The sequence below is a fragment of the Streptomyces sp. NPDC012474 genome (assembly GCF_042955185.1).
Lineage (GTDB): Bacteria > Actinomycetota > Actinomycetes > Streptomycetales > Streptomycetaceae > Streptomyces > Streptomyces cahuitamycinicus.
Genome location: NZ_JBIBEP010000006.1, coordinates 1 through 53,917 on the forward strand (window position 1 = coordinate 1; position 53,917 = coordinate 53,917).

Below are 53,917 nucleotides of genomic sequence, written 5' to 3' on the forward strand. Positions count from 1 at the left end.
CCGAACCCGGAAGCTAAGCCTTACAGCGCCGATGGTACTGCAGGGGGGACCCTGTGGGAGAGTAGGACGCCGCCGAACAATTCTTGAGAAAACCCCCGTACCATTCGGTACGGGGGTTTTCTGCGTTTCAGGATGTCTGGATCAGCTTGGTGTCGTACGCCAGGATGACCGCCTGAATGCGGTCACGGGAGCCGGTCTTGGCGAGAATACGGCCCACATGGGTCTTCACCGTCGACTCGGCCAGGTGGAGACGCGTGGCTATCTCCGTGTTGGTCCAGCCCTTTCCTATGACCGTGAGGATCTCGCGTTCCCGGTCCGTCAGGGCAGCGAGACGCGGGTCCTCCGGAGGCGAGGCCTCCGACGAGGCACCGGTCGGCAGGTGATGGACGTAGGCGTCCAGGAGGCGGCGGGTCAGGCTGGGGGCGACCACCGCGTCTCCCGTGGCCACCGCGCGGATGCCGGCGAGCAGTTCCTCGGGCTGGGCGTCCTTGACGAGGAAACCGGAGGCACCTGCGCGGAGCCCGGCGTAGGCGTACTCGTCCAGGTCGAAAGTGGTGACGATCAGGATGCGGGTGCGATCGCCGGCGGCGGTGATGCGGCGGGTCGCCTCGATCCCGTCGAGGCCGGGCATGCGGATGTCCATGAGGACGACGTCGGGATGGAACTCGGCCGCCATGCGGACCGCTTCGCTGCCGTTCGCCGCCTCGCCCACGACCGTCATGTCGTCCTGGCTCTCCAGCAGCATGCGGGAACCGAAGCGCTGAAGGGGCTGGTCGTCGGCGATGAGAACCGTGGTCACTGCGGGGACTCCTCCGGGAGAGACAGGCGGACGCGCCAGCCCCGCTCCGGGTCGGGGCGCGGGCCGGCCTCAAGTGTGCCGCCGTACAGGGCCGTTCGCTCGCGCATTCCGGGTAGCCCGCGGCCGTCCCGCGAGGGCCCGTCAGCGCGGCTGCCGTTGCCGGTGTCGGTGATCGTGACGGTGACGGCGGATTTCTCCCCGTAGGAGAGCTCTATCTCCGCGATGGCGTGGGGGCCGCCGTGCTTGAGGGTGTTGGTGAGGGCTTCCTGGACGACGCGGTAGACGGTGAGTTGGCGGCCCGGGGGGAGGGTGGGGCTGCCGTGGGTGGTGGTGCTGACGGGCAGGCCGGCGGAGCGTACGCCGTCGAGGAGCCGGTCGAGGTCGGTGAGGCCCGGCTGGGGGGTCAACTCGGGCTGTTGCCTCTCCTCCTCGCGCAGGACGTCCAGGAGGCGGCGCAGTTCGGTGAGGGCCTGCCGGCTGGTGGTGGCGATGGCGTCGAGGGCCTGGGCCGCGCGTTCGGGGGACTTGGCGGCCGCGTATCGGCCGCCGTCGGCGAGGCCGGTGATGACGGAGAGGTTGTGGCCGATGATGTCGTGCATCTCGCGGGCGATGCGGGCGCGTTCGGCGGCGGTGGCGAGCTGGGCCTGCTGGTCGCGTTCGGTCTCCAGGCGGCGGGCGCGGTCCTCCAGGGCCTCCGTGTGGTCGCGGCGGGTGCGGACCGTGGCGCCGATGAGGGCGGCCACGGTGATGGACATCAGATGGGAGCCGATCTGCTGGTGCCAGGAGCCCTCGCCGTGGCGGAGGGCCGAGACGAGGACCGGGACGATCACCAGTGCCGTCGCCCACCACAGGTTGCGCAGCGGGCGGCGCAGGGCCAGGTGGTAGACGAGGACCAGCTGGAGCAGGGCTGCCTGGAGGGCGGCGCCGGTCCAGGCGTTGACGAGGGCGAAGGGCACCATGGCGGCCAGGACCGTGCCGGGGTGGGTGCGGCGCCACAGGAGCGGGGCCGACAGGCCGACGCTCAGGATGAGGAGGAGCCAGCCGGGGACGTCGTGGTGGAGCGCGTTGTTGCGCCAGCCGCCGCCGAAGTAGTCGATCAGGGCGGCGGCGACCCAGAAGCCGGTGAAGTGGAGGTCCCACAGCAGCGGGTGGCGTCGGTCGAAGGCGCGCACCTTGAGGGTGAGGCGCTGGGCGTACTCGGTGAGGGGCTCCGGCGCCCGGTCTTCCGTCACGGGGTCCATCGTGCGGGACGCGCTGCCCGGCGTCATACGTCTTTGCGGCGCAGGACCACCGCGGCCACCGTGAGGAGGGCCGCCGTCCACAGGAGCATGGCCAGCAGGGCGGCGCCCGGGGAGGTGGCTCCGGGCAGGGGCTGGGCCGTGGTCAGGGCTTCCAGGGCCTTGCCGGGGAAGTAGCGGACGGCGTCGTCGACGAAGGCGTACGGGAGCATGGCCAGGATCTCCGGGAGGATCATGACGAGGCCGATGAAGGCGCCGATGGCCATCGGGACCGAGCGGAGCAGGGCGCCGATGCCGAGGGCGAGGACGGCGAGGAGGGTGAGGCCGGCCGCGTTGCCCGCGAGGGCGCGCAGGACGCCCGGGTCGCCGAGGGAGACGGAGAGGTCGGTGCCGTTGAGGAAGGACTGGGCCAGGGGGAAGGTGAGGAGGTTCGTCGCCAGGGTGAGAGGGAGGGCGACCGCGGCCAGGACGGCGGCCTTGGACCACAGGACGGGCAGGCGGCGGGGGACCGCGGTCATCGTGGCGCGGATCTGGCCCGTGGAGTACTCGCCGGCGGTGGCCAGGATGCCCAGAACGCCGAGGTTGATCGTGGCGAACTGGGTGCCGAGCAGGGCGAACATGACGGGGTCCATGCCGCCTTCGCCGGATCCGTCGTAGGCCGCGCCGAGGCCCGCGCCCATCGCGGCGGTCAGGAGGCTCGTGACGGCGAGGGTGATCCAGGTGGAGCGCAGGGTCCAGAACTTGTGCCATTCGGAGCGCAGGACGCGGGCCGGGGTCACGCGGTAGGGGAGGCTCGCCGTGGTCATGCCGCTGCTCCTCGCGGGGTTGCCGGGTACTCCACCGCGTCGCGGGTGAGGTCCATGAAGGCCTCCTCCAGGGAGGCTGTGGCGGGGCTCAGTTCGTGGAGGGGGATGCCGTGGGCGGCTGCCGTGCGGCCGATGTGCGGGGCGTCCGTGCCGCGGATGCGGAGGGTGCCGGGGGTGTCGGTGGTGATGTCGATGCCGGGGGCGGTGAGGAGGTCTGCGAGAGTGCCGGCCTGAGGGGTGACGACCTTCGTGGTGCCCGCGCCGGAGTCGCGTACGAAGTCGGTGACCGTGGTGTCGGCGAGGAGGCGGCCGCGGCCGATGATGACGAGGTGGTCGGCGGTGAGGGCCATCTCGCTCATCAGGTGTGAGGAGACGAGGACGGTACGGCCTTCCGCGGCGAGCGACTTGAGCAGGTTGCGGATCCACAGGACGCCCTCCGGGTCGAGGCCGTTGACCGGCTCGTCGAGGATGAGCGTGGCCGGGTCGCCGAGGAGGGCGGCGGCGATGCCGAGGCGCTGTCCCATGCCGAGGGAGAAGCCCTTGACCCGGCGGTGGGCCACGTCGGTCAGGCCGGTGAGGCCGAGGACGTGCTCGACCCGGGCGCGGGGGATCCCGTGGGTGTGGGCGAGGGCGCGCAGATGGTGGTGGGCGGTGCGGCCGGGGTGGACCGACCGGGCCTCCAGCAGGGCGCCGACCTCGGTGAGGGGCGCGGGGTGGGCGGCGTAGGAGCGTCCGGCCACGGTGGCGTGGCCGCGGGTGGGGGCATCCAGGCCCAGCAGCATGCGCATGGTCGTGGACTTGCCGGCGCCGTTCGGTCCGAGGAAGCCGGTGACGGTGCCGGGGCGGACGGTGAAGGACAGGTCCGTGACGACCGTCCGGTCGCCGTAGCGTTTGGTGAGTTCGTGTGCCGTCAGCATGCTTCGATGCTCGTGCGTGCGGGGACGGCGGGCGTCGGACCGGCGGGGTAATCGGGGTGAGGGGTGTCGTACCCGGGTACTACCGTGGCCACATGAGCTATGTGATCCGGTCCGTCCGTGCCGATGAGTGGCCTGCGGCGAAGGAGCTGCGGCTCGCGGCGCTGCAAGATCCGGTGGCGCACCTGGCCTTCCTGGAGACGTACGAGGAGGCCGCGGCGCGGCCGGACTCCTTCTGGCAGGAGCGGACGGCCGGTGCCGCCGAAGGGGCGGACGCGAGGCAGCAGATCATCGCCGAAGGGCCGGACGGGCGGTGGGTGGCGACGCTGACCGTGCTCGTGGAGGAGCCCGGGACGACGGACTGGGCCGGGTTCCCGGTGGAGCGGAAGCAGGGGCACGTGGTCGGCGTGTTCGTACGGCCCGAGGAGCGGGGGAGCGGCCTGACCGAGGTGCTGTTCGACGCGGCCCTGGAGTGGTTGTGGGGGCGGGGTCTCGAGCGGGTGCGGCTCATCGTGCACGAGGAGAACGGGCGGGCGCAGCGGTTCTACCGGCGGGTGGGGTTCCTGCCGAGCGGGGTGACGGTGCCGCTGGGGGATGCCGGGGAGCTGGAGCTGGAGTTCGTCCTCGAGCGGGAGTAGTGGCGCCTAGACGGGCAGTTCGTGGTGCGGCCAGCGGGCGCGGCCCTGTTCCCGGGACCGGAGCAGGGCCAGGGTCGGCAGGCCCCGGTCCGCTCCGGTGGCCAGCAGCTCCGGAAGCTGGGGAAGCGGGGCCACGGCCGCGACGTCGTCCAGGACGAGCGTCATTGGTGGGTCGAGGCGACCGGCCGATGACCGTTCGGCCATGTGCCGGCCGCGCTCGACCACGCTGGAGACGAGGGCCGTCAGGAGGGGCATCGCGCCCGGGTTCGTCCTGGGGTCCTCGATGGATTCCCCCACCACGTAAAGCGTGCCCGCTTCGTGGACGAAGGAATCCAAGGCGAGGGCATCAGTTCGGTTGGGAGTGCAGGCCTCGCGGATGTTGACCGTGGAGAGGGCGGCCAGGGCGCGGGTGGTCAGCTGCTGGGCCATGTCGCGGCGTTCGGGGTGGGCCGTGAGGGCGCCTTCGAGTTCGCCCGCGGAGCCGGGGGCGGCCTTGGGGTTGGTGCGGAGGATGCGTACGGCGTCCTGGATCTGGGTGCCCTGGGACCAGCGGTGGACGTGGCGGATGGTGCGGCCGTCGATCGCTGCGGCGTGCAGGTAGCTCCGCAGGAGTATCTCCGCTGTGTCGCTGAGGGCTTGGTCGAGTTTGGCGGTGGGACGGACGGGCGTGAGGAGGGCGGTGGCTCTCGTGATTGCCGTCGCCTTGTCCTCGCAGCCGGCCGTGGGGGACCAGTGGAGGCGGGACGGGGTGTCGCAGAGGTGGGCGGGATCGTAGAGGTGGGTGGGGCCCAGCTTGGCTCTGGCGTCCTTGGTTTCCTGCCAGAGGGCGGGATTCGAGGTGACGACGAGGGCGGGGCCTTCCGCGTCGCGTACCGCCTGGGCTGCCGTGCTCTGGCGGGTCTCCCTCGGGGCCACGAGGACCCTTTCCCACCTGCCCACTCGTTCCTGGGCGAACAGGGGAGCCGGGTCTGTGGTCGGGACGGTGGCTGTCGGAGGCGGAACCGGTGCCGGCTCCGGGGGGTGCGAGCGGGGTGTCGGCAACTCGTGCTGCACCGCCGTCGGATCAAGCTCCGGTGCCGGTGTCTGTACGAAAGTCGGTGCCGGTGCCGGTGCCGGTGCCGGTGTCTGCGCCTGTGCCGGTGTCTCGTGCTGCGTCGGCATCGGCGGTTCCTGCGCCGCCCGGACCCTCTCCTCCCGGCGCCTCGCGCGAACCGCCCGCCACCGGGCCAGCGTGCTCATCACGAACACGGTCAGGACGACCAGGACCATCAGCTGGCCGATGAACAGGCCCCAGAACAGGCCGTAGCCGGAGAGTTCGCCGGGGGGTGTGCCGGGCCAGGCGCCGGGGATGTCGTGGGGCTGGGCGATGAGGCCGCGCATGGCCAGGGGCGTGCGGGCGAAGGTGACGCCGGACGGCCAGGAGCCGTGAGCGAACAGGGCGGCGAGGCCCGTGGCCGTCCACACCAGCACGGACATGCCGAGGAGGAACGCCAGTACGCCGACCAGCAGGCCGTCGGGGATGCCTCCCTGGCCGTCCCGCGGGGTGTGGCGGTCGTCCGGTCTCACGCGTCTTCCCCTTACGCCTACGCCACCGTCGATTCGGAGTCGCCCAGGTGGTGCTCCACGAAGGCCGCGGCCCTTTCCTCCGCCTCCAGTTCGGCGGCGTGCAGGGCGTCGTCCGCGAGGTCGGCGGAGGACTGGGTCATCGCGCGGTCGGTGAAGACGAGCGGGCGTTCGGTCTCCGTGACGAGGTGTTTGACGACCTGGACGTTGCCGTTGACGTCCCACACGGCGATGCCGGGGGTGAGGGTCGGGATGATCTCCACCGCCCACCTGGGCAACCCCAGCACCCGGCCCGTCGCCCTCGCCTCGTCCGCTTTCTGGGCGTAGATCGTCCTGGTCGAGGCCATCTTGAGGATCGCCGCGGCCTCCTTCGCGGCTGCCCCGTCCACGACGTCCGACAAGTGGTGGACCACCGCCACGAACGACAGGCCCAGGCGTCGGCCGAACTTCAGCAGGCGCTGGAAGAGCTGCGCGACGAACGGGCTGTTGATGATGTGCCAGGCCTCCTCGACCAGGAAGATGCGCTTCTTCCGGTCGGGGCGGATCCAGGTGTGCTCCAGCCAGACGCCGACGATCGCCATGAGGATGGGCATGGCGATGGAGTTGCGGTCGATGTGGGACAGGTCGAAGACGATGAGCGGGGCGTCGAGGTCGATGCCCACGGTCGTCGGGCCGTCGAACATGCCGCGCAGGTCACCGTCGACCAGGCGGTCCAGGACCAGGGCGACGTCGAGGCCCCAGGCGCGTACGTCGTCTATGGCGACGTTCATCGCCTCGGCCGACTCGGGTTCGGGGTGGCGCAGCTGCTCGACGATGTCGGTCAGCACCGGCTGGCGGTCGACGATGGTCTCGTTGACGTAGGCGTGGGCGACCTTGAGGGCGAAGCCGGAGCGTTCGTCGAGGCCGTGCCCCATGGCGACCTCGATGATCGTCCGGAGCAGCGCGAGCTGGCCCGTGGTGGTGATCGCGGGGTCGAGCGGGTTGAGGCGGATGCCCATGTCCAGCGCCGCCATCGGGTCCAGACGGATGGGAGTTATGCCCAGCTCCTGGGCGACGAGGTTCCATTCGCCGACGCCGTCCTCGCCCTGGGCGTCCAGGACGACGACCTGGCGGTCCTTGAAGCGGAGCTGGCGCAGCACGTACGTCTTCTCCAGCGCCGACTTGCCGTTGCCGGACTCGCCGAGGACCAGCCAGTGGGGGGCGGGGAGCTGCTGGCCGTAGAGCTGGAAGGGGTCGTAGATGTAGCCCTTTCCGGAGTACACCTCGCGGCCGATGATGACGCCGGAGTCGCCGAGGCCGGGGGCGGCGGTCGGGAGGTAGACCGCCTGGGCCTGGCCCGTGGACGTGCGCACCGGGAGCCTGGTCGTCTCGACCTTCCCGAAGAGGAAGGAGGTGAAGGCGTCGGTGAGGACGGACAGCGGGTCCCGCATCTGGTCCTACCTCCGAATGCCGGTGGCGAAGGGAAGGGTGTTCACGAACGCGCGGTGGTGCTCGCGGTCGCACCATTCCAGCTTGAGGTACGACTTGCCCGCGGAGGCCCTTATCGTGCGCTTGTCGCGGGCGAGTGCGTCGGGGTTGCGGGAGGAGACCGTGATGTAGCCGACGAGGTTGACGCCGGCCGCGCCGCTGGCGAGGTCCTCGCCGCGCTGGTCGAGCCGGGAGTGGGCGGCGATGTCGCGCGGGTCGACCGTGCGGTTCATCTTGGCGGCGCGGGACGCCTCGGCCTCGTCGTTGGTCTTCTCCGTCAGCATGCGCTCGATGGCGACCTCGGTGGGTTCGAGGTCCATGGTGACGGCGACCGTGCGGATGACGTCCGGGGTGTGGACGAGCAGCGGGGCGAGGAAGTTGACGCCGACGGGGGTCATCGGCCACTCCTTCACCCAGGCCGTGGCGTGGCACCAGGGGGCGCGGGTGGAGGACTCGCGGGTCTTGGCCTGGAGGTAGGTGGGCTCCATGGCGTCCAGTTCGGCCGGCCAGGCGTTGCGCTTGGTCATCGCCTGGATGTGGTCGATGGGGTGGTCCGGGTCGTACATGGAGTGGATCAGCGAGGCCAGCCGTCCCTGCCCGAGCGGCTGCCGTACGCGGATGTCGGCCTCCTGGAGGCGCGAGCAGATGTCGGTGAGCTCGCGGGCCATGACGACGGCGAGGCCGGCGTCCCGGTCGACCTTGCCGCCGTGGGCGCGGGCGGCCCGGGCCATGGCGTTGGCCTCGGCGGCGAGGTCGCGCGTGTAGTGCATGCAGGCGACCAGGTAGGCGCGGTGCTGCTCGCTGCTGGTGGACACCATCGACTGGAGCTGGTCGTAGGACTCCTGGATCCAGGGCAGGGCCTTCTCGTCGCCGCGGACGGCGACGTCCTTGTTGTGGGCGTCCGGGTCGGCCGGGAGGGTGCGGGCCAGCATCTGGATGCGGGTGACGAAGCCGTCGCCGTTGGCCACGTGTTTGAGCAGCGTGCCGAAGCGGTCGACCAGGGCTTCCTGGTCCTCGCTGTCGCGCAGGCCGACGCCGGGGCCCTCGATCTCGATGGCGGCGGTGACGGTCTTGCGGTCGGCGTGCAGGAGCACGGCGATCTCGTCGGGGCCGAAGGGGGCGGCCAGCCAGGTGATGCGGCCGATGCCCGGGGGCGGGCCGACCTCGATCTCCTTGCCGTCCAGCCGGGTGCCGGCCTCGATCGCGGTGGAGCGGTAGGTGGTGCCCTGCTTGAGGGTCCGCTTGTAGCTGCGGTTGATCTCGAACCACTTGTAGAAGGTGCGGTGCTTGTACGGCACGTACACCGCGGCCAGCGCCAGCATCGGGAACCCGGCGAGCAGCACGATGCGCAGGGACAGCACCGGGACGAGGAGCCCGCACATCATGCCGAGGAACGCGCCAACGACGATCAGGGCGATCTCGCCGGTCTCGCGGTTGCGGCCGATGATCGCGTTCGGCCGGGCGCGGCCGATCAGGTATGTCCGGCGGGGCGTGACCGGATGGGACAGGTGGGACTCGGTCGTCAACGCCCTTCACCTCCCGTGCGGTTGGTACTGCTGTTGCGGGTGTTGCTGGCGTGGGGAGTGTTGACGGGGCTGCTCGAACGGGGGGCGGGTGCGGCGGAGGGGACAGATCCGCCGCCGCCGTTCGAGGTGCGCGCACCGTGCGCGGCGACTCCGCCGGAGGCGGGGTTGCTGGGGCGGGGGGCGGAGGACTGGCTGCCTCCGCCGTTGTTGTCGGCGCGGGAGCTGTGGGTCTTGATGCCCTGCGCGACGAGGGTGGCCGGGGAGCTGATGACCGCGGCGGCCTTGCTCTCGGCGCCCTGCATGAGGCGGTTGTTGCGGGAGCCGGCGATCTCGTCGCCGAAGCCGGGGACGAAGCGGTAGATCATCGCGCTGGCGAAGATGGCGAGCAGGATGATGGCGAGGCCGGAGACGACGGCGGAGAAGGCGTTCGGGCCGTCGTCGGCGGAGAGTGCGCCGGCGAGGCCGAGGACGATCACGATGACCGGCTTGATGAGGATGACGGCGATCATGATGCCGGCCCAGCGGCGGACGTGGCCCCACAGGTTCTTGTCGACGAGGCCGGCGTAGACGACGGTGCCGAGGAGGGCGCCGACGTAGAGCAGGGCGGCCCTGATGACGAGCTCCAGCCAGAGGACGCCGGCGGCGAGGATGCTGACCAGGGAGACGACGATCAGCATGATCGGGCCGCCGCCGATGTCCTCGCCCTTCTTGAGGGCCTCGGAGAACGTGCCGAAGAACGCGTCGGTCTGGTCGCCGGTGGCTTTCGCGAGGACCTCGGTGATGCCGTCGGTGGCCGATACGACGGTGTAGAGGATCAGGGGGGTGAAAGCGGAGGCCAGCACCGTGAGCCACAGGAAGCCGATGGCTTCGGAGAGGGCCGTGGTCAGGGGGACGCCTCGGACGGCTCGCTTGGCCACGGCCAGGAGCCAGAGCAGGAGCGTGAGGATCGTCGAGGCGGCGAAGACGACGGCGTACTGCTGGAGGAACTTGGGGTTCGTGAAGTCGACGTTGGCGGTTTCCTTCACGGCCTCGCTGAGCTTGTCGACGGTCCAGGAGGCGGCGTCGGCGCAGCCCTTGGCGAGGGAGGAGAGGGGGTCGAGGGTGGAGGCGGGGTCGAGCCGGGAGGTCCCGCTGCCGCTTCCGCTGCCGGTGTCGCCCTCGCAGATGTCTCTGGCCTCGCCCCTGAGCAGGTCGCAGGCGTTGTTGCTGGGCGACGGGGAAGGAGTGGGGGCGGCGAAGGCGCGGGTGGCCAGCAGGACCGTGGCCGTCTGCACGGCCGCAACCGCGGCGCCGAGCTTGAGTACGTGATGCCTAACGGGCATAGGTGAACCCTCCGTACTCCTCGACAGCCTTGCTCATGTCCTCTGCGGTGGAGGCTCTTTGGTCGCGGCCGACCGGGACCGGGCCGTCCTTCTGGGTGAAGCCGGTGACCTTCCAGTCACCGTCGACCCACTTCAGCTGGTACGTCGTGGTGTACCAACTCTCCGTCACAGGGTTCTTGGAGCCTTCACCCGACAGGCCGAAGAGCGACGTGTACCAGAGTGCGACCGAGGCGGTGCTGCTGTTGTAGGAGGTGACCTTGGTGCCGACCGGGACGACGCGCGAGACGAAGGTCTGGCCGCTCGGGGCGGTCCCGTCCTTGGTCAGGCCGATCTTCTCGAGGAAGCTCTCCCGCGAGTACACCTGGTCGAACTCCGGCAGCTGGGCGGTCGCGACGTCGGGTGCGTACACGGTGTTGACGATCGCGTGCCGCTTGTCGAGGTTGTACATGTCGGCCGACCCGAGGGCGATGCCGTAGTTTGTGGCCGCGGACTGGGCGCCCTGCTCGGTGTGGGCGTAGCCCGTGGCGATGTCGCCGGTCTTCGACTTCACCGGTTGTTCTCCCGTGGGCGCCGTCGCAGAGCTCTTGGCCTTGTCACTGCCAGAGCTGCTGCTGTCGTCCCCGTCCCCCCGGTTCGCGAAGGCGATCGCCGCGATCAGGAGGACCACCACGCCGACCACCGTGACCAGGCTGCGGGAGGAGCGGCGGCGGGGGTCGCCGAAGGCGTCGCCGGAGTCGGGCAGGCGGGTGCGGGTCTGGCCCGTGCCGGCGTAGCCGCCGGAGGGCTCGTGGTCGTCACCGAGACTCATGCCGCGTACGCCCCCTCGACGTCGTGCGGAAACACTTCGTACCGGTCGTACTTCTCATACTCCTCGTACGACGGTAGCCGTGCTGGTTCCCGCGCGGGCGCGGTGTGGTGACTCGACATCAGGGAAACGCAACCTCAGCCGGTGGGCACGACGGGCGGGTGGGATGGAGGGGAACCGGGCGGGCCCGGCCGGGCGGTCGGTGCCCGGGCTACACGGCCATGCCGTACACGATGGTGAACAGCGTCCCGAGTGAGCCGATGATGAAGACCCCCGTCAGACCCGCGATGATGAGGCCCTTGCCCTGCTCAGCGCTGAAGGTGTCCCGCAGGGCGGTCGCTCCGATGCGCTGTTTGGCGGCGCCCCAGATGGCGATGCCGAGGCAGAGCAGGATGGCCACCGCCATCACGACCTCGATCATCACCTTCGCCTCGTTGCCCAGGTTGCCGAAGGGGCCCCAGTCCGGAGCGATCCCGCCGATGATGGTGTTGATGTCTCCCTTGTCGGCCGCAAACAGCATGTAAGTCACCGCCCCTGTTGGGTAGTTCCGCACCCTCTGCGGTAGTGCAGAGGTCAGGCCTCATTCTCGCCGACAATGATGCTGCCGGATGTCGACTTGGCGTCATTGATTGGCGGGTTTCGTACGAATACCTTGCCACCGTTCCGCCCCGGTCCTTGAGGGAGGCGACGGGTGGTGTGCGAAGGATCGTATGGTTACTCTGTGTATCACGGGAGGTCACGCCGGGCAATGAGGCCTGAGCGGAACCTGGTGTGTGGTTCCGTCGTTGTGCCTTCTTGCGGTCTTTCTCACCTTTGCGGGCTGTTTCTGACGGCTGGTCGGGTGAGTGGTCGCGCCGGTGTTCCCGGGGTGAAGGCTACCTGGCACGGCGAAGGGGCCGCGGCTGAGTGGCCGCGGCCCCTTCGTCATCGGCCGCCCCCCGGGCCCCCACGGCCCCGGGTGACGGTGTTCGGTGACGGTCTGTCACCGGCTGGGGCGGCTCAGCCGGTGAAGGCGCCGAGTCCCTCCGGGGTGCCCAGGCCGGTCGGACCGTCGTAGCCCGTCCGGGCGGTGCAGAAGTAGCCGGTGGTGCAGCTGCCGTTGCTGCCGCTGGTGACGTCGTTCAGGGCGGATGTGTTCGCGTAGGGGAACCTGGCCGGGTAGGAGCCGGCGGACGGGGTGCCCGCGAGGGCGTAGACGCTCGCGATGATCGGGGCGGAGGCGCTGGTGCCGCCGTAGGTGGCCCAGCCCTGGCCGTCGGCGCCGTAGGTGTCGTAGACGGAGACGCCGGTCGCCGGGTCGGCGACGGCCGAGACGTCGGCGATCATGCGCCGGGCGCAGCCGGTGTCGGTCTGCCAGGCGGGCTTGGTGTCGTAGGCGGAGCAACCGGAGCCGGTCCCCTCGGTGCTGCTGGTCCGCCAGACGCTCTCGGACCAGCCGCGGGCGGTGGAGGCGGCGGTGAGGCTGGTGCCGCCGACGGACGTCACGTACGTGGACGCCGCCGGGTACTGGGCGCCGTAACCGGCGTCGCCCGCGCTGACGGTGATGGCGACGCCCGGGTGGTTGAAGTAGGAGGAGTCGTACGAGGCATCGGCGGAGGACTCCCCGCCGCCGTAGCTGTTGGAGACGTACTTGGCGCCCAGGGCGACGGCCTCGTTGACGGCGGTGCCGAGGTTGGACATGGACGCCGACTTCGCCTCGACGAGGGTGATGCGGCAGTTCGGGCAGACCGCGCTCGCCATGTCGAGGTCGAGGGAGATCTCGCCGGCCCAGCCGCTGTCGGCGGTGGGGAGGGCGGTGGCGGAACCGGTCTGGCTCACCTTCTTGAAGCAGCCGTTCGCGGTGGTGCAGGCGGGCAGGCCGTAGTGCGAGCGGTAGGCGGCGAGATCGGACTCGGCGTTCGGGTCGTCGTAGGCGTCGACGATGGCGATGGTCCGGCCGGAGCCGTTGCTCGCGGCGGCGGAGGTGAGGCCGTAGGCGCTGCGGAGGTCGGTGGGGCCGTAGCCCGAGGGGGAGGAGGCGTCGGCTGCGGCGGGGGTGATGCCGGTCTTCTTCGCCCGCTGCTTCTGGAAGGCGGTGAGGCCCCCCGTGACGCGCAGGGCGTTGCAGGCCATCTCGCCTTGGTGGCGGGGCAGGGCGCAGGAACGCGTCCAGGTGACCTGTGAGGTGCCCGGGTCCGCGGCGGCCTGTGCGTGGGCGGCGGTGGCGAGGCCGGTGAGGAGGAGCGCGGCGGTGGCGGTGACGGCGGAGACCGTGCGGCGCCATCTGCGGAGGGCGGAGGGGGCGTTGTGCGGTGTGGTGCGCAAGGTACAGCCTCCTGGCAGTGGTGGGCAGAGGCCTGCGGGTGGGGGAACCGCCGGTGTGTTTCCCGGCGGGGGCGGCGACCCGCGACGACGATCGCTTGTTGGGTACGTGACAACAAGACGAGTTTCGGAATACTGACTTCCGCATTGCTGAAGGAGGCGTGGGGCTTACTGATCACTGACGGGCCGATGGCCGGGCGATGGGGGAGGCTTGACCCGGGGCGGCCACGCCGAGGGTGCGGTGTCGGCGCGGCGCGGCGCGCCGGGCGGCGACGGGGTCGGGCGGGCCTGTGGGTACGGATCGGCCGAGGGTGGTCGGTCGTCCTCGGCGCGGAGGCGGAGCGGCTGTACGGGCGGGCGAGGGGGATCCATGACGGGCCGGGCATGCGGGGTGGGATCCGTGGCGGGCCGGGCATGCGGGGTGGGATCCATGACGGGCCGGGCATGCGGGGTGGGGGCCGTGACGGGCCGGGCATGCGGGGTGGGAGCCGTGACGGGCCGTGAACCCGTGCGCCGGGCCGGGCTCACCGTGCTCTTGCCGTGCTGCCCGTGCCGTGGCCCGTTCCTCCGTCCGCCCCGACTCTCCTCCCCGTGATCATTCCCGGGCGTACCGGCCGCCTCTACACTGACCAACGGACTCCTGGGCGGCGAGGGGCGGTTGACGGTGCGTAAGGCATGGATCGTGGCGAGTGTCGCCATCAGCTCCGCCCTGGCCTTCGTGATGCTGCTCGTCGTCGGGGTCTACCTCGTCGCCGGGAACCTGGTCAGCGGCGTGAGCGGCGGGGCGAAATCGCTGGCCAAGGGGTCGGTGCCGGCCGCGTACGCGGCCCTCGTGCAGAAGTGGGGCAACCTCTGCCCCGCCATCAGCCCGGCCCTGCTCGCCGCCCAGCTCTACCAGGAGAGCGGCTTCAACCCGAGGGCCCAGAGCCACGCGGCCGCGCAGGGCATAGCGCAGTTCATCCCCGGAACCTGGGCCGGCCACGGCATCGACGGCGACGGCGACGGCGACCGTGACGTGTGGGACCCGAAGGACGCGATCCCCTCGGCCGCCTCCTACGACTGCGAGCTCGCGTCGTACGTGAAGAAGGTTGGCGGGAATCCGACCGAAAACATGCTGGCCGCCTACAACGCGGGGGCATACGCGGTGATCAAGTACGGGGGCGTGCCGCCGTACAGCGAGACCCGGAACTACGTGAAGCGGATCACGACGCTCTCGGAGAGCTTCGCGGCGCCGGTCGGACGGGTCGACCCCTCCGAGCAGGCCGCCGCCGCGATCGAGTACGCGCAGAAGAAGCTCGGCACGCCCTACCTCTGGGGCGGCACGGGCACCGCTGAGCAGGGCGGACGCTTCGACTGCTCGGGACTGACCCAGGCCGCCTACGAGACCGTGGGCATCAAGCTGCCGCGCGTCGCCAACGACCAGTACAACGCCGGACCGCACCCCTCGCGGGACGAACTGCTCCCCGGCGACCTCGTGTTCTTCTCGGACGACCTCACCAATTCCCGTACCATCCGGCATGTCGGCATTTATGTCGGAGGCGGGTACATGATCGACGCGCCCCGGACCGGGGCGGTCATCCGGTTCGACCCGATCGACACCCCCGACTACTTCGGAGCCACCCGCGTCACCGAAGATGGCGCGAAAGCACTGCCCACGACGGTGTGAACCCTGTGTGAACCCACCCCCTGAGCTGCGAAGACGTGTCTCTCTTCGATAACGTCTACGTGATCATTCGGTGGAGTGTGGAACGTATCAGCGGGGACCATGCGTTCCTGATGACGTAGCCGAGCAGCCGTTCATTCGGCACGCGTCACGCACGCGTGCGGCGGAAGCGGATCTACAACCACGGGGGTGGCAGGAGCGGCGCACGCACAGGTGCGCCGGGAGAGACGACGAAGGGGCCGCAGCGCCATGGCTGGACTCGCCGATTCCGGGTCGAACCCTGACGTCGACCTGCTGTACGACATCAATGGCCTGGCCAAGGACGCGCCGGCCTGGTTCGACCGCGTCATGGAGTACGTCGGTGAGTACGGGCTGCTGCTCGCCATCGTCCTGCTCGTGGTGTGGTGCTGGTGGACCGTGCGGCGGCGGGGCGACGACGACGCGGCCTCCACCGTCGCGGCACTGGTCTGGGCGCCGCTGGCGGCAGGTGTCGCCGTGCTGGTGAACGTGCCCATACGGGGGTTCGTGGAACGGCCCCGGCCGTTCCTGGACCACCAGGGGCTCGAAGTGCTCGTCCAGGGCAAGACCGACTACTCGTTCGTCAGCGACCACGCGACGATCGTCATGGCACTGGCGGTCGGCCTGTTCGTCGCCAACCGCAGGTTCGGGCTCATCGGGCTCGTGCTGGCGTTGTTCGGCGGTTTCATCCGCGTCTACATGGGCGTGCACTACCCGACGGACGTCGTGGGCGGGTTCGCGCTGGGGACGGCCGTGGCGCTGCTGCTGTCGCCGCTCGCCATGGCCCTGCTGACGCCGGTGGTGAGGGCCGTCGAGCGCTCGCCCCGGGTGGGGTGGCTGGTGCGCGGCGGAGGGCGGGCCGCAGGAGGGGACACGGTGATCCCCGAGGCGCGCAGTGACCGGGCCCCGGAGCGGGACCTCGCCGCGTAGGACTCCTTACAGCGCCTGCGGATACGTGAAGAAGCGGTCGGGGTCGTACTGCTTCTTCAGCTTCGCCAGGCGGGTCGCCGCATCCCCGTAGTAGGCCTTGCGCCAGCCGGTCAGGGCCGGGTCCGTGTAGTTCTGGTAGGCCGCCCCCGAGGCGTACGGGCGCATCGACGTGTGGGCGGCGGCCAGCCAGTCGCGGGCCGTCGCGCCGCTCGTGCCGGCCCGCCACGCGGCGATGTACTGGGCCAGCATGCGGGAGCGGCGGTGGACGAACGCCGTGGACGTGGGGGCGACGCGGTTGACCGCTCCGCCGAGGGCGGTCAGCGCGATGCTGCCCGTGCCGCCGCGCACCGACCCGATCCGGGACAGCAGCGTGCGGATGCCGGCCGCGGAGAGGGAGCGGTCGAAGAAGTCCGACGCCGCCGCGTACGTCTCGCGGCCCAGCGCGCCCTCCGGGGAACGCCCCGGGGTCGGGCCGGGCAGATGGCACTGCGCGTCCGTAGGGAACGAGGAGCAGCCCGCGTACACCTCCATCGACTCCTCGTAGGAACGGCGCTTGAGGGAGACGCTGCGGGCCGGGGCGCCGACGCGGTCGGCCAGCCGGTCGACGGCGTTCCTCAGCTCGCCGTGGGTGCCGAGGGAGAACGCCGCGACCGAGACGGTCGGGGTGCCTCCCGCGGCACTCGCCAGGTGCAGGGACGACCAGATCTCGTCGGGCTGTGACGGGCCCCACTCCTGCCAGGCCTTCACCACCGCGGCGGCCTTCGACCAGGGCCAGGACAGGTACGCCGAGACGCCCTGCGGTGCCGGGTGGGTCTTGAAGTGCAGCTCCGTGACCACGCCGAAGTTGCCGTTGCCGGCGCCGCGCAGGGCCCAGAACAGGTCCTTGTTCTCCCGGGCGTCGGCGGTGAGCTGCTTGCCGTCGGCGGTGATCAGGGTGGCCCGGGTGAGGCTGTCGCAGGTCAGGCCGTAGGCGCGGGAGACCACGCCGTGGCCGCCGCCGAGGGTGAGACCCGAGACACCGACGGTCGGGCAGGAGCCGGCGGGGATCGTGACGCCCTTGGCGGCCAGGGCGCGGTAGACGTCGATGAGTTTGGCGCCGGCCCCGACCACGGCGGTGGTGCCGGAGGCCCGGACGCGGCTGAGTTTCGAGACGTCGACGATCAGACGGCCGTCGCCGGAGGACCAGCCGGCGTAGGAGTGGCCGCCGTTGCGGATCGCCACGCGCAGGGCGTGGGCACGGGCGTAGGCCAGGGTCGTGCGGATGTCGTCCGGGTGGGACACGTACGCGACCGCGGCGGGCTTCAGGCTGTCGAAGCGGGTGTTGTAGAGCTGCCGGGCCGCCGGCCAGTCGGCATCGCCCGGGCGGACCAGGGGGCCGTCCAGGTCGCGGGCCAGGGCGGAGAAGTCGGCGGCGGTGGATCTCGACGTGGTCGTGGTACGCGAGGAGTGGGAGGCGGTGGCCCCGGAGCGGTTGCCCGACGGGGTGCAGGCGGTGGTGAAGGGGGTCGCGGCCGCGGCGATCGCCGCCGTGCCGGCCGTGAGGATCGTGCGCCGTTCCATGGGGCCTCCCGGTGGTTCCGTCCTGGGAGACGGGGTGGTGGGGGTGAGGGTTCCATGGTCCGGCCGCGGCCGGGGCATCGTCCGCCACGGGTTCTCAGGGCGCCGCGTGCTGCTCCGCGTCCGTGCGGGCCTGGCTCCTGGCTCTTCGTGCCGGGCCGCGCCAGCCGCAGATGCAGCGGGCCATGCAGAAACGGCCCTTCTCCATGGTCGTCGTGCGGTGTTCCGGGAGGTTGGGGGGAGGCTCCGGCCCGTCCTGGTGCGCCACGCCGGCAACGTTACCCACCCCGGGTGAGGAGTTCGACGGCCGGTCGGCACGGGCTCGCGTGACGGGTGCACATACCCGTCGTTAACCGGAACAACACGGGGCCCGTGACGGACGTACCGGCTGGGGGTAGGCAGGCGATGACTGGGCGGCAGGGCGAACGGCGGCACAGGCGGGCGGGTGCGGCGGTCGTCGCGGCCGGGGTCCTGGCGGGGGCGGGGCTCGGGACCGCGGGGTGCTCCGGGGGTGACGCCGTCGCCGGGGACTCCCGTGGCGGGGACGCGGTCGCGGTGCTGCGGCAGGCCGCCGGCCGGCTGGTGGACGCGGGGAGTTCCAAGGCCCGTACGTCGATGGAGATGGCCGCCGGCGGGACCCGGGTGACCATCCGGGGCGCCGGGGTGTACGACTACCGGAAGCGGATGGGGCAGCTGAAGGTGCTGCTTCCGCAGGATCCCGCGGGAGCCGCGAAGCGCCGGCCGATCACCGAACTGCTCGCGCCGGGTGCGCTGTTCATGAAGAACCGGGGTGCCGGTGTGCCCCCGGACAAGTGGGTGCGGGTGGACACGCGGACCCTGTCCGACGGAAACCTCGTCACCGGCGGGGCCACCGATCCGTTCACGGCGGCCGAGGTGCTGCTCGGGACGCGGACGGCGGCGTATGTGGGCAGGACGGAGGTCGCGGGCACCGGAGTGCGGCACTACCGGGGGACGGCGGACCTCGGTGACGCGGCCCGGCGCGCCTCGGACGGGAACAAGGACTCCCTGAAGGCGGCGGCCGACGGGTTCGCCACCGCCGCGGTGCCGTTCGACGCCTACCTCGACGACGAGGGACGCATCCGCAAGGTCAGGCACCGCTTCAGCTTCCTGAACGGTCAGCAGAAGAGCCCCGTGGCCGTCGCCTCGACCACGCTGCTCTACGATTTCGGGGCCCCGGCGCGCGTACGGCTGCCCGCAGCCGGCGACATCTACGCGGGCAAGATCGCCGAGGAGTGACCGGCGTGAACTAGCCCGTCCGTGCCATGCGCGGTGTGTAGGCCGCTCCCTACTCTAGGAAGCCGGTGACGGCAGAGACGAGGTGATGCACGTGGCTCCGGTCGGCGGTACGGCAGTTCAGGACCACGTGGCCCTCGCCGAGATCGAGCTGTGCGGGGAGCTGATCATCGCGGCCTCGGCCGCCCAGGAGCGGCTCAGCCTGGAAAGCATCGACGAGGTGCTGAAAGTCGCCGAGGAGCGGGACTCCTCCGGACGCTGATGCGGGGCGTCCGCCGGACCCGGGCCCGGTTCACGTCCGCAGCATGCGGGCGATCGCCTGGGTCGCCTCCTTCACCTTGGCGTCGATCTCGTCACCGCCCTTGAGGGCCGCGTCGGCGACGCAGTGCCGCAGGTGCTCCTCCAGGAGCTGGAGGGCGAAGGACTGCAGGGCCTTGGTGGAGGCGGAGACCTGCGTGAGTATGTCGATGCAGTAGACGTCCTCGTCGACCATGCGCTGCAGGCCGCGGATCTGGCCCTCGATGCGGCGCAGGCGCTTGAGGTGTTCGTCCTTCTGCTTGTGGTACCCGTGCACGCCGTGGTCGTGATCGGCCGCCACTTCGGCTCCGGCGGTCTCGGCGGTGCCGGGGGTGACATGTGCGACATCTGTCGTGTCGGTCACATCCGTCATCGCTTCCTCCTGGTGGACCGTGGGTGAACTGATACCCCTGGTGGGTATATGGTACCGAACTTTGCCGGGTATACGGCCCTGGGAACCGCCCCCGTGTTCATCACTGTGCCCGATGGGCGACACTGGTGGGCGGCCGATAGCCGTGGCCGGATGATGCGCCTAGCATCAGCCTGACCGAAACCGAAGCACCCCGAGGACCCCACGTGCGCTTTCGTCTGACCCCCAGGGAGACGAGCTTCTACGACATGTTCGCCGCCTCCGCGGACAACATCGTCACGGGCTCGAAGCTCCTGATGGAACTGCTCGGGGCGGACACTCCCGCCCGGGCCGAGATCGCAGAGCGTATGCGGGCAGCGGAACACGCAGGTGACGATGCCACGCACGCGATCTTCCACCAGCTGAACTCCTCCTTCATCACGCCGTTCGACCGCGAGGACATCTACTCCCTCGCCTCGTCGCTCGACGACATCATGGACTTCATGGAGGAGGCCGTCGACCTGGTCGTCCTCTACAACGTCGAGGAACTGCCCAAGGGCGTCGACCAGCAGATCGAGGTCCTGGCACGCGCGGCCGAGCTCACGGCCGAGGCGATGCCGCATCTGCGGACGATGGACAACCTCACCGAGTACTGGATCGAGGTCAACCGGCTGGAGAACCAGGCCGACCAGATCCACCGCAAGCTGCTGGCGCACCTCTTCAACGGCAAGTACGACGCCATGGACGTGCTGAAGCTCAAGCAGATCGTGGACGTGCTGGAGGAAGCGGCGGACGCGTTCGAGCACGTGGCGAACACGGTGGAGACCATCGCCGTCAAGGAGTCCTGAGCCCTTCATGGACACCTTTGCTCTGGTCGTGACCATCGCGGTCGCGCTCTTCTTCACGTACACCAACGGTTTTCACGACTCGGCGAACGCGATCGCCACGTCCGTCTCGACGCGGGCGCTGACGCCGAAGGCCGCGCTGGCGATGGCCGCGGTGATGAACCTCGCCGGTGCCTTCATGGGCTCCGGGGTCGCCAAGACCGTCAGCGAGGGGCTGATCCAGACACCGACCGGGTCGAAGGGGATGGGCATCCTCTTCGCCGCGCTGGTGGGCGCGATCGTCTGGAACCTGATCACCTGGTACTTCGGGCTGCCCTCCTCCTCCTCGCACGCGCTGTTCGGCGGCATGGTCGGGGCGGCGCTGGCCGGGGGGACGACGGTCTACTGGGACGGGGTGCTGGAGAAGGTCGTCATCCCGATGTTCGTGTCCCCGGTGGTCGGCATGCTGGCCGGCTACCTCGTGATGACCGCGATCCTGTGGATATTCAGGAAGGCCAACCCGCACAAGGCCAAGCGCGGGTTCCGCATAGCGCAGACCGTCTCGGCGGCCGGCATGGCGCTGGGACACGGTCTGCAGGACGCGCAGAAGACCATGGGCATCGTGGTGATGGCGCTCGTCATCGCCGATGTCGAGGACTACGGCGATCCGATCCCGGTGTGGGTCAAGATCGCTTGTGCGGTGATGCTGTCGCTGGGGACGTACGCCGGCGGCTGGCGGATCATGCGAACCCTGGGGCGGAAGATCATCGAGCTGGACCCGCCGCAGGGCTTCGCGGCGGAGGCGACGGGGGCGACGATCATGTTCACCTCGGCGTTCCTGTTCAAGGCGCCGATCTCCACGACCCACGTCATCACGTCCGCGATCATGGGTGTCGGGGCGACGAAGCGGGTGAATGCCGTGCGCTGGGGTGTCGCCAAGAACATCATTCTCGGCTGGTTCATCACGATGCCGGCTGCGGCGGCTGTGGCCGCGGCTTCCTACGGGCTCGTGAGTCTGGCGTTCCTGTAGCCGGCCCGGTACCGCCGCGCACGTGAAAAGGCCCGCCCCTGGGAGCAGGGGCGGGCCCTTTTCGGCCTCGCGGTGGCACCGCCATGCAGCACCGCGAGGGGTCTCGGCGGGGTCCGGCTCAGCCGAAGCGGCCGGAGATGTAGTCCTCCGTGGCCTGGATCGACGGGTTGGAGAAGATGCGCTCCGTGTCGTCGATCTCGATGAGCTTGCCGGGCTGGCCGACCGCCGACAGGTTGAAGAAGGCCGTGCGGTCGGAGACGCGGGCCGCCTGCTGCATGTTGTGCGTCACGATGACGATCGTGAAGCGCTCCTTGAGCTCGCCGATCAGGTCCTCGATCGCGAGGGTGGAGATCGGGTCGAGTGCCGAGCAGGGCTCGTCCATGAGCAGGACGTTCGGCTCGACCGCGATCGCCCGCGCGATGCACAGACGCTGCTGCTGGCCGCCGGAGAGGCCCGAGCCGGGCTTGTTCAGACGGTCCTTGACCTCGTTCCAGAGGTTCGCGCCCTTGAGCGACTTCTCGACGATGTCGCTCAGTTCGTTCTTCTTGTAGTTGCCGTTCAGGCGCAGTCCCGCCGCCACGTTGTCGAAGATCGACATCGTGGGGAAGGGGTTCGGACGCTGGAACACCATGCCGACCTCGCGGCGGACCGACACCGGGTCGATGCCCGACCCGTAGAGGTCCTCGTCGTCGAGGAGCACCTTGCCCTCGACCCGGCCGCCCGAGGTGACCTCGTGCATACGGTTCAGGGTGCGCAGGAACGTCGACTTGCCGCAGCCGGACGGGCCGATGAACGCCGTCACCGAGCGGGGCTCGACGGTCATCGAGATGTCCTCGATCGCCTTGTGGGAGCCGTAGTAGGCGGTCAGTCCGCTTACGTCGATTCGCTTGGCCATGATTGCTTCACTTCCAGACAGTCAGATCAGTCGCTGTGGCCGCCGTCAGCGACCGGTCTTCGGGGCCTTCCAGCGGGCGATACCGCGGGCCACCAGGTTGAGGATCATCACGAAGGCGATCAGGGTGAGCGACGCCGCCCAGGCGCGGTCGTACGCCGTGACCTCGCCCGATCCGTACTGCTGGTAGATGTACAGCGGGAGCGACGCCTGGGCACCCTCGAAGGGGTTGGCGTTGATGAACTTGCTGCCGAACACCAGCAGCAGCACGGGCGCGGTCTCACCGGCGATGCGGGCGATGGACAGCATGATGCCGGTGGTGATGCCGCCGAGCGAGGTCGGCAGGACCACCTTCAGGATGGTGCGCCACTTGGGCACGCCGAGCGCCAGAGAGGCTTCGCGCAGCTCGTTCGGGACGAGCTTGAGCATCTCCTCCGTGGAGCGGACGACGACCGGCATCATCAGGATCGCGAGGGCGAGTGACCCGGCGAAGCCGAAGGGCTCCAGATCGAACATCAGCATGAGGCTGAGGATGAACAGGCCGGCGACGATCGACGGGATGCCGGTCATGACGTCGACGAAGAAGGTGACGGCTCGGGCGAGGTTGCCGCGCCCGTACTCCACCAGATAGATCGCGGTGAGCACACCGACCGGCGCGGCGATCAGCGTGGCGAGGCCGACCTGCTCCAGCGTGCCGAGGATGGCGTGGTAGATGCCGCCGCCCGTCTCCGAGTCGGCGACCACGCCCATGGAGTGGGTCAGGAAGTAGAGGTCGAAGACCTTCACGCCGCGCTTGACGGTCGACCACACCAGCGAGGCCAGCGGCACCACGGCGAGCAGGAACGCTACCCACACCAGCGAGGTGACCACACGGTCCTTGGCCTGGCGGCGGTTCTCGACCCGGGCCGCGATGACGTACGTACCGAGGACGTGCAGGATCGCGGCGATCAGCGCCCACTGGACGCTGCTGTGCAGGCCGGCGGCGGCGCTGATGCCGAGTCCGAGGGCGACGGATCCGGCGGCGATGGCCCACGGAGCCCACTTGGGCAGGTGGCCGCCGCGCAGTGTGCTGGGGCGCTTGGCGGTGGCGGAGGGTGTGGTGCTCATGCGTTGGCCCCCGAGTACTCCTTGCGGCGGGCGATGATCGCGCGGGCCGCGCCGTTGACCAGCAGGGTGATGACGAACAGGACCAGACCGGAGGCGATCAGCGCGTCACGGCCGAACTCGGTGGCCTCGCTGAACTTGCTGGCGATGTTCTGGGCGAAGGTGCCGCCGCCCGGGTCGAGCAGGCTGGTGTGGATCAGGAAGTCGGGGGAGAGCACGGTGGCGACGGCCATCGTCTCGCCGAGGGCGCGGCCGAGGCCGAGCATCGAGGCCGAGATGACGCCGGAGCGGCCGAAGGGGATGACCGCCATGCGGACCACCTCCCAGCGGGTGGCGCCGAGCGCCAGGGCGGCCTCCTCGTGCATCTGCGGGACCTGGCGGAAGACCTCGCGGCTCACGTTGGTGATGATCGGCAGGATCATGATCGCGAGCAGGATGCCCACGGTGATCATGGAGCGCGCGGCGCCGCCCTGCCAGGAGAAGACGCCGGTCCAGCCGAGGTAGTCGTTCAGCCAGCCGAAGAGGCCGTTCATGTGCGGGACGAGGACCAGTGCGCCCCACAGGCCGTAGACGATGGACGGCACGGCGGCCAGCAGGTCGATCACATAGGCGATGGGGCCGCGCAGCCGGCGCGGGGCGTAGTGCGTGAGGAACAGCGCGATGGCGACCGAGACCGGGACCGCGATGAGCATGGCGATGATCGAGGAGACGATCGTGCCGTAGGCCAGGACCGCGATGCCGAAGACCGGCGGGTTGACACCGGTGTTCCACTCGAAGGTCGTCAGGAAGTTGCCGTCGTCCTTGCTGATGGCGAGGACGGCGCGGTAGGTGAGGAAGCCCGCGATCGCGGCCATGATCACCAGCAGCAGAATGCCCGAGCCACGGGACAGACCGAGGAAGATCCGGTCTCCGGGCCGGGTGGCGCCACGGGCCGCGCGCTTCCGCTCGGCGGTGGGCGGCTGCGTGGGGGGAGGTGCGTCAGCTATCTGTGTTGTGTCCATCGGGTTCTCCGGTCTGCGGAACCGCACGTGCTGTGCGGCTCTTGGCGGCGGTGCACCGGACGGTGCGGTCCGGTCCCGCTGGGGACCGGACCGCACTCAGGTCAGCTCAGGCTCTCGACGGTCGTGCGAACCTTGGTGATGATCTCGTCGGGCATGGGCGCGTAGTCGTTCTCGGCGAGGATCTTCTGGCCGTCCTCCGAGGCCGCGTAGCGCAGGAACGCCTTGACCGCGGGCAGGGTCTCGGACTTGTTGCCCTTGTCGCAGACGATCTCGTACGTCACCAGGACCATCGGGTAGGCGCCGTCGGCCTTGGTCGCGTAGTTCAGCTCCAGCGCGAGGTCCTTGCCGGTGCCGACGACCTTGGCCTCGGCGATCGCCTTGGTGGCGTTGTCGACGGTCGCCTCGACCGGCTCGGCCGCGCCGGTGTCGATGGCGACGGTCTTGATGCCGTCCTTGGCGTACGACAGCTCGAAGTAGCCGATCGCGCCGGCGGTCTGCTTGACCTGCGCGGCGACACCGGAGGACTGCGGAGCGGACTGGCCGCCCTTGGCCTGCCAGGCCTTGCCGCCCTCGTAGGGGAAGTCCTTCTTGGCGGTGGCGATCAGGTACTTGGTGAAGTTGTCCGTGGTGCCGGACTCGTCCGAGCGGTGGAACGCCTGGATCTTGAGGTTGGGCAGCTTCGCGTCGGGGTTCAGCTTCGCGATCGCCGGGTCGTTCCAGTTGGTGATCTTGCTGTCGAAGATCTTGGCGATCGTCGCCGAGTCCAGGACGAGCTTGTCGACGCCGGGGACGTTGTAGCCGACGGCGATCGGGCCGCCGACCATCGGCAGGTCGATGCCCTGGCCGCCGGAGCAGATCTTCTTGGTGGCCGCGACCTCGTCGGGCTTCAGCGCCGAGTCCGAACCGGCCCAGGGGACCTGGCCCTGCGTGAACGCGGTGACACCGGCACCGGAACCGCCGGCCTTGTAGTTGATCTCCACCTGGCAGGCCGCCGAGAACTGCTTCACCCAGGCGTCGACCGCGTTCTTCTGCGCGGAGGAGCCGTCGGCGAGGACCTGGCCGGAGGCGTCGTCACACTTGATGTTGCTCTGCGCGGCGGCGTTGGACGAGCCTTCGCCCGGGTTGCCGGTTTCGTCGGAGCCGCACGCCGTGAGGGCCAGGGCGCCGGAGACGGCGAGAGCACCGAGAGCGAGGGCCCGCCGGTTCATGCGCTGAAGCTTCACTTGAGTTCCTTCCAGGAGCCGCCGTCCTGATCGGCGGCGTGCGAAGTCTGAGTGATGCGGACGCGGTCGCACTCGGCAGGCGCGGCTCGCGTCGGTAAGGCTGAAATTAGGCAGGACAGGTGAAGCCGCCAATGGCCGCACGTGAACGAGGGGTGAACCCCTGCCTAAGGCCTGGTTAGGTCACGGAATGCTCACGGGGAGAGCACGTCGGCATTCCGCTTTCGGGCGGAACGGGACCGTCCGGTCAGCCGGCCGTCCGGGGCAGGTGCAGAACGGTGAGCAGCTCGTCCACCAGGGGCCGGTCGTGGGGCTGGGTGAGGCGGTCCCGGGCGGCGGCCGGGGCCAGCCACAGAAGCCGGTCCACCTCGTCCGTCGGGGAGAACGCGCAGGTCACGGCCTCGGCCGCCCAGTAGCGGACCGTCTTGGGGCGGCCGCCCGCCGTATAGCGGTGGGTGGACAGCTCGGGGCCGGGCACGGCCCGGCAGCCCGTCTCCTCCGCCACCTCGCGCAGCGCGCCCGCGAGTGCCTCCTCGCCGCGCTTCAGTTTCCCCTTCGGCCACGACCAGTCGTCGTATTTCGGCCGGTGAACGAGGCAGAGTTCCGGCTCGCCGGTGGCGGGGGAGCGGCGCCACAGGACGCAGCCCGCCGCCTGAACGGTGGTGTCCTTGGGGGTGCTCACCGGTCTCACCGCCTCCTGGTGCCGGGTCCGGTCATGACGCGCCGACGGTCTCCTTCTGCCAGGCCTGCTGGAACGCGAAACGCGCCGCCTCCACCTCGTGCCGCTGGTCGGCGTGGAGCACGCCGAGGGCGTAGGCCGTGGCCGGGGCGATGCGCGGGGTGCGGGCCGCCTGGGCCGCCGCCGACGACGCCTCCGAGGCGTCGCGGTGCCGGTTCAGGGCCTGGCCGGCGGCGAGCAGCCGCAGGTCGACCACGGCGTTGCCCTTGGGGCCGCTGACGGCCTCGCGGGCGTAGCGGTGCAGGCGCAGCAGCAGGCGGACCTGGTGCCACGGGGCGTCCTGCGGGTGCGGGACGGTGTCCGGGGACAGGCCGTGGATGAGGGCCGCGGCGTTGTACGGGTGCCCCGCGACGACGAGGGGGAGGGCGGTCACCGCGTCGGCGAGCCGGTCCTGGGCGGCGGTGGCGAGGGGGCGCAGGTCGGTGGTGTCGGCGGTCTTGGCGAGCGGGACCTCGCTGGCCAGCACCGCGACCTTGTCCGCGACGGCGTGGAAGCGGCTGCTGCCCAGTGCCTGCAGGGCCGTGGAGTGGGCCCGGGTGCGGGCCAGCGTCAGCTGCCGGTCGAGCAGGGCGCCCGCCTTGGCCGCTCCCACGGTCAGGTTGCCGCGTTCCGGTGCCGCGGCCGGGGGGTTGCGCGGCCCGGCGTCGCGGGCGGCCGCCCTCTGCGGGAAGGGTGCCGCCCCGGCGGTACGACTGCCCGCGGCCGGGTCGGCATGGGCGAGCGCGGCCGGGTCGGCGCGTGTGCCCGCCGGGGTGTCCGCGCGACCGGCGGCGGCCGTGCCGGCCGTCCGCCCCGGCAGCGCCGTCGAGCCCGACAAACGGTGCAAGGCGCTCAGCAGGCGTTCCAGACGCGCCGTGTACGCGTGCTCCATCGCCAGCGTGCCCGACACCCAGGCCAGTTCGGGGCGCATCGCCTCGCACCAGTCCGAGTCGAGGAGGGACTGGAACGTGTGCAGGCCGGCGCTGATGCGGCGGGCCGAGCGGCGCAGGGCGCGGGCCGCCTCGGCGGACCCCTCCGAGCCGTTCGCCCCCGACCCCGTCTCCCGGTGCAGGCGCAGCGCCCGGAGGAACTCCGTGGCCTGCGCCCGCAGATAGCCCGCGAGGGCGTCACCGGTGGGGACGGGCCCGGCGTGCCGGGACCGGGGATCCGTCGGGTCAAGGTGTTGCTGTGCCACGCCGGCGCCTCCGGGCGTCTATGAGCATCTCCTGGACGTTGCGCAGGGGCTGTCCGTCCGCGTCGGTCGCATGCCGGGTCCAGTCGCCGTCCGGGCCGAGGTGCCAGGAGGCGGTGGCGTCGGACATGCCGGTCTCCAGCAGCCGGTTCAGGGCCGCCCGGTGGGCCGGGTCGGTGACCCTGACCAGGGCCTCTATCCGGCGGTCGAGGTTGCGGTGCATCATGTCGGCGCTGCCGAACCACACCTCGGGTTCGCCGCCGTTGCCGAAGGCGAACACCCGGGAGTGCTCCAGGAAGCGGCCGAGGATCGAGCGGACCCGGATGTTCTCCGACAGGCCCGCCACGCCCGGGCGCAGCGCGCAGATGCCGCGTACCCAGACGTCCACCGGCACGCCCGCCTGGGCCGCGCGGTAGCAGGCGTCGATGAGGGCCTCGTCGACCATGGAGTTGACCTTGATGCGGACGTACGCGGGGCGCCCCGCGCGGTGGTGCTGGACTTCCTTGGTGATCCGCGAGATCAGGCCGTCGCGCAGCGACTTGGGGGCGACGAGCAGCCGGCGGTAGGTCTCCCGGCGCGAGTAGCCGGACAGGCGGTTGAAGAGGTCGGAGAGGTCCGCGCCGACCTGCGGGTCGGCCGTGAGCAGTCCGAGGTCCTCGTAGAGGCGGGCCGTCTTCGGGTGGTAGTTGCCGGTGCCGACGTGGCTGTAGCGGCGGAGCATCTCGCCCTCCTGGCGGACCACCAGCGACAGCTTGCAGTGGGTCTTCAGGCCGACCAGGCCGTAGACCACGTGGCAGCCGGCCTCCTCCAGCTTGCGGGCCCACTTGATGTTGGCGTGCTCGTCGAAGCGGGCCTTGATCTCGACCAGGACCAGCACCTGCTTGCCGGTCTCGGCGGCCTCGATGAGGGCGTCGACTATGGGGGAGTCGCCCGAGGTCCGGTACAGGGTCTGCTTGATCGCGAGGACGTCCGGGTCGCCGGCCGCCTGCTCCAGGAAGGCCTGGACGGAGGTGGAGAACGAGTCGTACGGGTGGTGCAGCAGGACGTCCCGCTCGCGCAGGGCGGCGAAGATGTCCGGCGCGGACGCCGACTCGACCTCGGCCAGGTCCCGGTGGGTGCCGGCGACGAACTTGCGGTACTTCAGCTCCGGCCGGTCGAGGGAGGCGATGCGGAACAGGCCCGTGAGGTCCAGCGGGCCCGGCAGCGGGTACACCTCGGCCTCGCTGATCTTCAGCTCGCGCACCAGCAGGTCCAGGACCTCGCGGTCGATCGACTCCTCGACCTCCAGGCGCACCGGCGGGCCGAAGCGGCGCCGCATGAGCTCCTTCTCCAGCGCCTGGAGGAGGTTCTCGGCGTCGTCCTCCTCGACCTCCAGGTCCTCGTTGCGGGTGAGGCGGAAGGCGTGGTGCTCCAGCACCTCCATGCCCGGGAACAGCTCCTCCAGGTGGGCGGCGATGACGTCCTCGATGGGGACGTAGCGGCCCGGGGAGCTCTCCAGGAACCGGGACAGCAGCGGCGGCACCTTCACCCGGGCGAAGTGCTTGTGGCCCGTGACCGGGTTGCGTACGACGACGGCCAGGTTCAGCGACAGGCCGGAGATGTACGGGAAGGGGTGCGCCGGGTCGACCGCCAGCGGGGTCAGCACGGGGAAGATCTGGTGCCGGAACAGGGTGAACAGGCGGGCCTGCTCCTTCTCCTGCAGCTCGTTCCAGCGGACCAGGTGGACGCCCTCCTCCGCGAGTGCGGGGGCGACGTCCTCGTGGTAGCAGGCGGCGTGCCGGGCCATGAGCTCGCGGGAGCGGGCCCAGATCATCTCCAGCACCTCGCGGGGCTGGAGACCGGAGGCGGAGCGGGTGGCCACGCCGGTGGCGATACGGCGCTTCAGACCGGCGACCCGGACCATGAAGAACTCGTCCAGGTTGCTGGCGAAGATCGCGAGGAAGTTGGCCCGCTCCAGCAGGGGCGTGTTCGGGTCCTCGGCGAGCTCGAGTACACGCTCGTTGAACGCGAGCCAACTGCGCTCCCGGTCGAGGAAACGGCCCTGCGGCAGCTGGGGCCCGTCGTACGGCGACTCCTCGTAGGCGTCGAGGTCGGCGTCGATGTCCGGTTCCAGATCGGAGACCGCTGCCGCCACCGTGTGAGGGCGGTGGGCTGCGATGGAGCCCACGGAGGGCTGCGCGTGCTGGACCTGTGCCTGGGTGTTCGGCTGGCTCATGGACCCATTCTTCCGCGCCGCGAGCATCACGGGCGCGTCGGACAGCGCGGGCGGGAGCGGGGGTGTCACACGAGTGCTCCCGTTTCCCTCGGGCCCCTCACGGGGTGGGGAAGGCTCTGGCACGGCGGGATTCATTGGCCGAGCTTCGCAAGCTCGTCTGAATCAATGGTTACGGCGACATGACGTGCGGGATAGCGGGGGGCGGCCCGCGAGGGCCTGCGGGGGCTCGCGAGGGGCCCGCGTCGGGTTGTTCTGGCCGGAGCGGTGGGCGCTGCTCGTGCCGGTGCGGGACGAGCGGTGGGCGGCGGCGCGTGATCGGTGGGCGGTGGTGCCGGCCGGGGCGGTGCTGGTGGGCGTGCCGGGTGCGGTGGAGCCGTTGCGGCGGCGGGTCCGGTTCCAGTACGTCGAGTGGTTGTGGCAAGGGGCGCATCCGGCCTGAAGGCTCCGGTTCACCGGCCTCTCCGACAGCCACCAGTTGTGCGGTTACGCTGCCCCTCGTGGACCTCAAAGCCGTACGGGCCTTCGTCGCGATCGCCGACTCCGGGCAGTTCCAGAAGGCCGCCGTGGATCTGGCCCTCACCCAGCAGGCCGTCTCCAAGAGGATCGCCGCGCTGGAGAAGGACCTCGGGGTGCGGCTGCTGGCCCGTACACCGCGCGGTGCGGAGCTCACCATCGACGGGCAGGCTCTGCTGCCGCACGCCCGGGTCCTGCTCCGGGCCGAGGAGCGGGCGACGGCCGCCGTGCGGCCCGGTGACCGGGCGCTGCGGGTGGACGTCGTGGGGCGGCGGGCCGCACCCGGCGGGCTGGTGCAGCACTTCCACCGGGCGCACCCGGAGACCGCGCTGGACGTCGTCACGCTGTTCGACTTCGAGACGGCCGTGACAGCCCTGCGGGACGGGGCCGTCGACGCCACCTTCCGGGCCGTCACCATGCCCGGGCAGCGGCTCCCCGACGGCATCACGGCCACCCCGGTCCTCGACGAGCCGCTGCGGCTGTGCGTCGGCCCCGGCCATCCGTTCGCCCGGGCCGACCGGGTGACGACCGCGCAGCTCGCCGGGCACCGGATCTGGATGCCGGGCAACGTGCCCGGGACGGAGTGGCACGCCTACTACGAGGAACTCGCCGCGGACTTCGGCCCGGCCATCGACACCATCGGGCCCAACTTCGGCCTGGAGGCGCTCCTCGACACGATCGCCGGGTCCCCGACCGTGGCGACCTTCCTCAGCGAACGCACCCCGCACGTCTGGCCGGTCGACCACGACCTGCGGCTCGTCCCGCTCGTGGACCCGGTCCCGGTCTACCCGCACTCACTGCTCTGGCGCACGGACAACCCGCATCCGGGCCTGACCGCCCTGCGCGACTACCTGGTGGCGACCCGGCCCCGACCGCCTCAGGGCGAGCTCTGGAGGCCGTCCTGGGCGCAGTGACCAGGGCCCGAGTCCTGAGCGGCGCGACAGTCAGGTGGTGACGTACGTGAGGAACGACGCCCAAGGGGTCATGCCGAACACGAGTATCGGGCCCTGCGGCTGCTTGCTGTCGCGGACCGGGATGATGCCGGGACAGTTGTCGGCGACCTCGACGCAGTTGTTGTCTCCGCCGTCGCTGTAGGACGACTTGCGCCATACAGCGGTGGTGAGGTCGCGGGTGCTCGTCATGATCTGTGCTCCTCCAGTACGCCCTTGATGAACGCGAGCGAGTCCGACGGGGACAACACCAGGTCGCGAAGCCGATCGTAGGACGATCGCTCTCGAAGAACCTCGTCCGTATCCCCGATCAGCCGACCGCTGCTGTTGCCTTCCGCGTAGGCAACGGCGCTGCCATTCCTCTGCCAGAGCAGCGTCAGCGATCCGTTCATATGGTGATGCGCACCTGCCGAGAACGGCAGTACCTGGAGCGCCAAGTTGGGCCACAGTGCGGCGGCCTCAAGGTGAAGCAGCTGGTCGTGCCACGTCTTGCCCCGGGCAGCGGGACGTCGGAGCGCGAACTCGTCCATGATGATCCGGACCTCGGGTTCCGGCTTCTGGCTCAGCACAGACTGCCGTCCGAGCCGAGCAGCTACTTGCTCCTCGACAGCCTCGCCACCGTCAGCCGTTGTCTGAGCGCCGGACAACACCCCGCGAGCGAAGTCCTCGGTCTGCAGCAGGCCGGGAATCCCCAGCGAGAACTTCCACATGATCCGCGCTGTCGCCTCCAGCGCCATGAACTCCTTGTACTGGTCCTTGAACGCATCCAGCCGAGCCGCCTTCCAGTGGCTCAAAAGCAGGTCACCCGTGCCGTAGTACCCGTCCAGGTCCTCCATGACCGTCACCTTGGAGAGCCGCTGGCCGGACTCGAGTCGGCTCAGATAGCTCTTCTCGTAGCCGGTCTCGTCGGCCAACTGCCCCAGTGACTTCCCGGCCTTCTCCCGCAGGACCTTCAGCGTCTGCCCGAGCATCGCCCGCCCGGAGACCGGCTCCGCGTCAACCTTCCCGCCCACGTCATCCCTCCCCGTTGCCTGAGCGCCAGACAACACCGGACCTCTTCCGCAGCGTACGCACGATCAGTGACTATCGAGGCGCGAACGGTAATCACCGCACGTCATACCCATCCCCTGCCCTGAGAAGGGACACCCCCGTGCGCCTGCACATCGCCGTACTCTGCGAGCTCCTGCTGCTCGCTCTCCTGCGGAGCCTGCTGCCCGCGCGAGGGCGTCATCGAGCGGTGTCTGCCCGGCGGCCGTCGGTCATTCCCCACTCCCCGCCGGTCCCCAGCCCTCGGCCGGCGGAACCCCTGGTCATGGACGGCCCGCTCGTCCGGCCGTACCTGCGCGCCGAGGAAGTGTTCGTATGAGGCTGCTCCCCTGGACCGGGACCGCCGGACGGCCCTGCTACCTCAGCACCGACGACCCCGACAGCCGCCTCTCCCGGCTCGCCGATGACATCGAGGCCGTTCAACTGGCCTCCGCTGAGCAGGTGCTCGCCGCCGCCGGGGCCGTACTCGGCGATGCCGGGGCCGGTGAGCACGCGCTGCGTTTCGCACTGGTCAGGGCGGTGGAGTCGCTGGGGGAGGTGCTGCGCGTCGCGGCGAGCCGGGGCGAGCGCATCGCCCACCGGCGGGCCTGACGCCTACCCGAGCCGCTTCTCCAACAGCGTGAAGGACTTGGGCGCTCCGCCGGGCTGCGGCTTGCCCTCCTTGCGCCCCACGACCCGGTAACCGGCGCCGACGTAGTACGCGTTGAGCTGTGCGTTGCCCGCGAGGCAGTCCAGGCGCACCCGGGTGCGTCCCGCCTCGGCCACTCGGCGCTCGGCGGCGTCCAGCAGCAGCCGGCCCGTCCCGGGCGCGGTGGCGGTCCGGTCGACCATCAGCCGGTGCACGTACCCGGCCACGGGCGGCTGCGGGCCCCAGGCGTCCTCCTCCTCCCACCACAGCTCCCAGGCACCGGCGATACGCCCGTCGGCCTCCGCCAGCCAGACCTCGCCGTGGGCCATGACCCGGCGGAAGTGGTCCTCGTCCAGCTCACCCGGCCGCCACTGCCCGGTGACGCCACGGGCCGGCATCCAGCGGGCGGCGTCGTCGCGGAGCCGGACCAGGGCGGCGAGGTCGGACGCGGCGGCCGGGCGGACGCTCAGGCCCGGTATCGCGGGAGAGCTCACGTCTCCGTCCGGTACATCAGGTCCACGTCGTGCGTGGTGAACCCCAGCCGCTCGTACACCGACACGGCCGCCTTGTTGTCGGCGTCGACGTACAGCATCGCCGTCGGCAGCCCCTGCCCCGCCAGATGCCGCAGCCCGATCGTGGTGAGGGACTTGCCGAGGCCGCCGCCCTGCGCGCCCGGACCCACGCCGAGGACGTACACCTCGCCCAGGCCCTCCTCGGCGTGCACCTTGGTCCAGTGGAAGCCCACGAGTTCGTCTCCGCGGAAGGCGAGGAAGAACCCCGCGGGGTCGAACCACGGCTCGGCCTTGCGGTCGTCGAGGTCGCGCTGGGTGAGGGAGCCCTGCTCGGGGTGGTGGGCGAAGGCGGCGGCGTTGACCGCGAGCCAGGCCGCGTCGTCCTGGCCGGGGACGAAGGAGCGGACCGTGACGCCCTCGGGGAGCACCGGGTCGGGCGCGTCGAAGTCGGTCAACGGCCGCCGCATCTGGCGCAGTTCACGGAACAGGGTCAGGCCGAGGACCTGGGCGAGGTGCCGGGCGGCGGAGTGCCCGCCGTGCGCCCACACCCGCAGCCGCTTTCCCGACGCGGCCAGCAGCGCCGAGCCGAGCGCGCGTCCGTGCCCGTGTCCGCGATGCCCGGGGTGCACGACCAGCTCGGCGGCCGGCGGCTCCACCGGGTCCGTGTCCTCCAGCTGGGCATAACCGACAAGTTCCCCGCCGGTGGTGAGCAGCAGATGGGACACGCCCTCCCGCTCCCCGCCACGCAACTGCAACCGGCCCTGTTCGGACACCGCCTGCTGACCGTCGGTCCGGGCCGCCTCGTCGAGCAGTCCGAGCACGGCCTCGGTCTTCTCGGCGGAGAGCGCGGCAAGGGTCTCGATCGAGCGGGGGCTTCCGGGCCGTACGGTGTCGTCGCTGGTCATGCGTACGAGGGTACGGGGCGCCACCGGCAAATCGGCGGCAAAGAAGCAACCAGGTCGTAACCACGAAAGGCCTGTCGCGCTACGCGCGTTGACTCTAGGCTGCGCCGGACGACATCACTGTCCCAGCAGACCCACAGGGGGGCGTATGCCAGCCAGTTCACCGGCGCATCCAGAGCGTCGGAGACGTCGTACGAATCGTTTCGCCGCTCTCGCCGCCGGTGTCGTCACCGCCGGCGCGCTGGCCGCCGCGGGGCTGCCCGGGTCGGCGACCGCCGGCGAGGACCACCGTAAGGGCGGGCACTGGCCCGGCCGCTACCAGGACGTGCAGCTGCTGTCCTTCAACGACCTGCACGGCAATCTGGAGCCGCCGGCGGGCTCGTCCGGCCGGGTCACCGAGCACCAGCACGACGGCACGACGAAGACCATCGACGCCGGTGGTGTCGAGTACCTCGCCACGCACCTGCGGCAGGCCCGCAAGGGCGAGAAGTACTCCGTCACGGCCGCAGGCGGCGACATGGTCGGCGCCTCACCGCTGATCTCCGGGCTCTTCCACGACGAGCCGACCATCGAGGCGCTGAACAAGCTCGACCTCGACGTCACCTCGGTCGGCAACCACGAGTTCGACGAGGGCGCCAAGGAGCTGTCCCGGCTGCAGAAGGGCGGCTGCCACCCGAAGGACGGCTGCTACACGGACAAGAGGTTCAAGGGCGCCGACTTCCCCTACCTCGCGGCCAACGTCCTCGACGAGAAGACGAAGAAGCCGATCCTCAAGCCCTACTGGGTGTGGAAGAAGAACGGCGTCAAGGTCGGTTTCATCGGAGTGACCCTGGAGGGCACCCCGGACATCGTCTCCGCCGAGGGCGTCAAGGGCCTGTCCTTCAAGGACGAGGTCGAGACGATCAACAAGTACGCCAAGGAGCTCCAGCGCAAGGGCGTGAAGTCGATCGTCGCCCTCATCCACGAGGGCGGCTTCCCGGCGTCCACGTCGTACAACTACGACTGTGACTCCCCGGGCGCGGGCGACGGCGTCTCCGGCCCGATCGTCGACATCGCCAAGAACGTCACGCCGCAGGTGGACGCGCTGGTCACCGGCCACACCCACAACGCGTACGTGTGCAGCATCGCCGACCCGGCGGGCAAGCCCCGCATGGTCACCTCGGCCGCGTCCTTCGGCCGCCTCTACACCGACACCACGCTGACGTACGACCGCAGGACCGGCGACATCGCCCGTACGGCGGTGAAGTCCGCGAACCGCGTGGTCACCCGGGACGTCCCCAAGGCGCCCGACATGACCGAGCTGATCAGCAAGTGGAACACGCTGGCCGCGCCCATCGGCAACAAGCCGATCGGCTACATCTCCGGCGACATCGGCAACACCGGCACCGAGACCCCGCTCGGCGACCTCATCGCCGACGCCCAGCTCGCCCACGGCAAGCAGCTCGACGCCGAGACGGACCTGGCGCTGATGAACCCGGGCGGTATCCGGGCGCCCCTGACCTACGCGGCCAAGGCCGGTGAGGGCGACGGTGTCGTCACCTACGCCGAGGGCTTCACGGTCCAGCCGTTCGCGAACACCGTGAACCTCCAGGACTTCACGGGAGCGCAGCTGATCCAGGTGCTCAAGGAGCAGGTGTCCGGCCCGAACGCGGCGGCCCCGAAGGTCCTTCAGGTCTCGTCCGGCCTGACCTACACCCTGGACCTCACCAAGTCCGGCGCCGACCGGGTGGTCACGGACAGCATCAGGCTGAACGGTTCGGCCATCGACCCGGCGGCCACCTACCGCGTCGCGACGAACAGCTTCCTCGCGGGTGGCGGCGACGGCTTCCCGACCCTCGGCCAGGGCACGAACGACGTCGTCGGCGCCGACGACCTGACCGCGCTGGAGCAGTACCTGACGGCCAACTCCTCGGCCGCCGAACCGATCGCCCCGCCGAAGGCGGACCGCATCACGATCGTGAAGTAAGTCGCATACCCGGGGTTCAGGTTGCGGGACGGGGCGGTGCGCATGGTCGGATGAGACGATGCGCACCCCCCACCGCATGGACACGCATCATCCCGACGACCGCTCCGAGCAGCCTCGCGACCCCTATGAGGAACTCGGCGCACTCGACGACGGGCCTCTGGAGGCGACCCCTCTGGAGGACTTCCTCGGCGAGGACGCCGAGCAGCGGCACGTGCCGGAGCCGGACTGGTCGCCGCCCGGCCACCGCCGCGGCGGCCGACGGCGAAAGAATCGTTTCGCCGGACTGCCGCTCGCCGTGAAGGCGGTCGTCGGCCTGGTCGTCCTCGCCTCGTTCGCCGCTCTCGGCGACCGCTGGGCCGTGCTGTACGCCGAGCACCGGGCCGCGGACACGCTCAAGGACCGCCTGGACCTGGCCGCCGCGCCCGAGGTGGAGATCGGCGGCTTCCCCTTCCTCACCCAACTCGCCGACAAGCGGCTGGAGTCGGTGAAGGTGACCGTCCCGGACGTCGCAGCCGACCGGGTCTCGCTGGCCAAGGTGTCGGCAACGGCCCACGATGTACGGCTCAACTCCGACGGCCTGACGTCCGTGCGTGGCGCCGACGTCCCCCGGTTCGACGGGGACGTCGTGCTGTCCTTCGAGGACCTCAACCGCGAACTCGGCGCCTCCCAGGTGACGTTCACCGGCGAGGGCCGGGACCGGGTGCGGGCCCGCGGCACCCTGCCGGTCGCCGGGCACAACCTCAAGCTGCGGGCCGAGGCCCGGATCCAGCGGCAGGGGGAGCGGGGCATCGCCACGGAGATCGGCGGCATGCGCCTGGACATCGGGGACCTGGCCACCTACCGCCCCGGCAAGCGTGCCTCGGAGGGACTGCACCTGACGCGCAAGGCGTCCGCCGACCTTGCCCGGGAGACGCAGAAGGCCAAGGCGCTGCTGTCGGTCCCGGCCATCGTGCAGCGTATGGGCGTGCCCGAGGCGACCGTGGACCAGGCCCTGGCCGACGACGGCAAGCTCGCCGAGCTGACCGGTTCCCCGCGCTTCGCCCGCCAGGCCGAACGCCTGAACCTCATCGACCTCGCCCTGAACAACCCCGAGGTGCTCAAGCGCCTGGGCCTCGACCCCGACCTCCTCGGCGAGTTGTCGGGCCTGACCCGCCCGGTCCTGGCCGACCGGCTCGCCCTGGCGTTCGAGCTGCCGAAGCCGGAGCAGGGCGACGTGAAGCTGGAGGACGTACGGGTGGAGGAGGACGGCATCCGGGTGCGGCTGTCGGGCTCGGGGCTGACGGTGGGCGACTAGAGGACGCGCGCAGGACCTGTCGCCGTCACCCTCGGACGGGGAGAAATCATCTGGAACCGGCTTGGCCTCGGAGCCGTGGGTGAAACTTGTGTGCTGATGTGTTGACCTCTGTTCGACTTCCCTTCTAGTTTCGTGCTCCCGTGAGTGGTCTCCTGATGGGCTGCTCACCTTCGCACATGCTCAGAAGGGGATGTCGTGCCTCAAAGGAACCATCGCGGAACAGCTTGCGTGGGGGCGCTGCTGGCCTGCGTCACGGCATTCGGTGGAGCGCTCGCCTCCCCCGCGGCCGCGTCTCCCGCCCACCGTCCCGCCACCCCGCCGCCCGTCAGCGACTTCAAGGGCGTCAACTGGGCGGACCCGCGCGACAACTACGCCGACGACGCGGTCGTGCCCTCGGGCCTGTCCACCTCCGACGGCTACGCCACCTCCTACGCCAAGTCCAAGGCGATCATCGGCGGGTTCTCCAAGCTCGGCGCCAACACGGTCCGTCTCCCCGTCAACCCGTCCTCGGTCAACGGCCCGTTCTGGAAGTCGTACCGGGGCGCGATCGACGCCGCCACCGCCAAGGGCTTCAAGGTCATCCTGGGCTACTGGGAGGCCGACAACGCCAAGGACGGCAGGATCGACAACCAGGCGTCCTGGGACCGGATGTGGGCGCGGATCACCTCCGCCTACGCCGGCAACTCCAAGGTGTACTTCGAGCCGATGAACGAGCCGTTCGGCTACACCGCACAGGAGTGGACCGACGTCGCGGCGAAGTGGGTGAGCAGGCACCGCTTCATACCCCGCGACCGGATCCTGATCGGCGGGTACAAGTACAGCGAGGACGTCAAGCCGGTGTGCGCCGACCCGCGCCTGAAGGGCACACGCCTGGCCCTGCACAACTACGGCTTCTGGCACACCGACTGGACCAGCGTCGACCAGTGGAAGGCCGACTTCAAGGCACGCATCGGCGACTGCGCCTCCCGCACGATCCTCGACGAGTTCGGTGCCTCGATGACCACCGGCCTGGACTACAACGGCCCGGCGGGCAGCTCCAACGAGATCGCCTACATCCAGGCCGCGACCGACACGATCCGGGAGCTGGGCCTCGGCTCGGTCTACTGGCCCGGCCTGCGCAACGGTGACACCTACTCCCTCACCACGCTCCACGGCACGGGCACGAACCTCAGCCTGACGGTGAACAACCAGAGCGGCCTGGACCGGCTGCACCACGCCTGGAAGCAGTAGGCACCCGAACGTGGTGGCCCTTCCGGGTCCGGCGCCGCTCGTCAGCCGGACCCGGAAGGGAGCCGTTCAGGACGCCGAAGGCGTCCAGCCCGCGAGCCAGTCGCCGACCTCCTGGCCGGCGGCCTGCGCGGCGCTCAGATGGGGCCGGTTCGTGCTCGCCGGGCCCGCCCCGGCGCCGTAGTTGCCGTACTCCGCGAACCGGTCGTCCTTCCAGGAGAAGCCGCTCATGTCGGTCCACGGGGCCGACTTGATCGCGTTGCTCAGGTTGGTGTTGCGGACGGTGGTCTGCGGATCGAGGGACGCGTCCCCGCCCGCGTGCCAGGGCCGGCCGAGGTAGAAGGTCCCGGCCGACACATCGCCGTTCACCGTGGAGTTGGCGATCAGGATGCCCTTGCGGTTCGCCGCGGTGCTCGGTGCGGTGATGTACCCGGCCGAGGTGCCGTTCCAGCGCTTCTTCAGCGTGATGACGGACTTGTCGACGACGGCCGTGGCCCGGCCGAAGATGAAGTCGACGTTGCCGATCACGTAGGAGTTGCTGACGTAGACCCGGCCCAGCCGGTCCTTCGACGCGGTGTCGAGCAGCAGGGTGTCCTGGTCCCCGCTCACGATGATCCCGTCCAGGAACACCTTGTCGGCGGCGGTCCGCAGGGCGACGGCCTGATGCCCGTTGAGGGACTGGTTGGCCTTCTCGTCGAAGTCGTTGGAGATGGTCAGGTTGCGCGCCTGGAAGTCGTCGGCCTCGACGGCGACGGTCGCGCTGCCGCTGGTGCCGTAGGTCCCGCCGCCGGGCTTCGGCGTGCCCGACGCGTTGTTGTAGACGATCGTCGTGTCCTTGCGGCTCCCGCCGGTGCCCCGGATGGTGACGTGCGGCTTGTTGGAGGGCACCTTCACCAGTTCCCGGTACGTCCCCGGCTTCACGGCGATCACGACACGCGAGGGGTTGTTCGCCGGTACGGCGTTCACGGCGGCCTGCACGGTGCGGTACTGGCCGCTGCCGTCCTTGGCGACGGTGAGGGTGGTGGCGGCGGCGGCCTTGGTGGAGGCCGTCGCGCCCTTGGCGGAGGCGGCCGTCCCGATGGAGGCGCGGGGCCCGGCACCGGCCTTGAGGATCGCGGGGAGGTCGGCGGCCTTGTCGAGGCTGTAGGGGTAGTACGTCTTCGGATCGAAGGCGGTCCCGCCGCTCTCGTTGCGCCCGCTGGTGCCGGAGAAGGAGTTGCCTCGCTGGACGACGGCGGCGCCGCTGTCCTTGATGACGGGGTTGTTGACGCCCTTGAAGAGGGAGTTCTCCAGGACCATCTTCGTGCGCCCGCGCGAGTAGTTCCCGTACGACGACTTGATGGCGGTGCCCGGGGCGTCCTCCAGGAAGTTGTTGTAGAGGTGCGCGTGGGCGGCGTTGTCGGTGGAGGGGTTGCGCTGCTCGGTCTCGCGGATCCAGTTGTGGTGGATCGTGATGTCGGTCTTGACGTTCTCGGTCCAGCCGATGCCGAAGGTCTTGTTGTTGTCGCTCAGCCTGTTCCAGGAGACGGTGACGTTCGTGCTGTCCTTGCGGACGTCGATGAGACCGTCGGCCATGTGCCGCAGGTCGTTGTGGTCGATCCACACGTGGTGGGCGCCGTCCATCTGGATCGCGTCGAAGTCGTGGTCCTTGTCGTTCCAGATGCCCTGGTACGCGTCCCGGATGGTCAGGTTCCGGATGATCACGTTGTGTACGCCCTGGCCGAGGAAGAACCCGCCGCCGACGATGTGCCCGGCGGTGCCCTGCCCCACGATGGTCTTGTCGGACTTGACCTTGATCTCCTTGCCGACCGGATTCATCGTGATGGTTCCGGCGACGACGATGACGTAGGGCTCGGCCGCGGTCGCGTACTTCTCCAGGTCGGCGAGCGTCTTGACGGTGACGGTCTTCCCGCCCCGCCCGCCGTACGTCCCGTTCTGGCCCAGGGAGTTGACGGAGGCGAACCCGTCGGCGGTGTCGGCGGCCCAGGCGGGGGCGGCGGCGGAGGCCTGCCGGACACCGCTGCCGAACGGACCGAGGTCGGTGCCGTAGGCCAAGGTGCCGGCGGCGGTCAGGGCCAGGGGGACCCCGACCGCCAGGGCGGTGCGGCTTCTGCGACGACGATGCTGGGCCTTGCTGCGCGGCTCACTCATGCGGCGATCCGTTCCGTGTGGGGGAATGACCGCTGATCAGTCGCCGCCCCACACGGAAAGGTTGCCGCTCTCCCGTGCCCTACTGGATGCAGGACTTGGGGTCGAGTTTCTCCTCGACCTTGTCCTCACGGCCGTCGGGCTGACCGCTGGGGAGGAGCTTGTCCGAGATGCCGTCGATGTAGTACCCGTGCGAGTAGACGGTCCGGTATCCCCGGTCACGCCAGCTGTGCACGGTCCGGTCCCCGTCGCCCTTGTCCCACTGGTAGTCCTCGACGTGGAAGACGGGGTTCACGCGCACGACGCGCTGGTACGGCGTCCAGGTCACGGCGACCTGCCGGCACGGCGGAATGCTCTTCTCGCTCCGGGTCTCGAACTTGGACTCCTTCTCCCAGCCCCATTCGTACCCGGCGCTGCCGCCCACGGTTCCGCTGAAGATGCTCTTGGCGAGGGAGAAGCTGATACTGGCGCCGACGCTCTTCTTCGCGAACGTCTTGGTGCTGTAGCTGCTGACGAAGGTCTCCTTGTCGTCGGCGGAGCCCTTGTTGCCGATCCAGCGCGAGGTGCGGACGGTGTCGCCCTTGACGGACCAGGTCGAGGCCTCGGCGTACCCGCACCAGCCGCGGAACAGCTCCCACGGCCCGGCGGGCTTCCACAGCCCGAAGACGTCCCGCAGGTACTCGTCGTGGGTCTTGAACTCACCGGTGTCGACGTTCAGGGCGCCGTACACGCCCGTCAGGCTCGTCTCCTGGCTGCAGAGCCGCTCGATCATCCGGTCGGTGTCCCCGGGGTCGACGCCCCGGATGTTGGTCGCCCCGGCGGGCCCGGCCGTGGCGGTCCCCGCGCCGGCCAGCAGACCGGTCATGGCGAGCGCGGTGGATGCGGCAACTACGCCGCATTTCCTGAGAGTTGAGATGCGAATGAGACGCATGTGGGGGCTCACTCCTGCTTGCGGATGTGTGACGGCGACGAAGATGTCAGAACAGCGGCGGGAGTTCGCGCTACTGATGGGTATGACAGGACATCGACAGCTGGGCGGGGTGTATGTCCCGCCTTGTCGGCTGCCGCCGCCGCGACTCACCGCGATCCGCGGCCCGGCCTCGAAGGAGTGCGGGCGGCCCGACAGCCCGATGCTCGTGTCCGGCGCGATCCCCTGGGCGTCGTTCCTCACGGTGGTCACCACCGAGAGTGCGGCCCACACCGACGTGGGGGAGGGAGCGTGAGCACGCCCACTGAGGTTGTAATGCAGCTATGGTGGGACCATGGCAGAGAACACGACGATCCAGGTGTCCCGGCAGGCCCGCGATCATCTCGCTCAGGTCGCCAAAGAGCGGGGGGTGACCCTGGGGCAGCTCGTGGAGGAGCTGGCTGCCGAGCAGCTGACCGCGGAGCAGATCGCGGAACGTGTTGCTTCCGCACGGAAGGTTCTGCGCGAGCGGATGGGCTGCACGTTGACCGACGAGGAGTTCGATCAAGGACCGAACGTCCTGGCCAATGTGTACGCCATGGCTGCTGAGAAGATGCACAACCTGCGAGGCAACGCAGCGTGATCATTCTCGACACCAGTGCGGTGGTCGCGCTCGCGCAAGGGCGGCAAGCCCTCCACCGCCTCGTTGACAACATCGCTCACACGCCTGGGGACTGGCTCCATGTCCCCGCGCTGTGCCTGATGCAAGCGGAGTCGATCGAGAAGGGGACAGCCGGGGATGTGATCGCGCTCCCGGGCATTCTGGTCGACCCGCTCCATCAGACCGCGGCGGCAACGGTCGGAGCAATGATCCGGGACGGCTGGGGCGGGCCTGACATCTGCCACACCCTCTACGTCGCTACACCTCACATCGAGACCGGCGGGATGTCGATCATCCTCACCGGACGAGAGAGCGACTACCCCCCGGGCATCCTGACCGTGGACATCGACTCACCCGGCATGCTCGGCTTCCACTGAGCCCGTCATGCCGTTGCTGCTGCTGGACCTCGACAACACCTTGGTCGACCGTGACGCCGCTTTCCGCGACGCCGTCGCGGAGTTCCTGGCCGAGCACGACCTGCCCGAATCTGATCTTGCATGGGTCACGGCCCTTGATGCCGGCGGCTATACCCCCCGTAACGACGTCGCGGCAGAGATGACTCGTCGGTACGAGGCCTTGGTGCCCACCGCCACCATCCGGACCCTGCTCGACACCGGTGCGGCAGACCGGGTGGAGCTGGCGGATTCCTCCCGCGAGGCTCTGGAGAAGGCACGGGCCCGGGGATGGTCGTGCGTGATCGTCACCAACGGCAGGACCGCGCAGCAAGAGGCGAAGATCCGTAACGTCGGCCTCGACCGGCTCGTCCAGGCATGGGTGATCTCCGAAGCGGTGGGTCGGAAGAAGCCGGCACCCGGGATCTTCCAGGCGGCCGCGAGGGCGGTGGGGCTTCCCCTCCGCGGCTCGTGGGTCATCGGGGACTCCCCGCACGCCGACATCGGCGGCGCCGACGCACTCGGCCTCCGCAGCGTTTGGGTGTCCAACGGTCGAGCCTGGGCTCAGGACGCCTACCGCCCCACCCATATCGCTGCCCACGTCAGCTCCGCGATCAACTACGTCATCTGAGACACCCGCTCACAACCGTCAGGCCGAGGAAGGCAGATCCTCCGGCGGAGGCACCGCAGCCCCCGGCAGCCGTACCGTCGCCACCGTGCCGCCGCCATCGGCGTGGGACAGGGACACCTCACCCCCCGCCTGCTGCACCGTACGCGCCACGATCGACAGGCCCAGGCCCGAACCCGGCAGGGCCCTCGCGTCCGGGGAGCGCCAGAAGCGGTCGAAGACGTAGGGGAGTTCGTCGGCGGGGATGCCCGGGCCGTGGTCGCGGACCGTGAGGACGCCCTCGGTCAGGCGGACCTCGATCAGGCCGCCCTCCGGGCTGAACTTCACGGCGTTGTCCAGGATGTTGACCACCGCCCGTTCCAGGGCGGAGGGTTCCGCGCGGACGAACCAGGGCTCGACATCCGCCGTGATCGTCAGTTCCGGGCCGCGCAGCCGCGCTCGCCGCAGCGCCGACTCGACGGTGTCCTGCCAGGCCACGATCTGTGTCCGCTCCGAGTGCTGGCCGGGATCCGGGCGGGACAGTTCCTGCAGGTCGCCGATGAGCGTGGCGAGTTCCGTCATCTGCGCCTTCACCGACGCGAGCAGCGCCTTGCGGTCAGCCTCGGGGAGGGGGCGGCCCGTTTCCTCGCTGCGGGTCAGGAGTTCGATGTTGGTGCGCAGAGAGGTGAGCGGCGTGCGCAGTTCGTGGCCGGCGTCCGCGATCAGCTGCTGCTGGAGGTCACGGGAGCTGGCCAGGGACGAGGTCATGGAGTTGAAGGAGCGGGACAGGCGGGCGACCTCGTCCTCGCTGTCGTCCTCCACGGGGATGCGGATGTTCAGATCCTCCGTGCGGGCCACGTGCTCGACGGCCTCGGTCAGCTTGTCGACGGGGCGCAGCCCGGCCCGGGCGACGGCCAGGCCGGCGGCTCCCGCGCCCAGCACCCCCACACCGGAGACCAGCAGGAGGATCAGCGCCAGCTCGTTGAGCGTGGACTGGGTTCCCTTGAGCGGCAGGGCGACGACGAGGGAGTAGTCGGCGGCCACCCCTTGCGTCAGGGACCCGTCCTTGACGACGACCGCCGTGGTCAGGACGCGCAGCTTGTTGCCGTCGTTGTCGGTGCCGTCGCGGATGTGGCCCTGGTTCGGGTCGGGATCCTTGGCCACGGCCTTGTCCTCGCCACTGACGTGCACCTGTGCCGTGGAGCTGGGGAAGAGGCACACCTTGCCGTCGGCCCGGACCAACTGCCCGTAGCTCTTGGGTCGCGAGCCCATGCCCAGTCCGTCGGAAGGCGTCTGACGGCAGTAGGCCGTGAGGTCCTGGAAGTCGTCCGAGCGCAGCGGCCCGACCGACGACCTCAGGTCGTTGTCGATCTCGTCGTACAACTTCCCCTGCACGATGAACCAGCAGGTCACCGACACCGCCGCCACCGCGAACGCCACCGCCGCCGCCACCAGCAGAGCCAGCCGCGACCGGATCGGCAGCGAGCGGAACCGCCGCAGGACCTTCTTCACTCGGCGCCGCCCTGCCGCAGCACGTAACCGACCCCCCGCACCGTGTGGACCAGGCGCGGCTCCCCGCCCGCCTCGGTCTTGCGGCGCAGGTACATCACGTACACGTCGAGGGAGTTCGACGACGGCTCGAAGTCGAAGCCCCAGACGGCCTTCAGGATCTGCTCCCGGGTGAGGACCTGGCGCGGGTGCGCCATGAACATCTCCAGCAGCGTGAACTCCGTGCGGGTCAGCTCCACCTGGCGCCCGCCCCGGGTGACCTCCCGCGTCGAGAGGTCCATGCGCAGGTCGGCGAAGGTGAGGGCGTCCTCGTCGGTGGGGCCGGCCGCGCCCACGGCCGCCGCGTAGGTGCTGCGGCGCAGCAGCGCGCGGATGCGGGCGAAGAGTTCGTCCAGCTCGAAGGGCTTGACCAGGTAGTCGTCGGCACCCGCGTCGAGACCGGTGACCCGGTCGCCGACCGTGTCGCGGGCCGTGAGCATCAGGATCGGCGTGGTGTCTCCGGTCGCGCGGATGCGGCGCGCCGCCGTCAGACCGTCCATGCGCGGCATCTGGATGTCGAGGACGACCAGGTCGGGCCGGTAGGCCGCGGCCTTGTCCAGCGCGTCGGCGCCGTCGACCGCGACCTCGGTCCCGTACCCCTCGAACGCGAGGCTGCGCTGGAGTGCTTCGCGTACGGCCGGCTCGTCGTCGACGATCAGGATGCGCTGCGGGTCACGGTCGCCGTCTGCGGGGCTCATGGGTCGGAGGTCCTCGGGTGTGAAGGGGGGCGGGGGTGCTCTGACGCTCTCAGCGTCGCACGTCGGCGGGCGGTGCGGGGAGGAGCGTCAGCCCCGTACCGGGCGGTGCCGTCAGGAGCGTCAGCCCCGTACCGCGCGGCGTCGGGCCGTCGAGGCCCGGCCGCCGCGCCGGGGCGTTTTGGCCGGCACCTCCGGCGCCCGGCGGGCGGGCATGTGCAGGGCGGACGCCACCGCCAGGGCCAGCCCGACCGCCGCCGGGTCTCCGCCCGGCTCCGTGTGCACAACCTGCTGGATCATCGCCGTACTCCTCGCTGTCAGGTGCTCGGACTCAGTCGGTCGAACCCGCCCGCAGCTTCGCCAGGTCCGCCTTGACGGTGTTGATCGGGATGGCGAAGCCCAGGCCGACGCTGCCCGCGTCGGAGGACGAGGAGGCCTGGCTCGTCGGCGAGTACATCGCGGAGTTGATCCCGATGATGTTGCCGTTCATGTCGATCAGGGCCCCGCCGGAGTTGCCCGGGTTGAGGGACGCGTCGGTCTGGAGCGCCTTGTACGTGGTCGTGTCGGACCCGGTGTCGCCGTTGAACTGACGCCCGCCGAACTCGAACGGCCACTGGTCGCCCTGCCCCTGCCCCCACTGCTGCTGGTCCTGGCCCTGGCTCTGGTCCTGGCCCTCTTCGGTCGGGACGGTGACGTCACGGTCGAGGGACGAGATGATGCCGCTGGTGACGGTGCCGGACAGCCCCTCGGGGGAGCCGATCGCCACGACCTGGTCGCCGACCTGGAGTCCGGCCGAGTCGCCGAGCGTGGCCGCCTTCAGGCCGGAGGCGTTCTCCAGTTTGATCAGCGCCAGGTCCTTCTTGCTGTCGGTGCCGACGACCTTCGCGGTGTACGACTTGCCGTCGCTGGTGGTCGCCTTGATCTGCGAGGCGCCGGCGACGACGTGGTTGTTGGTGATGATCTCGCCGTCGCCCGTGATGATCACGCCGGAGCCGGTGGAGGACCCGGCGTTGGAGTCGGCGCTGATCTCGACGATGCTCGGGCTGACCGCCTTCGCGACGCCGGCGACCGTGCCCTTCTGACTGGAGGGGACGACGGTGGTGCTGGTGGAGCTGGAGGCGACGGTGTCGCTGCCGGTCAGCTCCTGGATGCCGTAGGCGGTGCCGCCGCCTATCGCCGCCGCGACGATCGCCACGGCGGCGATCAGGGCGAGGGGGCCACGCCCACGCTTCTTCGGAGGCTGAGCATGCGGAGCATGTGCCGGGGCGTACGCCGGCGGGGGCGGCCACTCGGGGTTCACCGGGGCCTGCTGCTGACCCTCGTAAGGGTTCTCGTACTCGCCACTGCGGTGGAAGCTCTCGGTCATGGAACCGAGCTTGTCGCCCGACCATGAGAGCTTCCTGAGGGCTTGCTGAGAAGCCCGACAGAACCTCGTATGCCCGATATAAAGAGCCCTGCCGCCCCTGCCGGGGTCGGCCGCCCGAGACTACGAGCAGCCGCAGGAGTGCCGGGTCACCAGCCGCGAGGGGAAGACCTTCAGCCGCTCCCGCCGGGTCCCCGCGACCCGCAGCCCGTCGTCGAGGACGAGGTCGACGGCCGCCCGGGCCATCGCCGGACGGTCGGAGGCGACCGTCGTCAGGGGCGGGTCGGTGAGCGCCGCCTCCTTGATGTCGTCGAAGCCGGCCACCGCCAGCTCGCCCGGGACCTCGATGCGCAGCTCGCGAGCCGCGCGCAGCAGGCCGATCGCCTGGTCGTCGGTGGAGCAGAAGATCGCCGGCGGGCGCTCGGGGCCGGAGAGGATCTTCAGGGCGGCCTGGTAGGCGTCGTAGCGGTTGTAGAGGACCTCGAAGAGGCGGCCCTCGGTGGAGATCCCGGCCTCGTCCATCGCGCGGCGCCAGCCCTCGACGTGGTCAGAGACCGGGTCGCCGACCGCCGGCGTCTCGGCTATCCCGCCCATACAGGCGACGTACTCGTAGCCGTGCTCCAGCAGGTGGCGGACGGCGAGCTCGGCGCCGCCCAGGTCGTCCGTGGCGACGGCGACGTCGTCGATGGCCTCGGGGCGTTCGTGCAGCAGGACGACCCGGGCGTCCCAGGCCTCGATCTCGGCGGCGGCCAGGTCGTTGAGCGCGTGGCTGACGAGGATCAGGCCGGAGACCCGCATGCCCAGGAAGGCGCGCAGGTAGTGGACCTCGCGCTCGGCCACGTAGTCCGTGTTGCCGACGAGGACCATCTTCCCGCGCTCGGAGGCGGCCTGCTCGACCGCGTGCGCCATCTCCCCGAAGAAGGGCTGGCGGGCGTCCGGGATGATCAGGCCCAGGAGGTCCGTGCGCCGGGACGCCATCGCCTGGGCCACCCGGTCGGGCCGGTACCCCAGTTCCTTGATCGCGGCGAGGACACGCTCGCGCGTGGCCGGGGCGACCGGCCGGGGTCCGTTGTTGATGACATAGCTGACCACGGCAGTGGAAGTCCCTGCCAGCCGCGCCACATCATCCCGAGTCACCTTGGCCACGCGCGGAGTCTACGCGGATATACCGGCTCCGGGCAGGGCGTAAAGGAGGTTCTGTACGATATCCCGACCGCCGTCCGGGGTGCCCTGCCCGGGAAGCGATGCCCAGGTCGGTGCCGCAGTACGCCTCTCACGCCTTGGCGCGGGCCTCAGCGGCGTCCAGGGCGGGTGACTCGTCCACCTTGTCCGTCTTTGCCTTGGCCGCCTTGGCCTTCGCCTCCTCGGCGGCGCGCTCCATCTTCTCCGGCTTCTCCGGCGTAACAAATCGATAACCGACGTTCCGGACGGTGCCGATCAGCGACTCGTGCTCGGGGCCGAGCTTGGCGCGCAGCCGCCGTACGTGCACGTCGACCGTGCGCGTACCGCCGAAGTAGTCGTAGCCCCACACCTCCTGGAGGAGCTGGGCGCGGGTGAAGACGCGGCCGGGGTGCTGCGCGAGGTACTTCAGGAGCTCGAACTCCTTGAAGGTGAGGTCGAGGACGCGGCCCTTGAGCTTGGCGGAGTACGTCGCCTCGTCGACCGACAGATCGCCGTTGCGGATCTCCATCGGGGAGTCGTCGCTGACGATCTGCTGGCGGCCCATGGCCAGGCGCAGCCGCGCCTCGACCTCCGCCGGGCCGGCGGTGTCGAGCAGGACGTCGTCGATGCCCCAGTCCGCGGTCACGGCGGCGAGACCGCCCTCGGTGACGACGAGGACGAGCGGGCAGCCCGGCCCGGTGGAGCGCAGCAGCTGGCAGAGGCTGCGGACCTGCGGCAGATCACGGCGGCCGTCGACGAGGATGACGTCGGCTCCGGGGGTGTCGACGAGGGCGGGGCCCTCCGCGGGGGCCACCCGCACGTTGTGCAGGAGCAGGCCGAGTGCGGGGAGCACCTCCGTCGACGGCTGGAGGGCGTTGGTCAGGAGCAGCAGAGAACTCATACGTCTGGTTCCTCCTCGGTCCCTGCGAGGACGCTGGTTGGCACAGCACGGGCTCTGCGATCCCGAAGGCCCCGTACACCTGCGGTTTCCCGCGTCGTATACAACGCTTCCGAAAGCACAAAAGGACCCGGGGGCTACGTTGCCCGAGTCCTCTGCCCAGCAGAATAGCCCACATGAGCTCTGGTCCGGCAGGTCATGTGGCGCGTTCCACCGATCGTCCGCATTCCGAGACGGGCGGGGGAAGGCCGGTGAGGATGTCTTCGCGGACGTTTCTGCGCACGTCCGACAGTGTTGCGATCGACGCCGTATACGAGCCGGGAGCGGCTGTGTACGACACCTCCGGGACGCCTTCCGCTCATCCCGCGTTCGTCGTCGCCCACGGATTCACCGGCTCGGTGGACCGGCCGCACGTGCGGCGGATCGCCGCGGTCCTCGCCCGGTACGGGGGCGTGGTCACCTTCTCCTTCCGCGGGCACGGCATGTCCGGCGGGCACTCCACGGTCGGCGACCGGGAGGTGCTCGACCTGGCGGCGGCGGTGGCCTGGGCGCGGAGCCGCGGCCACGAACGGGTGGTGACCGTGGGCTTCTCCATGGGCGGCTCGGTGGTGCTCCGGCACGCGGCGCTGCACCCGCGGCAGACCGACGCGGTGGTGGCGGTCAGCTCACCGGCCCGCTGGTACTACCGGGGCACCGCGCCGATGCGGCGGCTGCACTGGCTGGTGACCCGGCCCGAGGGGCGGATCGTGGGCCGCTACGGATTCCGTACGCGCATCCACCGCCGGGACTGGAACCCGGTGCCCCTCTCCCCGGTGGAGGCGGTGCCGAGGATCGCCCCGACCCCCCTCCTCGTCGTGCACGGCGAGGACGACGGCTACTTTCCCGTCGACCATCCGCGGATGCTGGCCGCGGCCGCCGGTGACCAGGGCGAACTGTGGCTGGAGCCGGGTATGGGGCATGCCGAGAACGCGGCGAGCGACGAGTTGCTGGCCCGGATCGGGGAGTGGGGCGCCGGCCGGGCGGGCTAGCCTGACGGTGTTCACCGTCGCATTCATTGAGGAAGCAGATGCCAAAGGTCACGGTGCGCTACTGGGCCGCCGCCAAGGCCGCGGCCGGGGTGGCCGAGGAACCGTACGAGGCGGTCACGCTCGCCGAGGCGCTCGCCGGGGTGCGCGAGCGGCACCCGGGCGAACTGGAGCGCGTCCTGCGCCGGTGCTCGTTCCTCGTGGACGGCGACCCCGTGGGCACCCGCGGACATGAGACGGTACGGCTGGCCGACGGCGGCACGGTCGAGGTGCTCCCGCCGTTCGCAGGAGGATGACGATGAACGACCAGCCGAACCGGCCCCACCAGCCGTACGACGGCTACGCCCCCTACGGGCAGCAGCCGCAGGCGTGGCCCGGGCAGGGGCACCAGGGGTACGAGGACCCGCAGGCCGCCCAGCAGTACACGCAGCAGTGGCAGGGGCAGACCTGGGAGACGCAGAACCACCAGCCGGTGCCCGCGCAGGCGCCGGATCCGGAGACGGCGATCCTGACCCCCCAGTCGCCGCCGCGGAGACCGCCGGCCCCGGCCGGAGCCGACGCCGCCGGTACCGGCTACGGCCCCGCCACCGTCGGCGGGAACACCCGCGTCACCGACGCGCAGCGGGCCCGGGCGGAGGGGCGTTCCCCGGTCATCGAGCCCGGCATGCAGCCGGCCGCGCTGACGGCGCTGCTCGGCCTGCTGCTGGCCGGTGCGGCGGCGGTCGGCACGTACGCGCTGCTCGTGCCGCTGGTGGTCCTCCAGGCCGTCACCGCGGCGGGCTGGTTCCGGCTGAACGGGATGTGGCCGGCCCGGCAGGGCATCGCGCTGGGCTTCGCGGGCGCGCTGGCCGCGGACGCGGCGCTGCTGGTCTCGGGCCGCTCCCCGGCGGCGATCCTCGGCACGATCGGGGTGTGGGTGCTGCTCGCGCTCGTCCTCCAACTGCGCTCGCACGCCGACCCCGACGAGCGGATGTACGGCCTGATGGCGACGGTCGCGGCCTCGGCGCTGGCGATCGTGGCCGGCGGGTACCTCGCGGCCGCCGCGGACGCGGTGACGGTGGGCGCGGTGGCCGTGGCGGCGGCCGTCCTGGCCCGCGCGCTGCCGCTGCCGACCCCGGCTTCGGTGGTGGTGTCCCTCCTCGCCGCGGCGGGCGCGGGCATCGTGGCCGGGCCGGTCACCGGCCTCGGCACCTCCGGTGCCCTCCTCGGCGCGGGCGCCGCCGCCTGCGCCCTGATCGGCCACCGGGTCGCGAGCTACGACTACCCGTCCCGCTTCGTGCACTTCACGGCGGGCGTGGCCCTGCCGCTGGCCGCGGCGGCCCCGGCGGTGTACGTCCTGGGCAGGGCGCTGGCGTAGCGCTCCGGGCCGGGGGCTGTCACAGGTGATCAACAATGTGCCGGCCCCCCTTCCTCTCGGCGTTACCCTCACGCAAGGGACGGCCACCGGGTCGTCGAAACACCGGACCGGTGGGGGACACACCGCATGCGTGCACTGCGAATACTGCTGATCTTCGTCGTGATTCTGGGCGGGCTCTTCGTGATCGCCGACCGCGTCGCGGTCAACTTCGCCGAGGACGAGGCCGCCGACCGGCTGAAGACGACGGAGAACCTGTCGGCGACCCCCGACGTGTCGATCAAGGGCTTCCCGTTCCTCACCCAGGTCGCGGGCGGCTCCCTGGACGACATCGAGATCGGCATCAAGGACTACGAGGCCACCGCGGGCAACGGCGGCCAGAAGATCCGTATCGACGACCTCCAGGCCGACATGAAGGGCGTCGAGTTCTCCGGCGACTACAGCTCCGCCACCGCCTCCAGCGCCACCGGCACCGCGACCATCGCCTACGACGAGCTGCTGAAGACGGCGAAGTCCGAGCCCACCCAGGTCGCCCCGGGCGTCACCGCCAACGTCGTCGGCCTCTCCGATGGCGGCAACGGCAAGATCAAGGTCACCGTCGAGGCCACGGTCCTCGGCACCAAGCTCCCGGAGCCGGTCTCCGTGCTCAGCTCGGTGAAGGTGGACAACGGCACCGTCAGCGTGCACGCCGACGGCCTGCCCGAGTTCGGCGGTGTCGACATCGCCGAGGACCGCGTCCGGGCGATCACCGACTTCCAGCAGAAGATCGACGGCCTGCCCGGCGGCATCGAGCTGGACACGGTCCAGGCCGCCCCGAACGGCGTCGAGATCACGGTGAAGGGTTCCGACGTCCGGCTGGCCGGGTAGACAGAGCGCAGGGCGGCGGACAGGGGTGTCCGGTGGGCGAGACGGCGGCGTCCGCAGCTCAGATGTGACGGCCGATACATGGGGTCACGATCCGTGTCCCGCGGCGCCGCATCCCCCTCTGGTCCCACATCGTGGATTATCGCGTCTCAGCATGCGACACACCGGTGACATGCCTGCCTGACCGTCCCTACGATCGACGCTATGAAGCGACAGGCGGACCTCACGAAGCGGCGGGCAGTAGACCTGTGCCGCGTCGCCGCCATGCTCTGTCGCACCTTCTGAGCGATCGCGTCGGCAGTCGCGCCGGCGCGCGCATCCCCGCAGCCCCGCATCACGGGCACCCGTGCGCCGCCCTGCCTCAAGGGCGCGCCCTGCAGACCTCGCACGCCCCGCCGTAACTGCCCCGGAGGAGAAGAAGCATGAGCCGCAGCGACGTCCTGGTCGACGCCGATTGGCTCCAGGAGCACCTGGACGACCCGACCATCGCCATCGTCGAGGTGGACGAGGACACGTCCGCCTACGAGAAGAACCACATCCGCAACGCCATCCGGATCGACTGGACCCAGGACCTCCAGGACCCGGTCCGCCGTGACTTCGTCGACCAGGAGGGCTTCGAGAAGCTCCTGTCCGACAAGGGCATCGGCAACGACCACACCGTGGTCCTCTACGGCGGCAACAACAACTGGTTCGCCTCGTACGCCTACTGGTACTTCAAGCTGTACGGCCACGAGAGCGTCAAGCTCCTCGACGGCGGCCGCAAGAAGTGGGAGCTCGACGCCCGCGAGCTGGTCCCCGGCGACGAGGTGCCCGAGCGTCCGAAGACGGACTACAAGGCCAAGGCGCAGGACACGTCCATCCGTGCCTTCCGCGACGACGTCGTGGCCGCCATCGGTGCGCAGAACCTCGTCGACGTGCGTTCGCCCGACGAGTTCTCCGGCAAGCTGCTCGCCCCGGCCCACCTGCCGCAGGAGCAGTCGCAGCGCCCCGGCCACGTGCCGAGCGCCCGCAACATCCCGTGGTCCAAGAACGCCAACGACGACGGCACCTTCAAGTCGGACGACGAGCTCAAGGAGCTCTACGCCGAGGAGAGCGTCGACCTGGCCAAGGACACCATCGCCTACTGCCGCATCGGTGAGCGCTCCGCCCTGACCTGGTTCGTGCTGCACGAGCTCCTCGGTGTGCAGAACGTCAAGAACTACGACGGCTCCTGGACCGAGTACGGCTCCCTCGTGGGCGTGCCGATCGAGCTCGGCGCCAACAAGTAACCCTCCCCGACCGACCTTTCCAGACTTCAGGAGTACGACATGTGCGGTGCGAAGGCCGGCGGCCCCGACGCCTCGACGATCAAGCCCGGTGAGACCACCATCCAGGGTCAGGTGACCAAGGACGGCGAGCCCGTGGTGGGCTACGTCCGTCTGCTGGACTCGACCGGCGAGTTCACGGCCGAGGTGCCGACCTCGGCGACCGGACAGTTCCGCTTCTACGCGGCCGAGGGCACCTGGACCGTCCGTGCCCTCGTGCCCGGCGCCACCGCCGACCGCACGGTCGTCGCCCAGCAGGGCGGCCTGGCGGAGGTCGCGATCGCCGTCTGACGGCGATCAGCTCCTCG

Annotated in this window: 58 protein-coding genes and 1 rRNA gene; 26 read left to right on the forward strand and 33 right to left on the reverse strand. The window is 70.4% G+C overall.

From position 1 onward, the window contains the following. Positions 1-78: ribosomal RNA gene (gene rrf, locus ACFY9S_RS15035) — 5S ribosomal RNA — on the forward strand; the annotation flags it as partial. A 49-nt stretch (positions 79-127) separates the two neighbouring features. Here the strand turns inward: rrf and ACFY9S_RS15040 are convergent. From ACFY9S_RS15040 to ACFY9S_RS15055, 4 genes are read right to left on the reverse strand one after another with little or no spacing between them, the layout of a single operon-like run. Next, the gene (locus tag ACFY9S_RS15040) at positions 128-799 is read right to left on the reverse strand and encodes a response regulator (RefSeq protein WP_391127683.1); all 672 of its coding nucleotides are present in this window, start codon (positions 797-799) and stop codon (positions 128-130) included. After that, positions 796-2,040 (reverse strand): histidine kinase, encoded by a 1,245-nt coding sequence (locus ACFY9S_RS15045; protein ID WP_391128772.1) that lies wholly within the window; start codon positions 2,038-2,040, stop codon positions 796-798. The genes ACFY9S_RS15040 and ACFY9S_RS15045 overlap by 4 nt, the downstream gene beginning before the upstream one ends. Before the next feature lie 23 nt (positions 2,041-2,063). Continuing rightward, on the reverse strand, positions 2,064-2,843 hold the full coding sequence (locus ACFY9S_RS15050) for an ABC transporter permease (protein ID WP_391127686.1): 780 nt from the start codon (positions 2,841-2,843) through the stop codon (positions 2,064-2,066). Beyond that, positions 2,840-3,760 (reverse strand): ATP-binding cassette domain-containing protein, encoded by a 921-nt coding sequence (locus ACFY9S_RS15055; RefSeq protein ID WP_391127689.1) that lies wholly within the window; start codon positions 3,758-3,760, stop codon positions 2,840-2,842. The genes ACFY9S_RS15050 and ACFY9S_RS15055 overlap by 4 nt, the downstream gene beginning before the upstream one ends. A gap of 92 nt (positions 3,761-3,852) precedes the next feature. On the opposite strand from ACFY9S_RS15055, the gene ACFY9S_RS15060 reads away from it, so the two are divergent. Further along, entirely contained in the window at positions 3,853-4,395 is a 543-nt protein-coding gene (locus ACFY9S_RS15060; RefSeq protein WP_391127693.1) for a GNAT family N-acetyltransferase, read from the forward strand. Between the two features lie 6 nt (positions 4,396-4,401). On the opposite strand, the gene ACFY9S_RS15065 is transcribed toward ACFY9S_RS15060, so the two are convergent. The 7 genes from ACFY9S_RS15065 to ACFY9S_RS15095 all read right to left on the reverse strand — a co-directional run bounded on the left by ACFY9S_RS15065 (position 4,402) and on the right by ACFY9S_RS15095 (position 13,382). Beyond that, on the reverse strand, positions 4,402-5,961 hold the full coding sequence (locus ACFY9S_RS15065; RefSeq protein ID WP_391127694.1) for a type IV secretory system conjugative DNA transfer family protein: 1,560 nt from the start codon (positions 5,959-5,961) through the stop codon (positions 4,402-4,404). A gap of 17 nt (positions 5,962-5,978) precedes the next feature. Further along, a complete protein-coding gene (locus ACFY9S_RS15070) occupies positions 5,979-7,388 on the reverse strand; it encodes an ATP-binding protein (protein WP_391127697.1) in 1,410 nt (469 codons plus the stop codon). A 6-nt stretch (positions 7,389-7,394) separates the two neighbouring features. Continuing rightward, a complete protein-coding gene (locus tag ACFY9S_RS15075) occupies positions 7,395-8,951 on the reverse strand; it encodes an SCO6880 family protein (protein ID WP_391127700.1) in 1,557 nt (518 codons plus the stop codon). Then, positions 8,948-10,273, reverse strand: a complete 1,326-nt coding sequence (locus ACFY9S_RS15080; protein ID WP_391127702.1) for a hypothetical protein — start codon at positions 10,271-10,273, stop codon at positions 8,948-8,950. The genes ACFY9S_RS15075 and ACFY9S_RS15080 overlap by 4 nt, the downstream gene beginning before the upstream one ends. Then, positions 10,263-11,081: a hypothetical protein gene (locus tag ACFY9S_RS15085; protein ID WP_391127705.1), complete on the reverse strand. Its 819-nt coding sequence runs from the start codon at positions 11,079-11,081 to the stop codon at positions 10,263-10,265. The genes ACFY9S_RS15080 and ACFY9S_RS15085 overlap by 11 nt, the downstream gene beginning before the upstream one ends. A 208-nt stretch (positions 11,082-11,289) precedes the next feature. Beyond that, positions 11,290-11,598: a hypothetical protein gene (locus ACFY9S_RS15090; protein ID WP_102913377.1), complete on the reverse strand. Its 309-nt coding sequence runs from the start codon at positions 11,596-11,598 to the stop codon at positions 11,290-11,292. Between the two features lie 479 nt (positions 11,599-12,077). Then, the gene (locus ACFY9S_RS15095; RefSeq protein WP_391127707.1) at positions 12,078-13,382 is read right to left on the reverse strand and encodes a peptidase S8; all 1,305 of its coding nucleotides are present in this window, start codon (positions 13,380-13,382) and stop codon (positions 12,078-12,080) included. A 661-nt stretch (positions 13,383-14,043) separates the two neighbouring features. On the opposite strand from ACFY9S_RS15095, the gene ACFY9S_RS15100 reads away from it, so the two are divergent. Next, positions 14,044-15,045, forward strand: a complete 1,002-nt coding sequence (locus ACFY9S_RS15100; protein WP_391127710.1) for an NlpC/P60 family protein — start codon at positions 14,044-14,046, stop codon at positions 15,043-15,045. A gap of 246 nt (positions 15,046-15,291) precedes the next feature. Then, positions 15,292-15,990, forward strand: coding sequence for a phosphatase PAP2 family protein (locus tag ACFY9S_RS15105; RefSeq protein ID WP_391127713.1), 699 nt, complete (start codon positions 15,292-15,294; stop codon positions 15,988-15,990). A gap of 6 nt (positions 15,991-15,996) precedes the next feature. Here the strand turns inward: ACFY9S_RS15105 and ACFY9S_RS15110 are convergent, their stop codons facing one another. Beyond that, complete coding sequence (locus ACFY9S_RS15110) at positions 15,997-17,550, reverse strand: FAD-binding protein (protein WP_391127716.1); 1,554 nt, start codon at positions 17,548-17,550, stop codon at positions 15,997-15,999. 94 nt (positions 17,551-17,644) lie between these two features. Continuing rightward, positions 17,645-17,815: a hypothetical protein gene (locus tag ACFY9S_RS15115; RefSeq protein ID WP_391127719.1), complete on the reverse strand. Its 171-nt coding sequence runs from the start codon at positions 17,813-17,815 to the stop codon at positions 17,645-17,647. A 137-nt stretch (positions 17,816-17,952) separates the two neighbouring features. Between ACFY9S_RS15115 and ACFY9S_RS15120 the strand changes: the two genes are divergently transcribed. Together ACFY9S_RS15120 and ACFY9S_RS15125 are read left to right on the forward strand one after the other, a co-directional pair. Beyond that, the gene (locus ACFY9S_RS15120) at positions 17,953-18,804 is read left to right on the forward strand and encodes a hypothetical protein (RefSeq protein ID WP_391127722.1); all 852 of its coding nucleotides are present in this window, start codon (positions 17,953-17,955) and stop codon (positions 18,802-18,804) included. Between the two features lie 91 nt (positions 18,805-18,895). After that, positions 18,896-19,063 carry a hypothetical protein gene (locus ACFY9S_RS15125; RefSeq protein ID WP_162494362.1) on the forward strand — a complete coding sequence of 56 codons (168 nt, stop codon included), beginning with the start codon at positions 18,896-18,898 and terminating at the stop codon, positions 19,061-19,063. Positions 19,064-19,093: 30 nt separating this feature from the next. Here the strand turns inward: ACFY9S_RS15125 and ACFY9S_RS15130 are convergent, their stop codons facing one another. After that, positions 19,094-19,471 (reverse strand): metal-sensing transcriptional repressor, encoded by a 378-nt coding sequence (locus ACFY9S_RS15130; RefSeq protein WP_391127725.1) that lies wholly within the window; start codon positions 19,469-19,471, stop codon positions 19,094-19,096. Between the two features lie 203 nt (positions 19,472-19,674). Between ACFY9S_RS15130 and ACFY9S_RS15135 the strand changes: the two genes are divergently transcribed. Both ACFY9S_RS15135 and ACFY9S_RS15140 read left to right on the forward strand, forming a co-directional pair. Continuing rightward, a complete protein-coding gene (locus ACFY9S_RS15135; protein WP_102912476.1) occupies positions 19,675-20,295 on the forward strand; it encodes a DUF47 domain-containing protein in 621 nt (206 codons plus the stop codon). Between the two features lie 7 nt (positions 20,296-20,302). Beyond that, positions 20,303-21,301 carry an inorganic phosphate transporter gene (locus ACFY9S_RS15140; protein ID WP_391127729.1) on the forward strand — a complete coding sequence of 333 codons (999 nt, stop codon included), beginning with the start codon at positions 20,303-20,305 and terminating at the stop codon, positions 21,299-21,301. A gap of 118 nt (positions 21,302-21,419) precedes the next feature. Here the strand turns inward: ACFY9S_RS15140 and pstB are convergent, their stop codons facing one another. The 7 genes from pstB to ACFY9S_RS15175 all read right to left on the reverse strand — a co-directional run bounded on the left by pstB (position 21,420) and on the right by ACFY9S_RS15175 (position 29,778). Beyond that, positions 21,420-22,196, reverse strand: coding sequence for a phosphate ABC transporter ATP-binding protein PstB (gene pstB / locus ACFY9S_RS15145; RefSeq protein WP_391127732.1), 777 nt, complete (start codon positions 22,194-22,196; stop codon positions 21,420-21,422). A 45-nt stretch (positions 22,197-22,241) separates the two neighbouring features. Next, positions 22,242-23,300 (reverse strand): phosphate ABC transporter permease PstA, encoded by a 1,059-nt coding sequence (pstA, locus tag ACFY9S_RS15150; protein WP_391127735.1) that lies wholly within the window; start codon positions 23,298-23,300, stop codon positions 22,242-22,244. Further along, positions 23,297-24,298 carry a phosphate ABC transporter permease subunit PstC gene (gene pstC / locus ACFY9S_RS15155; protein ID WP_391127738.1) on the reverse strand — a complete coding sequence of 334 codons (1,002 nt, stop codon included), beginning with the start codon at positions 24,296-24,298 and terminating at the stop codon, positions 23,297-23,299. The genes pstA and pstC overlap by 4 nt, the downstream gene beginning before the upstream one ends. Positions 24,299-24,399: 101 nt before the next feature. Then, on the reverse strand, positions 24,400-25,521 hold the full coding sequence (gene pstS / locus ACFY9S_RS15160) for a phosphate ABC transporter substrate-binding protein PstS (protein ID WP_391127741.1): 1,122 nt from the start codon (positions 25,519-25,521) through the stop codon (positions 24,400-24,402). Between the two features lie 244 nt (positions 25,522-25,765). Next, positions 25,766-26,200, reverse strand: a complete 435-nt coding sequence (locus ACFY9S_RS15165) for an NUDIX domain-containing protein (RefSeq protein ID WP_391127744.1) — start codon at positions 26,198-26,200, stop codon at positions 25,766-25,768. 31 nt (positions 26,201-26,231) lie between these two features. Then, positions 26,232-27,431 carry a CHAD domain-containing protein gene (locus ACFY9S_RS15170; protein ID WP_391127747.1) on the reverse strand — a complete coding sequence of 400 codons (1,200 nt, stop codon included), beginning with the start codon at positions 27,429-27,431 and terminating at the stop codon, positions 26,232-26,234. After that, positions 27,412-29,778 (reverse strand): RNA degradosome polyphosphate kinase, encoded by a 2,367-nt coding sequence (locus tag ACFY9S_RS15175; RefSeq protein WP_391127750.1) that lies wholly within the window; start codon positions 29,776-29,778, stop codon positions 27,412-27,414. Before ACFY9S_RS15175 ends, ACFY9S_RS15170 begins: the two co-directional genes overlap by 20 nt. Positions 29,779-29,890: 112 nt before the next feature. On the opposite strand from ACFY9S_RS15175, the gene ACFY9S_RS15180 reads away from it, so the two are divergent. After that, positions 29,891-30,082 (forward strand): hypothetical protein, encoded by a 192-nt coding sequence (locus ACFY9S_RS15180; protein ID WP_391127752.1) that lies wholly within the window; start codon positions 29,891-29,893, stop codon positions 30,080-30,082. Between the two features lie 58 nt (positions 30,083-30,140). Then, the gene (locus tag ACFY9S_RS15185; RefSeq protein ID WP_391127755.1) at positions 30,141-31,070 is read left to right on the forward strand and encodes a LysR family transcriptional regulator; all 930 of its coding nucleotides are present in this window, start codon (positions 30,141-30,143) and stop codon (positions 31,068-31,070) included. 30 nt (positions 31,071-31,100) lie between these two features. Here the strand turns inward: ACFY9S_RS15185 and ACFY9S_RS15190 are convergent, their stop codons facing one another. Next, the gene (locus ACFY9S_RS15190; RefSeq protein ID WP_391127758.1) at positions 31,101-31,298 is read right to left on the reverse strand and encodes a DUF397 domain-containing protein; all 198 of its coding nucleotides are present in this window, start codon (positions 31,296-31,298) and stop codon (positions 31,101-31,103) included. Further along, positions 31,295-32,119: a Scr1 family TA system antitoxin-like transcriptional regulator gene (locus ACFY9S_RS15195; RefSeq protein ID WP_391127761.1), complete on the reverse strand. Its 825-nt coding sequence runs from the start codon at positions 32,117-32,119 to the stop codon at positions 31,295-31,297. Before ACFY9S_RS15195 ends, ACFY9S_RS15190 begins: the two co-directional genes overlap by 4 nt. 137 nt (positions 32,120-32,256) lie before the next feature. Between ACFY9S_RS15195 and ACFY9S_RS15200 the strand changes: the two genes are divergently transcribed. Beyond that, positions 32,257-32,472, forward strand: coding sequence for a hypothetical protein (locus tag ACFY9S_RS15200; RefSeq protein WP_391127764.1), 216 nt, complete (start codon positions 32,257-32,259; stop codon positions 32,470-32,472). Next, positions 32,469-32,744 carry a hypothetical protein gene (locus ACFY9S_RS15205; protein WP_391127767.1) on the forward strand — a complete coding sequence of 92 codons (276 nt, stop codon included), beginning with the start codon at positions 32,469-32,471 and terminating at the stop codon, positions 32,742-32,744. The genes ACFY9S_RS15200 and ACFY9S_RS15205 overlap by 4 nt, the downstream gene beginning before the upstream one ends. Before the next feature lie 3 nt (positions 32,745-32,747). Here the strand turns inward: ACFY9S_RS15205 and ACFY9S_RS15210 are convergent, their stop codons facing one another. Both ACFY9S_RS15210 and mshD read right to left on the reverse strand, forming a co-directional pair. Next, positions 32,748-33,275 carry a GNAT family N-acetyltransferase gene (locus ACFY9S_RS15210; RefSeq protein WP_391127769.1) on the reverse strand — a complete coding sequence of 176 codons (528 nt, stop codon included), beginning with the start codon at positions 33,273-33,275 and terminating at the stop codon, positions 32,748-32,750. Beyond that, the gene (gene mshD, locus ACFY9S_RS15215; RefSeq protein WP_391127772.1) at positions 33,272-34,198 is read right to left on the reverse strand and encodes a mycothiol synthase; all 927 of its coding nucleotides are present in this window, start codon (positions 34,196-34,198) and stop codon (positions 33,272-33,274) included. Before mshD ends, ACFY9S_RS15210 begins: the two co-directional genes overlap by 4 nt. Positions 34,199-34,343: 145 nt before the next feature. Between mshD and ACFY9S_RS15220 the strand changes: the two genes are divergently transcribed. The 3 genes from ACFY9S_RS15220 to ACFY9S_RS15230 all read left to right on the forward strand — a co-directional run bounded on the left by ACFY9S_RS15220 (position 34,344) and on the right by ACFY9S_RS15230 (position 38,685). After that, positions 34,344-36,161: a bifunctional UDP-sugar hydrolase/5'-nucleotidase gene (locus ACFY9S_RS15220; protein WP_102912734.1), complete on the forward strand. Its 1,818-nt coding sequence runs from the start codon at positions 34,344-34,346 to the stop codon at positions 36,159-36,161. A 58-nt stretch (positions 36,162-36,219) separates the two neighbouring features. Continuing rightward, positions 36,220-37,455 carry an LmeA family phospholipid-binding protein gene (locus tag ACFY9S_RS15225; protein ID WP_391127775.1) on the forward strand — a complete coding sequence of 412 codons (1,236 nt, stop codon included), beginning with the start codon at positions 36,220-36,222 and terminating at the stop codon, positions 37,453-37,455. A gap of 195 nt (positions 37,456-37,650) precedes the next feature. After that, on the forward strand, positions 37,651-38,685 hold the full coding sequence (locus ACFY9S_RS15230) for a cellulase family glycosylhydrolase (protein ID WP_391127778.1): 1,035 nt from the start codon (positions 37,651-37,653) through the stop codon (positions 38,683-38,685). 66 nt (positions 38,686-38,751) lie between these two features. Here the strand turns inward: ACFY9S_RS15230 and ACFY9S_RS15235 are convergent, their stop codons facing one another. Then, complete coding sequence (locus ACFY9S_RS15235) at positions 38,752-40,833, reverse strand: pectinesterase family protein (protein ID WP_391127781.1); 2,082 nt, start codon at positions 40,831-40,833, stop codon at positions 38,752-38,754. Positions 40,834-40,912: 79 nt separating this feature from the next. After that, positions 40,913-41,695, reverse strand: a complete 783-nt coding sequence (locus tag ACFY9S_RS15240; protein ID WP_391127784.1) for a hypothetical protein — start codon at positions 41,693-41,695, stop codon at positions 40,913-40,915. A gap of 148 nt (positions 41,696-41,843) precedes the next feature. Between ACFY9S_RS15240 and ACFY9S_RS15245 the strand changes: the two genes are divergently transcribed. Genes ACFY9S_RS15245 through ACFY9S_RS15260 form a run of 4 tightly spaced genes read left to right on the forward strand, consistent with a single transcriptional unit; the run spans position 41,844 to position 43,421 of the window. Further along, on the forward strand, positions 41,844-42,053 hold the full coding sequence (locus ACFY9S_RS15245; protein ID WP_391127787.1) for a hypothetical protein: 210 nt from the start codon (positions 41,844-41,846) through the stop codon (positions 42,051-42,053). Between the two features lie 39 nt (positions 42,054-42,092). After that, complete coding sequence (locus tag ACFY9S_RS15250) at positions 42,093-42,380, forward strand: hypothetical protein (RefSeq protein WP_391127790.1); 288 nt, start codon at positions 42,093-42,095, stop codon at positions 42,378-42,380. Beyond that, a complete protein-coding gene (locus ACFY9S_RS15255; protein WP_391127793.1) occupies positions 42,377-42,775 on the forward strand; it encodes a hypothetical protein in 399 nt (132 codons plus the stop codon). The genes ACFY9S_RS15250 and ACFY9S_RS15255 overlap by 4 nt, the downstream gene beginning before the upstream one ends. A gap of 7 nt (positions 42,776-42,782) precedes the next feature. After that, on the forward strand, positions 42,783-43,421 hold the full coding sequence (locus tag ACFY9S_RS15260) for an HAD family hydrolase (protein WP_391127794.1): 639 nt from the start codon (positions 42,783-42,785) through the stop codon (positions 43,419-43,421). A gap of 18 nt (positions 43,422-43,439) precedes the next feature. Here ACFY9S_RS15260 and ACFY9S_RS15265 read toward each other — a convergent pair whose 3' ends face one another. From ACFY9S_RS15265 to ACFY9S_RS15290, 6 genes are all read right to left on the reverse strand, one after another. Further along, positions 43,440-44,909, reverse strand: coding sequence for an ATP-binding protein (locus ACFY9S_RS15265; RefSeq protein WP_391127797.1), 1,470 nt, complete (start codon positions 44,907-44,909; stop codon positions 43,440-43,442). Next, complete coding sequence (locus ACFY9S_RS15270) at positions 44,906-45,643, reverse strand: response regulator (protein ID WP_391127800.1); 738 nt, start codon at positions 45,641-45,643, stop codon at positions 44,906-44,908. The genes ACFY9S_RS15265 and ACFY9S_RS15270 overlap by 4 nt, the downstream gene beginning before the upstream one ends. Before the next feature lie 120 nt (positions 45,644-45,763). Then, on the reverse strand, positions 45,764-45,940 hold the full coding sequence (locus ACFY9S_RS15275; protein WP_391127803.1) for a hypothetical protein: 177 nt from the start codon (positions 45,938-45,940) through the stop codon (positions 45,764-45,766). Positions 45,941-45,971: 31 nt separating this feature from the next. Beyond that, the gene (locus tag ACFY9S_RS15280) at positions 45,972-47,006 is read right to left on the reverse strand and encodes a trypsin-like peptidase domain-containing protein (RefSeq protein WP_391127806.1); all 1,035 of its coding nucleotides are present in this window, start codon (positions 47,004-47,006) and stop codon (positions 45,972-45,974) included. A gap of 120 nt (positions 47,007-47,126) precedes the next feature. After that, positions 47,127-48,149, reverse strand: a complete 1,023-nt coding sequence (locus tag ACFY9S_RS15285) for a LacI family DNA-binding transcriptional regulator (protein WP_102909337.1) — start codon at positions 48,147-48,149, stop codon at positions 47,127-47,129. A 127-nt stretch (positions 48,150-48,276) separates the two neighbouring features. Continuing rightward, entirely contained in the window at positions 48,277-49,065 is a 789-nt protein-coding gene (locus ACFY9S_RS15290; RefSeq protein WP_391127810.1) for a winged helix-turn-helix domain-containing protein, read from the reverse strand. A 173-nt stretch (positions 49,066-49,238) separates the two neighbouring features. Between ACFY9S_RS15290 and ACFY9S_RS15295 the strand changes: the two genes are divergently transcribed. From ACFY9S_RS15295 to ACFY9S_RS15325, 7 genes are all read left to right on the forward strand, one after another. Further along, entirely contained in the window at positions 49,239-50,090 is an 852-nt protein-coding gene (locus ACFY9S_RS15295) for an alpha/beta fold hydrolase (protein WP_391127812.1), read from the forward strand. Positions 50,091-50,128: 38 nt separating this feature from the next. After that, entirely contained in the window at positions 50,129-50,383 is a 255-nt protein-coding gene (locus ACFY9S_RS15300) for a MoaD/ThiS family protein (RefSeq protein WP_351628205.1), read from the forward strand. Then, positions 50,380-51,444 carry a hypothetical protein gene (locus ACFY9S_RS15305; RefSeq protein WP_391127817.1) on the forward strand — a complete coding sequence of 355 codons (1,065 nt, stop codon included), beginning with the start codon at positions 50,380-50,382 and terminating at the stop codon, positions 51,442-51,444. Before ACFY9S_RS15300 ends, ACFY9S_RS15305 begins: the two co-directional genes overlap by 4 nt. 126 nt (positions 51,445-51,570) lie before the next feature. Further along, positions 51,571-52,308: an LmeA family phospholipid-binding protein gene (locus tag ACFY9S_RS15310; RefSeq protein WP_391127820.1), complete on the forward strand. Its 738-nt coding sequence runs from the start codon at positions 51,571-51,573 to the stop codon at positions 52,306-52,308. Between the two features lie 201 nt (positions 52,309-52,509). Further along, positions 52,510-52,590 carry a putative leader peptide gene (locus ACFY9S_RS15315; protein ID WP_350310325.1) on the forward strand — a complete coding sequence of 27 codons (81 nt, stop codon included), beginning with the start codon at positions 52,510-52,512 and terminating at the stop codon, positions 52,588-52,590. Positions 52,591-52,727: 137 nt separating this feature from the next. Next, the gene (locus ACFY9S_RS15320; protein ID WP_391127823.1) at positions 52,728-53,573 is read left to right on the forward strand and encodes a rhodanese-like domain-containing protein; all 846 of its coding nucleotides are present in this window, start codon (positions 52,728-52,730) and stop codon (positions 53,571-53,573) included. Between the two features lie 39 nt (positions 53,574-53,612). Then, positions 53,613-53,900, forward strand: a complete 288-nt coding sequence (locus tag ACFY9S_RS15325) for a DUF1416 domain-containing protein (RefSeq protein WP_003991226.1) — start codon at positions 53,613-53,615, stop codon at positions 53,898-53,900. Positions 53,901-53,917 lie beyond the last annotated feature (17 nt).

Bases quoted from the DNA above. Each gene is read 5' to 3' on its own strand.
- ACFY9S_RS15320 (WP_391127823.1), top strand. From the start codon at position 52,728: ATGAGCCGCAGCGACGTCCTGGTCGACGCCGATTGGCTCCAGGAGCAC.
- ACFY9S_RS15305 (WP_391127817.1), top strand. From the start codon at position 50,380: ATGACGATGAACGACCAGCCGAACCGGCCCCACCAGCCGTACGACGGC.
- ACFY9S_RS15235 (WP_391127781.1), bottom strand. From the start codon at position 40,833: ATGAGTGAGCCGCGCAGCAAGGCCCAGCATCGTCGTCGCAGAAGCCGC.
- ACFY9S_RS15050 (WP_391127686.1), bottom strand. From the start codon at position 2,843: ATGACCACGGCGAGCCTCCCCTACCGCGTGACCCCGGCCCGCGTCCTG.
- ACFY9S_RS15140 (WP_391127729.1), top strand. From the start codon at position 20,303: ATGGACACCTTTGCTCTGGTCGTGACCATCGCGGTCGCGCTCTTCTTC.
- ACFY9S_RS15130 (WP_391127725.1), bottom strand. From the start codon at position 19,471: ATGACGGATGTGACCGACACGACAGATGTCGCACATGTCACCCCCGGC.
- ACFY9S_RS15110 (WP_391127716.1), bottom strand. From the start codon at position 17,550: ATGGAACGGCGCACGATCCTCACGGCCGGCACGGCGGCGATCGCCGCG.
- ACFY9S_RS15295 (WP_391127812.1), top strand. From the start codon at position 49,239: ATGAGCTCTGGTCCGGCAGGTCATGTGGCGCGTTCCACCGATCGTCCG.
- ACFY9S_RS15290 (WP_391127810.1), bottom strand. From the start codon at position 49,065: ATGAGTTCTCTGCTGCTCCTGACCAACGCCCTCCAGCCGTCGACGGAG.
- ACFY9S_RS15220 (WP_102912734.1), top strand. From the start codon at position 34,344: ATGCCAGCCAGTTCACCGGCGCATCCAGAGCGTCGGAGACGTCGTACG.
- pstB (WP_391127732.1), bottom strand. From the start codon at position 22,196: ATGGCCAAGCGAATCGACGTAAGCGGACTGACCGCCTACTACGGCTCC.
- ACFY9S_RS15045 (WP_391128772.1), bottom strand. From the start codon at position 2,040: ATGGACCCCGTGACGGAAGACCGGGCGCCGGAGCCCCTCACCGAGTAC.
- ACFY9S_RS15300 (WP_351628205.1), top strand. From the start codon at position 50,129: ATGCCAAAGGTCACGGTGCGCTACTGGGCCGCCGCCAAGGCCGCGGCC.
- mshD (WP_391127772.1), bottom strand. From the start codon at position 34,198: ATGACCAGCGACGACACCGTACGGCCCGGAAGCCCCCGCTCGATCGAG.
- ACFY9S_RS15175 (WP_391127750.1), bottom strand. From the start codon at position 29,778: ATGAATCCCGCCGTGCCAGAGCCTTCCCCACCCCGTGAGGGGCCCGAG.
- ACFY9S_RS15105 (WP_391127713.1), top strand. From the start codon at position 15,292: ATGGCTGGACTCGCCGATTCCGGGTCGAACCCTGACGTCGACCTGCTG.
- ACFY9S_RS15080 (WP_391127702.1), bottom strand. From the start codon at position 10,273: ATGCCCGTTAGGCATCACGTACTCAAGCTCGGCGCCGCGGTTGCGGCC.
- ACFY9S_RS15070 (WP_391127697.1), bottom strand. From the start codon at position 7,388: ATGCGGGACCCGCTGTCCGTCCTCACCGACGCCTTCACCTCCTTCCTC.
- ACFY9S_RS15315 (WP_350310325.1), top strand. From the start codon at position 52,510: ATGAAGCGACAGGCGGACCTCACGAAGCGGCGGGCAGTAGACCTGTGC.
- pstC (WP_391127738.1), bottom strand. From the start codon at position 24,298: ATGGACACAACACAGATAGCTGACGCACCTCCCCCCACGCAGCCGCCC.
- ACFY9S_RS15060 (WP_391127693.1), top strand. From the start codon at position 3,853: ATGAGCTATGTGATCCGGTCCGTCCGTGCCGATGAGTGGCCTGCGGCG.
- ACFY9S_RS15055 (WP_391127689.1), bottom strand. From the start codon at position 3,760: ATGCTGACGGCACACGAACTCACCAAACGCTACGGCGACCGGACGGTC.
- ACFY9S_RS15275 (WP_391127803.1), bottom strand. From the start codon at position 45,940: ATGATCCAGCAGGTTGTGCACACGGAGCCGGGCGGAGACCCGGCGGCG.
- ACFY9S_RS15325 (WP_003991226.1), top strand. From the start codon at position 53,613: ATGTGCGGTGCGAAGGCCGGCGGCCCCGACGCCTCGACGATCAAGCCC.
- pstA (WP_391127735.1), bottom strand. From the start codon at position 23,300: ATGAGCACCACACCCTCCGCCACCGCCAAGCGCCCCAGCACACTGCGC.
- ACFY9S_RS15260 (WP_391127794.1), top strand. From the start codon at position 42,783: ATGCCGTTGCTGCTGCTGGACCTCGACAACACCTTGGTCGACCGTGAC.
- ACFY9S_RS15120 (WP_391127722.1), top strand. From the start codon at position 17,953: ATGACTGGGCGGCAGGGCGAACGGCGGCACAGGCGGGCGGGTGCGGCG.
- ACFY9S_RS15270 (WP_391127800.1), bottom strand. From the start codon at position 45,643: ATGAGCCCCGCAGACGGCGACCGTGACCCGCAGCGCATCCTGATCGTC.
- ACFY9S_RS15090 (WP_102913377.1), bottom strand. From the start codon at position 11,598: ATGCTGTTTGCGGCCGACAAGGGAGACATCAACACCATCATCGGCGGG.
- ACFY9S_RS15190 (WP_391127758.1), bottom strand. From the start codon at position 31,298: ATGACGAGCACCCGCGACCTCACCACCGCTGTATGGCGCAAGTCGTCC.
- ACFY9S_RS15225 (WP_391127775.1), top strand. From the start codon at position 36,220: ATGCGCACCCCCCACCGCATGGACACGCATCATCCCGACGACCGCTCC.
- ACFY9S_RS15205 (WP_391127767.1), top strand. From the start codon at position 32,469: ATGAGGCTGCTCCCCTGGACCGGGACCGCCGGACGGCCCTGCTACCTC.
- ACFY9S_RS15240 (WP_391127784.1), bottom strand. From the start codon at position 41,695: ATGACCGGTCTGCTGGCCGGCGCGGGGACCGCCACGGCCGGGCCCGCC.
- ACFY9S_RS15280 (WP_391127806.1), bottom strand. From the start codon at position 47,006: ATGACCGAGAGCTTCCACCGCAGTGGCGAGTACGAGAACCCTTACGAG.
- ACFY9S_RS15310 (WP_391127820.1), top strand. From the start codon at position 51,571: ATGCGTGCACTGCGAATACTGCTGATCTTCGTCGTGATTCTGGGCGGG.
- ACFY9S_RS15250 (WP_391127790.1), top strand. From the start codon at position 42,093: ATGGCAGAGAACACGACGATCCAGGTGTCCCGGCAGGCCCGCGATCAT.
- ACFY9S_RS15245 (WP_391127787.1), top strand. From the start codon at position 41,844: ATGACAGGACATCGACAGCTGGGCGGGGTGTATGTCCCGCCTTGTCGG.
- ACFY9S_RS15085 (WP_391127705.1), bottom strand. From the start codon at position 11,081: ATGAGTCTCGGTGACGACCACGAGCCCTCCGGCGGCTACGCCGGCACG.